Genomic DNA, 57,091 nt, shown 5'->3' on the forward strand with positions numbered 1-57,091 from the left:
ACCGGGCTGAAGGCCCGCGCCGACAAACCCGCCGAGTCTTTGCCGCTTCTCGACCGCAAACGGCTTGAACTGGCGCGCGCCATGGCGCTCAGGCCGCGGCTGCTGCTGCTGGACGAGATCGCGGGCGGGCTGACCGAGGCCGAAGTGCATGAACTGGTGGAGCTGATCCAGGAGTTGAAACCCGATGTGGCAATGGTCTGGATCGAACATGTGACCCATGCGCTCTCTGCCGTGGCCGAACGGATCCTTGCCATCAATTTCGGGGCCGAGATCGCCAGTGGTCTGCCCGACGCGGTGATGCGCGACCCCGCTGTCCTTGAAATCTATATGGGAGCGGTTCTGGATGCCCCTGCTTGAAGTTGAAAACCTGAAAGTCTCCTACGGCGACTTTCAGGCGGTCAATGGCGTCAGCCTGACACTGGATGAAGGTCAGACCATCTCTATCATCGGAGCGAACGGGGCGGGAAAGTCGACGCTTCTGAACGCCATTTCGGGGATCCATGGTCAAAAGACCGGAACCGTCCGTTTCGCGGGCAAAGACATCACCCGTCACCGCGCCGACAGGATCGCCCGCGCCGGGATGACCATGGTGCCCGAAGGCCGCCGCCTGTTCGGATCGCTCTCGGTCGAGGAAAACCTTCTGATCGGGGCAAGCGCTGGACGCGCGGGGCAATGGACGACAGGCGCAATCTACGAGTTGTTCCCGATTTTGGGCGAATTGCGCCACGCCGTCGCCAACAGCCTGTCTGGCGGCCAGCAGCAGATGGTCGCCATCGGGCGGGCATTGATGACCAATCCACGCGTCTTGCTGTGCGATGAACTGTCGCTCGGCCTCGCCCCGACCATCATCAACGACATCTACCGCTGTTTCGGTGCGATCCGGAGTACCGGCGTGTCCATCGTGGTGATCGAACAGAATGTGACACAGGCCGTTGCCGCGGCGGGCTATGCCTATTGCCTCCTCGAAGGCCAGGTAAGTCTCGAAGGGCCAACCGATATGCTTGCGATGGACGACATCACGGCGGCCTATTTCGGAACGGAGAAAACCGAATGATCTGGGTTGAAACCATCGTCAACGGGATGCTTCTGGGTGGGCTTTACGCGCTTGTCGGTCTTGGTCTCGGATATGCATTCGGCATTATGAAGATTGTGAACGTAACTCAGGGGGATTTCATCGTCGCCGCCGCGTTTCTCGGGGTCTTTCTCGTGCCCTGGACGCCGGTGCATCCGTTGCTTGTCATCGTCCCGGTTGCGGCGATCTCTTTTGGCGTCGGTATCTTGCTGCAATGGTTGTTGATCAACCGGGTGCTTGGGCAGGATCCGATTCCGCAGATCCTGTTGACCTTCGGGCTGGCCATCGTTTTGCGCAACGGCATGGTCGAGCTTTACGGTGCCAACAGCCATTCGATCGACGTTGGCGAGCTGCGCTTCATGGGGTTCGATTTCCTTGGGCTCAGGCTCGGTGTGCTGCCGGTGGTGATCCTTGGCATCGCGCTGGCGCTTTTTGCCGGGCTGCACCTATGGATGCGCCGCAGCCGAATGGGCCGCATCATTCGTGCCACGGCAGACGATCACCAGGTCGCGCAGCTCTCGGGAATCAATTATCGAAGGGTCTACGGCATTGCCATGGGGATCGCCATGGCCCTGTCGGCGGTGGCCGGGGTGCTGCTTGCCATGCGCGGCAGTTTCACGCCCTATTCCGGGGCCGACCGGCTTTTGATCGCCTTCGAGGTGGTCGTGATCGGCGGGCTTGGCAGTTTCTGGGGGATGTTCGCCGGTGGCATTATCCTCGGGGTCACGCAGCTTGTCGCGCTGAAACTTGATCCGTCGTCCGGGCTGATGTGGGGCCACCTCATGTTCCTTCTCATCCTCTTCCTGTCTCCAAACGGCATTGCCGGGATGGTGCGGCGATGACTGATCTTCGATCGAAACTTGTGACCGGGGCGGCCCTTCTGTCAGCGGTCCTCCTCATCGCGATGCCCCATGCGATGGCCGAGGGGAACCTGCGGTATATCGTCGAAATCTTCTGCGTCTTCGCCTTTGCGCAAAGCTGGAATTTTCTCGCGGGCTATGTCGGCCTCATGTCTTTCGGGCAGCAGCTGTTCATCGGGCTGGGCGCTTATTTCGTCTTCGTACTGTCCAACCGGCTGGGTCTGAACCCGTTCTGGATCGTGCCGCTGGCCTTCGTGTTCGCAGGCACCTTTGCCGCGCTGATCTCGCCGCTCGTCTTCCGGCTGCGGGACGCCTATTTCGCGATCTCGATCTGGGTGATTGCCGAGATTGTCCGGCTGTTCATTGCCCAGCGTGATTTCCTTGGATCGGTCTCCGGCCTTCCTCTGATGGCAACGCGCGGTATGGACCGAAGCCTAGTGGCCATGTGGACCTTCTATCTCGCCGCCTTGCTCGCCTTTCTTGCGGTCTTTGGTCTCTATTACCTGTCACGCTCACGCCTCGGGCTCGCACTGGCAGCGGTACGCGACAACGAAGGCACTGCGGCCTCCATCGGGATCAACGTCTGGTGGACACGGTTCGTCGGCTTCGTCGTCGGCTCCGGCTTCACCGGAGCGGCCGGAGCGGTCTACTACATGTCGGTCTTCCAGGTTCAACCGGGCGGGGCGTTTGACCCCAACTGGATGGTGATCATGCTCTTCATTGTGATCATCGGTGGCATCGGCACGGTCGAGGGGCCGATTATCGGTACAGCGATCTACTTCTTGCTGCGGGCCTTTTTCTCGGGCACCGGCAATCTCTACCTAATGCTGCTCGGCGCTGCGGCGATTGCCGTCATGATGGTTTCCGCCAAGGGGATCTGGGGCGTCTTCCGTGATTTCTCTGGCATCGACATCTTGGGTGCGCGACGTGCCAGCGGCTTTGACACCCACACGAAAAGCTAGACCGATGGCCGGCGTCCTGGCGGGCGCTGTCAACGACGCGTGGCGGGCCTGTCAAGATAGACGCGGTGGTCCTGAAGCGGGCCCGCCGCCTCGGCCGCCGTTTCGTCCTTCAGGCCGACGCCCGAAAAACCGCGCTGAAGTGACTGGCTGACCAGGAAATGCGCGCGGTAGGCGGCCTCTTCGTAGCGCAGCCCACCGGGTCGGATGTTCGAGATGCAGTTGCGATCCGCGTCGGTAAGGCCCGTCTTTGGTGCGAATGTCAGGTAAAGGCCCATGCTGTCGGCTGCGGTCAGACCCGGCCGCTCGCCTATCAGCACCAGCGTCAGCCGTGCCCCCAGCGCCGCGCCGACCGGATCGGCCAGCGCCACCCGGGCCTGGGTGGCGATCACCAGAGGTGCCAAACGCAGCCCTTCGGTCGCCAGTCGCGGCAACAGCTGGGCGAGAAACGGGGCCGCGTTATGCTGAACGGCATAGGCGGACAGCCCGTCGCAGACCACCACGGCAACATCGGCCCCGTCGCCATCGGTGGCCAGTTGGGCCGCGGCCTCGGCGGTCGGTCGGCGGCCAAGGTCGGGGCGGTGCAGATAGGTCGTGCGGTCGGGGGCTTGGCTTTGCACCACCAGGGTGGCCGGGAAATAGCGGTCAATGTCGTCGCGCAGGGCGGCAATATCCAGCGCGGAATGTACCGCCATCCGGGCCAGCGCATGCGCCGACTGGAATTCGAGATGCCGGGCCGTCGACAGCGATACGCCGGTGCGACCCAACGCGATGCGCGCCGGGGTGTGGCGTCGCAGACGGTGCCAGAGGTCGCTGTTGTCAGGGGCCTCGGTCATCGGCTTTCCAGGTGCCCGAGCATGCCGGTAAAGCGCTGCGGCGGCAGGCTGGCAGGGGTGAAGCGGCCATCGGCGGCCATGATGCCGCTCTGCTCCAGCCAGGTCTCGAACTCCGGTGCCGGAGGCAGGTTCAGCACGCGCCTGGCATAGAGCGCGTCGTGGAACGAGGTGGTCTGATAGTTCAACATGATGTCGTCCGACCCCGGAATGCCCATGATATAGGTGATCCCGGCCACCCCCAGAAGCGTCAGCAGCATGTCGACATCGTTCTGATCGGCTTCGGCGTGGTTGGTGTAGCAGATGTCGCAGCCCATCGGCAGGCCCAGCAGCTTGCCGCAAAAGTGGTCTTCCAGCCCGGCGCGGATGATCTGGCGACCATCAAACAGGTACTCCGGGCCGATGAAGCCAACGACCGTGTTGACCAGCAGGGGCTCGACATGGCGGGCGACGGCATAGGCCCGCGCCTCCAGCGTCTGCTGGTCGACGCCGTGATGCGCCTCTGCCGAGAGGCACGAACCCTGGCCGGTTTCCAGATACATCACGTTGTTGCCGACCGTGCCGCGTTTCAGCGACAGCGCCGCCTGCTGTGCCTCGACCAACAGCGCGAGCGAGATGCCGAAGGACTGGTTGGCGGCCTCGGTTCCGGCGATCGACTGGAACACCAGATCGACTGGCGCGCCGGCCTCGATTGCGGCGATGCTGGTTGTGACATGCGCCAGGATGCAGGATTGGGTCGGGATTTCGTGCTGATGGATGATCTCGTCGGTCAGATGCAGCAGGGCGGATACGGCGGCGGTATTGTCCGAGGCCGGGTTGATGCCGATGACCGCGTCGCCCGAACCGTACATCAGCCCGTCGAAGATCGACGCGGCGACCCCGGCGGGGTCGTCGGTGGCATGGTTCGGTTGCAGCCGGGTCGAAAGCCGTCCGGGCAGGCCGATCGTATTGCGGAACCGGGTCACCACGCGGCATTTGCGGGCGATGGCAATCAGGTCCTGCACCCGGCAGATTTTCGAAACCGCCGCCGCCATCTCGGGTGTCAACCCGGGGGCGAGGGCGGTCAGCTCGGGTGCATTCACCGCGTCGGACAACAGCCAGTCGCGCAAGCCGCCGACGGTCAGATGAGCGACCGGGGCAAAGGCGGTGGCGCTGTGGCTGTCGAGGATCAGCCGGGTAACTTCGCAGGTCTCGTAGGGCACCAGCGCCACGTTGAGGAATTCGCGCAGCGGCAGATCGGCCAGCGCCAGTTGCGCCGCCGCCCGCTCGATCTCGGTCGCGGCGGCGAGCCCGGCCAGCTGGTCGCCCGAGCGCAAAGGTGTCGCCCTGGCCATCAGCGTTTTCAGATCGGCAAAACGGAAGCTCTCGCCGCCAAGACTGTGGTGATATCCGGACATGGCTCTTCTTGGATGACGGTTGCTGTTAGCGCGCGGCGGCGATGACGTCGATTTCCACCTTGAACGGACCCATCAGCCCGGACTGGACGCAGGCGCGGGCCGGGAGATCGGCACCGAAATAGTCGCGATAGATCGAATTGAAGGCGGTGATGTCATCGGCCGAAGTCAGCCAGACGGTGGCCTTGACCACGTCCGCCAGGCCGAGCCCGCCCGCCGCCAGCGCGGACTTGAGATTGGCGAACATCCGATGGGTCTCGGCCTCGATGCCACCGGGCACCGGCTGGCCGGTATCGTCCATGCCGACCTGCCCGGCGACGAAGACCAGACCGGCGGCGGTCTTGACCAGTTTCGAATAGGGCGGGGTCTGGCCCTTGGCGTCGGGCGTGTAGGAGATTCGCTCGATTTGCATGGATCGCGTCCTTTCGGTTTTTTTGGGGGGGGGCTATTGCCCGAGGATCAGATGTGGCAGCCACATCGACAGGGCGGGGACGAAGGTGGTGAGAAGGACGACCGGAAGATAGGCGAACAGCACGAAGATGATCGAGGGTTTCAGCATCGACGCGAGGTTGGCCTTGCCGATCAGCGCGGCGAAATAGAGGATCGGCGCGGTCGGAGGGGTGATCAGCCCCATGCCGAGATTGGTGGCAACGATGGCCGAAAAATGGATCGGATCGACGCCAGCCCGTGTCACCACCGGCAACAACAGCGGTGCCGCCAGCAGGATGCCGCTGACATCTTCCATGAACATCCCGACGACCAGCAGGAACAGGTTGGCCATCAGCAGCAGTACCACCGGGTTATCACTGACGGTCAGGAAGCCCTCCATGATCTGCTGCGGCACGTTTTCCAGCGTCCAGATCCGGCCCAGCATGGCGGCGAAAAAGATCAGCACCATCAGCACACCGGTGGTCTGCCCGGCCCTCCAGATCACCTCGCTCAGGTCGCGCCAGTTCAAGTCGCGGTAAAGGTAGATCGAGATCGGGATGGCGTAGACCACGGCGACGGCGGCGGCTTCGGTCGGCGTGGTGACGCCGCCATAGATGAAGCCGAGGATGATCAGGGGCATCATCAGCCCGGCACCGGCGCGCTTGGCGCGGGCGAAGACCTCAAAACCGATCTCACGGGTGGTGGCTGGTGGCTGCACCGTCAGCGGCATCTTGCGGGTCAGAATGTAGTTCCAGGAGCCGAGCGCCAGGCAGAGCAGCAGGCCGGGCAAGATGGGCGCCAGGAAGCAGGCAAGGATCGAGGTGCCGGTGACCCAGCCGTAGAGGATCATCGAGGCCGAAGGCGGGATCAGCAGTGCCAGCACCGAGGAGGCGGCGACCAGTGAGGTGGCATAACCGCGGTCGTAGCCACGTTCCTCCATCCGCGGGATCATGATCGTGCCGATGGCGGCGACGGCTGATGACGCCATGCCGGAGATGGCACCGAACACCGCCGTCGCCAGGATCACCACGATCCCGAGCCCGCCACGCAACCGGCCAAACACCGAATCCGCCAGATCGACCAGCCGCCCGGCAATGCCGCCCGACCCCATGATGCCGCCAGCGAGGATGTAAAGCGGGATCGCCACCAGGACCAGCGACGACAGCTTGGAATAGCCGGCACCGATCAGGAAGCTGGCGGCGCCGAAATCGCCGAAAATCATTAGAAACAGCACCGCCCCGGCGAAGCAGAAGGGGACCGGCACGCCGATGACCAACAGCAGGGTCAGCAGCCCCGCATCGACAATGACAAGCGGGCTCATGCTGCGTCTGCCCGGTTGTCGGATGGGCTGGCGCGCAGCATCACCTCGATGGCGAAATACAGCGTCATCAGGCTCAGGCAGACCGGCATCACCACGATGATCGCATACATCGGGATGCCGGTTTCGAGCGAAACGGTGTGGCGGTGGATAACGAAGGCCAGGTATTGCCATGACCAAAGCGTCATCCAGCCGCAGAGGGCCGTGGTAATGCCTGCGGCGATCACCGCCACGACATGCTGCGACCGGCCCTTGGGCAGAATAAGATCAACGAGGCTGGCCGAGATATGGCCGCGCTCCCAGGTGCCATGGGTGGCACCGACGAAATAAAGGTAGACAGCGACGAAACTGGCCAGTTCCTCGATCCCGAACAGTGAAATGCCCATCAGATAGCGCGTGACCACCTGAACGAAGACCAGAACCGTCAGCGCGCTGCCGCAGATCAGCAATACCAACCGCTGCAGGCGGATCTTGGCGGTCCAAAGTGCCAGCATCCGGCCATTGAGGAATTTAGGCGTATTGACGCCATCTGGGTGAAAGCTGCCCTCGGCCGAAAGCGTTTCGGCAATGCTGGCATGGTGTCCATCTTCGCGCATCGCGGTCTCCCGACCAGGTTGGGGCCGGGCCGACCGCTGGGGCCGACCCGGCGAAGGCTCAATTCATGCCGATCGAGGTTTCGAGCTTCTTCAGCGTCTCGGCACCCAATTCGTCGGCAATCTGCGGCCACACCACGGTGCGCGCGGTCTGGGCAAGTTTGTCGAGCGTCGCATCGTCGAAAGTCACGACGGTGATGCCCTTGTCGCGCATCGTTTGCAGTGCCGCCGCGTCCGCCGCCTTTACTGCTGCGAATTGTTCATTGGCAACTTCGACAGCGGCGTCCTGGATCACCTTCTGGTCCTCGGGCGAGAGCCCGGCGAACTTGTCGGAGTTGATGAAGAAGTAATCGGACTCGAAATGATCGTTATACTGCACCCAGGTCTTGGTGATATCGGCGAAGCTTTCCAATGCCATCACTGCGGTGCCGCCGATCTGGCCATCGACCACGCCGGTTTGCATGCCGGTATAGAGATCGGCCCAGGGCAGGGTTGCGGTGTTATAGCCAAAGTCTTCCAGCAGCACCTTGTGGGTGGTGCCGCCCGGCCAGACCCGGACTTTCAGGTTGCGACGCAGTGCGGTATCGGCCGGATCCTCGACCGGACCGGCAAAGCCCGCGCCGCCCATGCCCGCGCCATAGACGGCGAGCGGCGTCAGCCCCTGCGGTGTCAGCGCATCGCGGACGATCTCGAACACCGGGCCGCCGGGCGACAGCGATTCTTCGGCAGTCTCGTAGTTGGTGAAGGCATAGGGGAACCAAGTGATCGCCAGCCGCTTGTCGGAACTGGTGGCCAAGGGTTGCATCGCCATGTCGATGGCACCGGCGATCACCTGTTCATAAACCTCGGTCCAATCACCCAGCTGGCTGGCCGGATAGACTGTGACTGTCAGATTGCCACCGGATTTTTCGGCGACCAGATCGGCGAAATGCTGCGCCGCCTTGGCGCCATCTGACCCAGGCTGCTTCAGGGTCGAAAGTCGCAGCGTTTCGGCATTGGCTGCACCCGCCATCATGGCGAAAAGTGAAACGGCACCGAGGGTGACGGAAAGTTTGCGGGATAGAATCATGCGGATAGTCCTCCAGTTGGTTGGCAGGCAGACATTCGGGTCTGATTGTTTTATTATATGGTCATACATTACCAGTTTGTCTGGCATAATCTGCGGCCAGATGTCCGTCAAGCGGTAATTTTGCCGAGATTTCGCGATAATCAACGATTAATCGGCAGTAATCTGGCAGAAAGTTAGACTTGTATGTCACTCAAGTACGTGGCAAAATCCGAGCTAACAAAACAGGCAGGCACAATGTTTGAAGCTATCGACACCAGCAGGGATGACATCCCGGTCTATCGGCAATTGGCCGATCACGTCGCGCAATTGGTCGAGACCGGCGAACTGAGCGCTGGCGACCGCTTGCCGCCACAGCGCGAGATTGCCCGCCAGGCTGGGGTGAACGTGACCACTGTTACCCGCGCATTTGCGACGCTCCAGGAACGCGGGTTGGTCGAGAGTCGGCCGGGGCGCGGCTCGATCATCGTTTCGGCCGCTGATCGCGCGGCGTTCAAGTCGGCTCCGCTCGAAGCGGAAGGCTATCTCGATCTCACGGTGAACCGACCGGCAACCGAAGGCTATCTGAAGGCGATTGCCAACCTGATGCCGCGGCTGGTTTCAGATCCGCGCTTTCACGCGGTCCAGGATTTTCATCCCGCCGAAGGGCCGCGCTGGACCAGGGCGGCACTTTCCGGCTGGCTGACCTCGGCGACCGGCCACAACGATCCCGACCGCATCGTGGTCACCAACGGGGCCCAGCACGGCCTTGCCTGTGTGCTTGGCGCCATCGCCAGGCCGGGGCAGGCGGTGCTGGCCGACGCCATCACTTATCAGGGGATCGCACCGCTTTGCGCCTCGCTCGATCTGCGTCTGGTGCCGGTAGCCACCGATGCAGGCGGGATGCTGCCCGAGGCCCTGGCGATGGCCTGCCGGACACAGGAAGCGGCGGCGCTGTTTCTGGTGCCGAACCTGCAGAACCCGACCACGGTGACGCTCGACCTCGACCGCCGCCGTGCGTTGGCCCGGATTGCCCGCGCTGCCGGGGTAAAAATTATCGAGGATGACGTCTACCGGGCGCAAATTGCCGATCCGCTGCCGACGATTGCCGCCGAGAACCCCGATATCACCGTCCATATCACCAGCCTGTCGAAATGCGCCGCGCCCGGCATCCGTCTGGGGGCGGTCAGCGCATCGCCCTCTCTGGTGCGCGATATCGCCGCGATCCTGCGGGTTAACTGCTGGAGCACCAGCTTCTTGACCGGGCTCATGGTGACCCGGTTGATCGAAGAGGGCAGCCTCGACCGGATCATTGCCGAGCAGCGCGATGAGCTGCAGGCGCGCCAGCAAATCCTGTCTCAGGGGCTGGTCGACTACGACCTGAGGTCGGAACCGACCGCGCCGCACGGCTGGCTGATGCTGCCCGACCCATGGCGCAGCAGCAGTTTCGTGCGCGCCGCCGAGAGCGCCGGGGTCAGCGTCCTGCCCGGCGAGGCATTCGCTCTCGACCGGGATCAGGCACCGCCGCATGCGGTGCGGATCAACCTCAGCGCCGCCCGCTCGCGCGACGATCTGCGCCGAGCGGCGGCGATCCTGCGCACAATCCTGGAGGGCGGCCTGCACAAGGCCAACGTCCATGTCTGAGCCGACGTTTTTCTCTGGCGCTCCTCAATCTGTTGAAATTGCCGTCATTGGCGGCGGTGTGATCGGCATGGCCATCGCGCTGCGGCTGGCCCGCGACGGCCGCGAGGTGGCCGTGATCGAGCCGAACGCCCCCGGTTCCGGTGCCTCGTTCGGCAATGCCGGTACTATTGCCGATTACGGGGTGCTGCCGGTCGCCAATCCGGGCGTTCTTCGCAACCTCGCGGCCCTGGCTTTCGACCGCGACAGCCCACTCTCGGTGCGGCTGGCGGCGCTGCCGGGCCTGACGCCTTGGATCGCCCGCTTCCTGCGCAATTGCCTGCCCGCCCGCACCGAGGCCAACGCCGCCGCGCTGGGAGAGCTATTGCATGACGCGACGCCGCTGTGGCAGGAATTTGCCGCCGAAATCGGTGCCAGCGGGCATCTCCACCGGAACGGCTGCCTCTATGCCTATGACACGCCGCAGGCAATGACTGCCGGCGCCACCGAGGCGGCATTCCGACGCCGGCACGGCGCAGAGGTTGAACTTCTGGACGGGCCGCAGGTGGCGCAGATGGAGCCACGGCTGAAGCCGGTTGCCGGGGCACAGTTCTTTCCCAATGCGGTCAACATCGACGACCCCGGCGAAGTGATGCGGAAACTGGCCACCAGCCTGACCGAGGCTGGCGTCGCCATGGTTCCGCGGGCCGTGCGGCGGCTTGAACGGCGCGGTGGCCGGGTGCATCTGCAGGGCGACGGTCTGGCCATCGCAGCCGGAAAGGTGGTGATTGCCGCCGGGGCCCATTCGCGTGCCCTGTCGGCCCAGGCAGGCGATCTGCTGCCGCTCGATACCGAACGCGGATACCATATCGAATACGACATGACAGAGCCGCTGCTGCGGCGTGTCGTCTGCCCGGTTGCGCGCGGGTTCTATGCCATTCCCATGGCCGGACGGCTGCGCTTTGCCGGAACGGTGGAACTGGGCGGGCTTGGCCTGCCGCCCGACCCTGCGCGCCATGCGCTTCTGGAACGCGGCGCGCGGGCGATGTTCCCGCACCTCGGCACGCCCGACCGGTGCTGGTTCGGCTTTCGCCCCTCGATGCCGGATTCGATCCCGGTGATCCGCCGCGGGCGGCTTGGCGGCGATGTCATCCTGGCGTTTGGTCACGGCCATCTGGGCCTGACTCTGGCTCCCAGAACCGCCCGCATGGTCGCGCGACTAGTGGCAGATTAGCGCGGCTTCACCGCTCGACAACGTCACTGGAATCCGGCCCGGAGGCATGGGCAAAACATGGTGTTTGGTGTGATACGTCTAGGTATCCAGAACCAAGCCTGGCCCATCATGAAGGTTCGAATTTTTGTCGAAACGGTGTTTGAAAGCCGTGAAATGTTGATGCGCTCGGGTCCATCCCGTTGCGTCGGGGCGGATCCTAGAGGCGGCCCGTCCGGTTATCCTCCGACAGCTTGAGCAGGGGAGGCGCTTTGTACAGGTTCTCGGGCTGAATCCTTTCCCATAGGCTGCCTTTGCCAAGCTCCCGTCCGAGTTGATCTTCGCGTCTCAGCCAGTCTTCAACGCTTTTGATGCGGTTGGGGTGAATTTCATCCAGAAGTGCATAGTCCCGCTTGACCGTCTCATTTTTCCAGCTGTTCCAGAATCCGGTAAAGTTTTGCTTTACAGTCATCGTGCTCTTATCCGCCAAGTCGGCGTTGTAACCGGCAGGCGCTTTGGCCGCCCTGCTGAGCGACCCACTGGTCCAGTAGGTTTCCAGATCGGTGTCGATGTATCTTGCCGGGTGTCCGGTCACCTTTTCGAACGCGGTGGCGAGCTTTTGATAGTCAACCTGCTCGATGGCGACTTCAAGTTTCATGCCATTTGCGCGCTCAGCATTGTCGAAGAGCCAGCGGGCGTAATAACTGCAATCTTCGAGTGCGACATGCGGCACCGCGCCGTCGCCGAGTGGCACCCGCCATGTCGCAATGCCGTCTTCCACGGTGGGGCTCATGGGCGTCCACGCCGAGATCGCCATCTCCATATAGGGGCCGGTGGTGAACACGGCTGCGCCCATCCGGTCCTTGTTCTCTTCGTTTTGCCACAAGATCCATTCGGCGATGCGGCCCTTGCCGTCATAGTGGCCGGTGCGGAATTTGGAGTCGTAGCCGCCCTTTTTCAGCGCGTAGTCGAGGTTTCCGTAAACGAAGAACTTCACGCCTTCTTCGATGGCGATTTCATAGCTGCGGATGGCCCAGAACAGTTCTGTTTTCTCGCCGCTGTTGAAGCCGTCGATGTTGACATAGGCCCCGTCACAGCCGCGAAATCCTTGCCGCAGAGTTTCCTCGTCGGCAAATGTCCCCTCAAGAATCTCGACATTGCCAAGCGCAAGCAAGGCTTTGGCCCGGCGGGAGTTTGGGTCACGGCTGAGGGCGCGGACCGAATATTTCTTGTCTGCGACCAGACCGCTGACCACCGGCATGCCCTGAGCGCCGGTGGCGCCAATGACGAAGATCTTGGAAGGGGAGTGTGAAGGCATCATTGTCTCCTCGGGATTAACGAAACGGATATCCGGGCGTTTGCAGTTCGGTCTTGCCGGAATTTCATGATACTCTTATAATAAGAGGGACTATGAAGCAAGGGGCAATTTGCTCAAATCGGGATGGCTGGACCAAGACCCCTGCGCACGGCAGGTGGCATCGCGCGAACCGGGTTGAGTTTGTTAGAGAACCAAATTAAGCTAACTCTGATTATGAGAGTTAAGAGGCGCGTCTTTTCGGAATATCTCCTGGGGCGCAAAGGAAAATAGTTCATGCGCTCGAAGGGTTTTGACGGGATGGTGTGCTCGATCGCCGGAGTAATGGCGGCGATCGGAGATCGTTGGGCGGTGCTGATCCTGCGCGATCTTCTTTGCGGGCTTAGCCGATACGAAGATTTCCGCCATTCGAGCGGCGTGACCAACGCGACCCTCAGTGACCGGTTAAAGCATCTGGAGGCCAACGGCCTGGTCGAGCGGCGGCGATATCAGCAGAAGCCGGAACGGTTTGAATATGTCTTGACCAAAAATGGCTGGCAAATCGGGCCAGCTATAATGGTGCTTGCCCAGATTGGTGATCGCCTGGATCTCTCCGGCGCCTCGTCGCCGCCGATGAAGTTTGTGAACCGAAAAACCGGGGCAGAAGTTGGCTGGAGCTACATCGACCGGAGCACGGGTGAGCCGGTGAGTGCGGTGGATCTGGCCATTGAGGCAGGTCCCGGCGCTGACGAGCTGGTTCACTGGCGTGTGTCACACGCCAAGGCACGCCGCGCCGAAGCAAAGGCACGCCGCGCTGAAGCCGAAGCAAACCGCGCGGAAACCTGACGAAGAAGCCGGTCATAGATGATCGGGGAGCCCGACCAACGCGCGCAGCATCTGGTCCCGAGCCGTGTTCAATGTAACCAAGATCGCCGCGTCCGCAGGTGCGCAGGATGAAGGGCCGTTTGTCCCGCAAGGCCCGGACCGTACCCCAGCCCAGCTACAAGATTGATCTTTGGGTTCTTTTTCGGCACCAATGAAGCATGACGAGTCAACTTGCCTTTGCAGATTCGGAAACTTTCGTGCTGCCATTCCCTCGGACCAAAAGAGACAAAGCCAATGACCCTAACGCCTTTCCAATCCCTTCTGGATGCCCTGATCCCAGCCGCAGATGGCTTCGAAGCAGTTCTGCCGGATGACTGGCTGCAGGGGCGCACAGCCTATGGCGGGCTGTCAGCCGCACTCTGTTTCGAGGCGGCGCAGCGCCATGTCGGTGACTTGCCGCCGTTGCGATCGGCTCAATTTGCCTTCATTGGGCCGTCGTCCGGGCGTCTCAGCATTGTCCCGACGGTCTTGCGGCGTGGTAAATCTACGGTTTTTATCGGCGTCGATCTTTTTGGCGAGGCCGGACTTGCCGTGCGTGGGTTGCTGTGCTTCGGTGCCAATCGCGCGTCTTCGCTGAATTTGGAGAATGTGCCGCCACCAGAGATGCGTGCGCCTGATCAGTGTTCGACGTACTTCCAGTTGCCGACGGCACCTGCTTTTACGCGTCATTTCGAAAGCCGTGTCGTTGCAGGTGCGCAGCCAAAATCGTCAGCCAAGGACGCCCATATTCTGGTCTGGCTGCGCCACCAGGATCACACAGCGCCAACAACCATGGCTTCGCTCCTGGCCCTGGGCGATGGGTTGCCACCGGCAGCGATGCCGCTTTTTGACGATGTGCCAATAAGCGTCAGCACCATGACCTGGTCGATTGATCTGCTGGTTGATGCGATAAAAAGTGAATCCGGCTGGTGGCTGATCGAGACTCGGGGAGAAACCGCCAAAGACGGGTATTCAGCGCAGAACATGACCATTTGGGATGAAGACGGGGTTGCCGTCGCAACCATGAAGCAGACGGTTGCACTGTTCGGTTAGGTCGCTGCGACGGGTTGACAAGTTCTAAAATAGAACCGAATATCTAACGGTCCAAAGGCGGGTCCGTGGGAGAGTGACGACATGGAGAAAAGACAGGCGACCGTAGCCGTAGTTGGGGCTGGTGACTATATAGGCGGAGAGATTGCCAAAGCGTTCGCGGCAGAGGGATTTCTCGTATTTGCCGGCCGTCGGAACGGTGAAAAGCTCGCTCCGCTGGTGGAAGAGATCGAGGCCGCGGGCGGTCGGATCGTTGCGCGATCGCTGGATGCGCGCAACGAAGATGAAGTCATTCAGTTCATGGCAGATGCCGAAGCCGCCGGTCCGCTCGAAGTCGCAATCTTCAACATCGGTGCCAATGTGCAGTTTCCATTTGTTGAAACAACCGAACGGGTGTTCCGGAAAGTCTGGGAGATGGCCTGCTATGCCGGGTTCCTTTCGGGACGCGAAGCGGCGCGCCATATGCTACCGCGCGGGAAGGGGTGCCTGTTCTTCACCGGTGCCACTGCAGGTCTGCGCGGCGGCAAGGGTTACGCTGCGTTTGCCAGTGCCAAGTTCGGTCTGCGTGCCGTTGCGGAAAGTGCGGCGCGCGAGCTGATGCCGCAGGGCATCCATGTGTCGCACCTGGTGATCGATTCCGGTGTAGACACGGCCTGGGTGCGCCAGCGGATCGCCGATGGTCTGCGCAGCGGCGGTGAGGATCGCACTCTGATGCGCCCGGCTGCTGTTGCCGAAGCCTATATTGACCTGTGGCGTCAACCCGAGGACGCCTGGACCTTTGAAAAGCATATCCGCCCAAAAGGAGAAACATGGTGAGTATGACGAACACAGCATTGGATCAAACCGAGCAGGCCGATATTCGGGTCTCTGTTTCGGGTCCGGTCCTCACGATTGTCCTGACCCGGCCTGACAAGCGGAATGCCCTGACGCAAGCGATGTATGCTGCGATGACGGCGGGATTGGAGCAGGCCGCCGCAGATCCGGGGATCAGGTCGGTCCTTATCCACGGCGAAGGCTCTGTCTTTTGCTCGGGCAATGACATCGCTGACTTTTCCAAAGCCAATTCCGACAGCAGCGCGGCTACCGAAAACGAAGCAACGCGGTTCATCAACACCATCGCGACCTTTGAAAAGCCATTGGTCGCAGCGGTTCAGGGTCTGTCCACAGGAATTGGCCTGACAATGTTGCTGCACTGCGATGTTGTTGTCGTTACCGCCGACGCGAAGATCGGCGCGCCTTTTGTCCCGCTGGGGTTGTGCCCGGAGGCCGGGTCAAGCGCAATACTGCCCGCCCGCATTGGCTATCAGAAGGCCTATGCGGTCTTTGCATTGGGGCAGCGGCTTAGCGGGGACGAGGCCGTCGCCTGTGGCCTCGCGCTGGAAGTGCAGCCGGATTTGCAGGCATGTGTGACGGCGGCGGCAGGCTATGCCGACGCCCTTGCGCTGCTCCCCGCAGAGTCGCTGCGTGCCACGAAGGCGCTGATGCGGCCCAAGGGCAGTCTGGATGCGCAGATTACCGCCGAAAGCCAGGTCTTCGCCAAGCTCCTAAGCGGACCCGAGGCGGCGGAGGCTTTCAGCGCGTTTCGGGAAAAACGCAAGCCGGATTTCAGTAAGATCTCCTGAGCGTAACATTTCCGGATGCACGAAACCGGCCCCTGAGGGCCGGTTTTTTTTTGCCCGCCCGCTATGGATCACTCGCAAAGAACGATGCGCAAAGGACCAACAAAAAGAGCGACCGTTTGCCCGGTCGCTCTTAACATTTTCTGGAAGAGGTGCGTCAGTTAGAGAACTTCAAAGAGCCCTGCCGCGCCCATGCCACCGCCGATGCACATGGTAACAACCACATGCTTCGCGCCGCGCCGCTTGCCTTCGATCAATGCGTGTCCGACCAAACGCGCGCCGGTCATGCCGTAGGGATGGCCAATCGAAAGGCTGCCGCCATTAACGTTCAGCAGGTCCATCGGAATGCCGAGTTGTTCATGGCAATAGATGACCTGCACAGCATAGGCTTCGTTCAGTTCCCAAAGCCCGATGTCCTCGACTTTCAGACCGTGACGCTTGAGCAGTTTCGGAATGGCATAGACCGGGCCGATGCCCATCTCGTCGGGTGTGACCCCGGCCATGGCCATGCCGACATACCGGCCAAGCGGCTCAACGCCCGCTTGCTCGGCCCGCTTCGCGTCCATCACGACACAGGCCGATGCCCCGTCCGACAGCTGGCTCGCGTTCCCGGCGGAAATAGCACCGCCTTCGAATACCGGACGAATACCGGCCAGATTTTCATAGGTGGTGCCGGGCCGGTTGCCTTCGTCCTTGGCGAGATGCACGGATTTTGTAGAAGTCGCACCGGTTTCCTTGTCGGTTACCACCATCTCGGCGTCCATCGCCACGATTTCCTGATCGAAACGGCCAGCCTCCTGCGCGGCGGCTGTGCGGGCCTGGGACTGAACGCCATACAGGTCCTGGCGTTCGCGGTCGATCCCGTAGCGCTTGGTTACCGTTTCGGCGGTTTCCAGCATCGACATGTACATGTCAGGCTGCATTTCTTCCAGCTTGGGGTCCTTGGTCACCCGCATTTCGGGCGTTTGCACCAGCGAGATGGATTCCACACCGCCCGCAACGACAATATCCATGCCGTCAAACGAAACCTGTTTTGCCGCAGTGGCGATGGCCATCAGCCCCGAGGCACATTGCCGATCCAGCGTCATGCCCGATACGGTTACCGGCAGGCCGGCCCGGATGGCTGCCGTGCGGCCAATGGTATGGGCATAGCCCTGCGGCAGGGCGCAACCCAGCAGGCAGTCCTCAATCTCGGCCGGGTCCACGCCGGCCCGCGCAACGGCATGGCTGATGGCATGTGCCGCCAGCGCTGTCGGGGGGGTGGCGTTGAACGCGCCACGGTAGGCTTTGCCGATCGGCGTGCGTGCCGTCGACACGATGAGAGCATCGCGCATAGTCTTCTCCAATTTGACTAGTTTTTTGGTATGGTCAGTGGGCCTTATGCCGAAGCCTTGGCCCGCCGTTTTTCGATTTCCGAGACGACGACGTGCAGGCGGTCCTTGCCGAAATAGATATCGTCATCCACAAAAAATGTGGGTGATCCAAATACGCCGCGCGCGACCGCGTCCGACGTGTTGTCCACAAGGGTCTGCTTGATCTCTGGATCCTGGGTCAGCGCAAACAGTTCTTTGGCGTCAAAGCCAGAGTCGGTGAGCGCCCTGGCAATTTCTGCGGGGTCGTTCAAGTTGCGCTCTTCGACCCACATGTAGCGGTAGAAGTCGTTGACGTATTTTTCGAAAACACCGATCTTTTGCGCGGCAACCGCCCCGCGCATCAGGGCAAGCGTATTGATCGGGAAATGCGGATTGCTGCGGAAATCCGTGATCCCGTGTTCCTCGCAGAACCGCTTTATTTCCAACCCGTCATAGTCGTTCTTGTTCTTGATGCCGGCGAAGGCTTCGAACGGCGATCTGTTTCCGGTGGCCTTGAACACGCCGCCCAACAGGATCGGGACATAGGTGAACTTTACCCCGGTGCTCTGTTCGATCGCGGGGATCGCCCGATGGCAGAAATAGGCGTTGGGGCTTCCAAAATCGAAGAGAAATTCAACATTCGTCATGACTTACTATCCTTCCTTACAAGGCCGTATATGGGTTCTGAAGGTCTGAGCGTCCGAGCGTCGACTTTGAGTGCCCGATGCGTCCGGTTGACTGCTTCTGGCTGCGTTGGAAGCATCAAATTTCCCCAAATGCTTCATCAGCAATGGAGATCAATCCTACCATTCCCAATATCTGCTCAAACGCAGTGCTGTCACCGCATTCGGTGCCAAGGACAGTGGAAGATTTAATGTGTCCGATTGTAGCCAAGTTTTCATCCGATGCTTTAAGCGCAGTCTTAGTTCCTGTGTCTGCATCAATGATCTAATGCAGGCGAGTGCTATTTAAGAACTATCTACCAGTGGACCGGATACGTCAAGCGGGCCTTTGCTGTTTGTTCAATTTCCGCCGTGACTGAACAGCGCCGCCAAGGTGGGGGAGGGCGCACCGACCAGTGGGAATTACCTTGATTGCGTTCTGGTATGGCGGCGACTTAACACGCTGCCGTTTCTCTTCTTACAGCGTTCAGCTTTTAGCTTGAGGCACCAGTTCCTGAATAAAATGTTATATATCAATTTAATAAGAGATATGCGATGCCTGAATGTAAAAGTGAAACGTAGTAGATCACCAATTGCAGGGCCGGGGCATTTCCGTGTTCTACAGAACTTGCGTCATCATGTGTTTCATCCCATGATCCAGGCCGCTTCGGATCCTCCGGGTTTCTGACGTTGCGGCGCTATGGTCACTCTGCCAAGCACGTAATCGCCACCTGCCAGTGTTTAGCTATTTTAAAAAGAACCGACTCGTGTTGCATGGCTCACCGCTCAGCTGAAATCGGGTGCGGTCTTTTCCGTTGAGGGTGCTGTAGATGCCGGAGAAGTTCAAAGCTGAATGCCAAGCTACCAGGGGCCGAAATCGCGATGCCCGGTTGCTCCACCATGTCGCGCCGGGGCAACGGTCTGACAACGCGCGTTCAGCCCCGCGATCCCCTTTCGCATATGGGTGAGACCACAGACCCATCTTCTTTAGGTCGTGCCGCCAGGCATTAATCTGCTGCCGGTCACCTTATCGCGCTGTACCACTTGAGCCACTGTCGCCCCGGCAATCCCAACCGAGGCGAATATTTCCAGCTTGTCCTCGCCGCGCCAGAAGCGCCGCCGCTGTACTCCAAGAATTTCGCCTCGCGTCGCAGACCCCGTATAAGAGACGTTGCAAAAGACGTCATCAACAAGAGTGTCTTAGATCAAAGCTTCATACTCAGATGGGCGGTGCCAATGGCGCGGTTACCTTCAATCAAAAGGGAGGCTCATCACTCCAGCGGTTGCCAACTGCCCGAGCGGAACTGAGACAGGGGCATCTCCTCGATCGGGGCAGTGTCGTTCGGGCCGGTGACAATCCGAACGCCGGGCATGAACAGATCAGGCTGGAAGTCCAGTGAGAGAGACTGATCCTTGATGTTTTCGCGGGTCAGGTTATCGCCGGCTTTGCGCAGAACTTCGACCACCACCTGGCCCTGAACATATGCCACGATGGGCAGAGTGTCGGTCAGTGTGCCCTCGGGGTAGTAGTCCTTCATCCACTGACGCCATTCCTCGATTGCGGGGTCATCCTCCCAACGCGGATCAGCAGGATCCTTTGCATATGCGGCACCAATCACACCTTCAGACCGCTCTGGCCCGATCACGTCCAGAACCTGCGAAACCGATACGGAGGTTTGCGAAATCAGGCGATCTGGACGCCAGCCGATGTCATAGGCGCGGCGCAGGGCCTGGGCTGTGAACTTGGGGAAAGAATAGAGGATCAGCATATCCGCCCCGCTTTGTTGAAGCGTTGCGATCTGTTGATCGACCGTTGCATCGCTCAATTCATAGCTTTCCGATGCGACGATGGTTGCTTTTGAGCCTTCGAGGTCCTTGGTAAGAAGGGCCAGCAGTTCCTTCCCGAAATCGTCGTTCTGATAGAGAATGGCGATTTTGGCCTCAGGTTTGTAGGTGTTGATGTATTCGGCGTGGGTTCTTGTTTCAGCGTCGTATTGCGGCAGCCAACCCGTTGTATACGGGAACTTTTCCGCGTCCAGCAGGATGCCAGCGCCCGAAACCGAGAACAATTGCGGGATGCCTTTGCTGTTGAGGTATTCGCGGGTGGCCATGCTGGGTCCGGTCCCGAACTGCGAGAATATCGCAAGGACTTTCTCGCGTTCTACCATGCGCCGGGTTTCGGCCAATGCCTTGGGCGGGCTCATGCCAACGTCAACAGTGTTGAGCGAGATCTTGCGACCGTTGACGCCCCCCTTGTCGTTGATCATCTCGAAGAACGCCGTATGCACGCGTCCAAATTCGCCCAGCGAAGAGGCGGGGCCACTGTAGGGCATGGTTTCGCCCAGCTTGATTTCGGTGTCAGAGGCACCGTCGTCATATTGTTGTGCAGATGCTGCGAGCGGTTGCATCAACAGCGCAACGGCCACAGCCATTATCTTGTGTTTAGACATCATCTCATCCTCCCTGGATTACAGATTCATATTGGCAGTTTCTATTTTCGACCGAGCCGACGTGTGGCTGATGCTGCGGCCCCTGCCAGACCGCGTGGCATGAAGAAAATTGTCAGGAGCAAAAGGGCACCGAACACGGCCGCCGGGGCCACTTCGGACACTTGTTCTGTGTAGTAGGGCACGTATTGAAGAAACAATGCGCCCAGAACCGCGCCCCAAAGGCTGCCTATTCCGCCCACGACCAAGCCCACAAGAAATATGATGGACAAGACAAGCGTGAACGATTCCGGCGAGACATATTGGGTCTGGATGGACATGCCTGCCCCGGCCAGTCCGGCCATCGTCGTGCTGACGCCGAATACCAATGTCTTGTAGCGCGCGACGTCGATACCCATGGCTGCTGCTGCCGTGGGATTGTCCTTGATCGCGCGGATTGCCGTGCCGCTGCGCCCTCGCAGAATGTTCACTGCGACGATCAAAGACAGCAAGGTGAAGCCAACGCAAATATAGTAGAACCACGCCTCATCACCGTAGGCAAACCATGCAGGCGCTTCCGGGAGCGGAATGAAGGAGCCGTTGGAGCCGCCCGTCCATGGCTCAAATGCCTTGATCTTGATGAATTGTGGAGTCGCAACGGCGAGGGCAAATGTGGCCAGCGCCAGATGGTGCCCGGACAAGCGTAGCGCGGGAAATCCAAATGCAAACCCGGCGATGAAGCAGATGACCCCGATGCCGATGAGGGCAGGCCAAAAGGGCACGCCCAGCGTGATCAGAACGATATAGCTATAAGCACCGAGAGCCGCGAAGGCCCCGTGGCCCAGCGAAACCTGACCGCCATAACCGGTCAATAGATTCATGCCGATCAATACTGTGACGTAGCAAAGAACGGTCGTCAGCTCGAACAGGGCAAAGCTCTCGACAAGAAACGGTGCGGCGACAAGAAAGCCGCCGACGCAGAGGATCAGCACTTTCTTGAGAACCGATGAAATCTGAGGAGATCTGGTGCCGGTCATTGTTGCTCTATCAGTCATATCACACCCGTTTGATAACGACGTGGCCCATCAGGCCACGCGGCCGAAAGACCAGGACGGAGAAAATTACGAGAAGCGCGAGTGGAAGTTTGAGTTCCGGGCCCACCACATAGGCACCCGCAAGGTTTTCCATCACGCCCAACAACAAGCCCGCGATGATCGCGCCCAGGGGGCTGTCCAGCCCGCCAAGAACCGCCGCCGCCAGGCCATAGGTCATTATGAATGCCATCATATGGGGGTCGAGAAACAGGATGGGCGCGGCCATCATCCCGGCCACCGATCCAATCATCGCTGCCAGACCCCAACCAATGGCGAGCATCCGGTTCACGCTGATCCCGACCAGCCGACAGGATTCCGGATTGACCGCCACGGCCCGCAAAGCCAGTCCGAGCGGAGTGAAGCGAAAGAACAGAAATATCAGCAGCAGCATCGTAAAGACGACGGCAAGCATACCAATCTCATGCCCCGACAGGGCCACCGGCAATCCTGTGAACAGGTTTTCAAACGGGCTGGGAAAGTCGCGCATGGTGAAACCGAAAATCCACCCGGCCATCCCGTTGATGATCAGCATAAGACCGACAAAAATTGCGACCGCGGTCAGCGGGTTGCCATTCTGCGCCGGGCGTACCAAAATTCGTTCGATCAGCATTCCCGCGAAGAAGGAAAACACCAAGGTGATGGCGAAGGCCCCCCAATAGGGCACGTTGAACTCGATCAATTGCCAGGCAACAAAGGTCGAGAACATCGCCATCTCGCCCTGCGCGAGGTTCAGCTCGTGTGTGCTGCGGAAGATGATGACCAGCGCCAATGCCACCGAGGCATAGATTGAGCCTGTGGCAAAACCGGTCATGATTTGAAAGATAAATGCGTCCATCGTTTAGATCCCAAGATAGGCCCGACGGACCTCTTCATTTGCTGCGACATCCGCGCTTTTGCCGCTGACGACGATCCGTCCGGTTTCCATGACAAAGGCCTGATCCGCGAGCGCGAACGCCATGCCGGCGTTCTGCTCGACCAGAAGCACGGCCACCCCTTCCTGTGTGTTGATCAGGCGAATGATCGAAAAGATTTCCTGCACCACCACGGGCGCCAGTCCAAAGGAGGGTTCGTCCAGGATCAGCAACTTCGGACGCCCGATCAGGGCGCGCGCAATTGCCAGCATCTGCTGTTCCCCGCCACTGAGCGTGCCAGCCTGTTGGGTGAAGCGTTCCTGAAGTCGCGGGAAGTAGCCGAACATGCGCTTCATGTCGTCACGCACCGCCGACTTGTCGCGTCGCCCATAGGCGCCCAGGATCAGGTTCTCTTCGACCGTCAGAGAGTCGAATGTACCACGTCCATCCGGCACATGACCCACGCCCATGCGGGCGACGGCCTCTGCCGGTTTGCGCTCGGTGGAGGATCCAAACAGGCGAACGTCGCCGGTGCGCTGGGGCAGCAGATTGTAGATCGCGCGCAGGGTTGTGGTCTTGCCCGCGCCGTTCGCCCCCAAAAGCGCGGTGATCCCGCCCTGCTCCACGGTGAAATTCATATTGTACAAGACGTTGCCTTGCCCGTAGGACCCTGACAGGTCCGAAACTTCCAGTGCCGCGCTCATGCTGCTGTCCCCAGATAAGCTTCCAGAACTGCCGGGTTGACGCTGACCTCGGAAGGCTTGCCATCGGCAATCTTGCGTCCAAAGTTTACCGCAACAACGCGGTCCGAAATCCGCATGACGAAATTCAGGTGATGTTCCACGATCAACATCGCGAGCGAGAACCGATCACGCACTTCGCGCACGCGTTCCATCAGTTCGTCCACCTCTCCGTGGCTCAGTCCGCCTGCCGGTTCGTCGAGCAACAGAAGCTTCGGATCAGAGGCAAGCGCGCGTGCCAACTCCACACGTTTGCGCGTAGCAAAGGTCAAACTTCCTATGGGTTCTTCTGCGATGGGGGAGAGCCCCAGCAATTCGATCATCTCCTGTGCGCGTTCCTGGATGTCCCGACGGGTCGCAGAGGCGATGGGCAGGCGCAACAAGTCGGCGAAAAAGCCGCTCTTGCCAACGGAATGCGCCCCGGCTTCGATGTTTTCCCGCACGCTGAGCGATGGAAACAGAACCAGATTCTGAAAAGTCCGACCAATGCCGATCCCGGCCATGTCGCGCGCTTTCAAGTCGAGAATATTATTGCCGTCGAAAGTGATGGAGCCGCCGGATGGCGTATAGATCCGGCTTATGCAGTTAAAGATCGTCGTCTTTCCGGCACCATTCGCGCCGATCAACCCGCAGACCTCACCCGGTGCCATTTCAAAACTCAAGTTATCAACAGCTACAATTCCGCCAAAGCTGACTTCAAGATTGCTGATCCTCAGCAATGCAGCGTTGTTCACCTTATCGGCGATGCCCCCCTCCCCAGATGACATGCGCTTACAACTCGTTTTTTAGCTTAAGAGAGTGCCTCATTTTCATGCCATGTGCCCTTTGTTCAGATAGGATTCGTATTGTAAGTGTCATTTGCGAACTTAGTCACCTGAATTATTCCTGTCAATTTTTTTCGCGGCACCGCCAGTCTTCCTCTTCACCTCGCGGTGCGCAGAACGGTTTGATCGCCTGTCTCGTGAGTGGTTCAGATCGGCTCAAATGCCGATGAAATTTAACGTTAAGATTGATTTACACTGCCTCGTCCGCGTGGATACCGCCGCCAGAGGCGCTCTGGCGGACAGACCTGCCTCACCTGCTTTTTAGTCTCCGAGCACAGGTGTTTCTGGTTAGGGAGAGTGTATTCCATGTCTATTTTCTGCGTTCGTTGTCTGAGGAGGATTAAGATTCGAAACTGAGCTTCGCAGCGTTGGCGCACTGATAGTCTCGCCTTGGATTCAGGTCATGCTAGCCGGCGGGGTGCTGCTGCGTAACCAGACGCCCAGGTAACGTAGCGTTGTCGAAGGACGCGGGCAAAATTGAGTTGATTTCGAATCTGTTCTCTTTATAGGGTTCTTTAATAGAACGAAGATGTGCCGCTGGATCTGCATGTTGCGCAGGGTGGGCAAGGACAGGAGCAAGATACTATGCAAACAAACATCACGGAACTTTTCGGCATCGAACACCCGATCATCCAGGGCGGCATGCATTGCGTCGGTTTGGCAGAACTTGCCGCGGCGGTATCGAACGCGGGTGGGTTGGGAATTATCACCGCACTCACGCAAGGGTCGCCCGAGAACCTGGCCAAGGAGATCGCGCGATGCCAGGAGATGACGGACAAGCCGATTGGCGTGAACCTCACCTTCCTGCCTGCCGTCAACGCCCCCGACTATCCGGGCTATGTCCGGGTCATCATCGAAAGCGGCGTCAAAATTGTAGAGACCGCAGGCAATAATCCGTCCCAAGTGCTGCCGGCACTGCACGAAGCGGGAATCAAGGTCATCCACAAATGCACCTCGGTACGCCATGCCCTGAAAGCCGAGTCGATTGGCTGCGATGCCGTCAGCGTCGACGGTTTCGAATGCGGTGGCCACCCCGGTGAAGACGACATTCCCAACATGATCCTGCTGCCGCGTGCCGCAGACGAGCTGAAGATTCCCTTCGTCGCTTCGGGTGGCATGGCGGACGGGCGTTCGCTGGTTGCCGCGCTGGCGCTTGGCGCCGGTGGCATGAACATGGGCACGCGTTTTGTCGCGACCAAGGACGCGCCGGTGCATGAGAATGTGAAACAGGCGATTCTGGATGCGACCGAGCTCGACACCCGGCTGGTGATGCGCCCGCTGCGCAACACGGAGCGGGTTCTGAACAACAAGGGCGTGGAGCGTTTGATCGAGAAGGAAAAGGAGCTTGGGGCAAGCCTCAAGTTTGAGGACATCGCCGACGAAGTCGCGGGCGTCTATCCGCGGATCATGTACAAAGGCGAAATGGACGCCGGGGCCTGGTCTTGCGGCATGGTGGCCGGCCTGATCGACGATATCCCGACCGTGGCCGACCTGATCGACCGCACGATGGCACAGGCCGACGAGATCATTCGCCGTCAATTCGGCCTGATCTCAGCACCGATGGCCGCAGCCTCCTGACCCTCTCAACAATCGGGAGCACTGCTCATGGATTTGTCATATACCCCAGAAGAGACGCAGTTCCGCGATGAGGTCCGCGCGTTTCTGGATGAAGCTTTGCCACAGCGTCTGTCTGACAAGGTGCGCGATGGCTCGACGCTCTCCAAGGCAGAGGTCGAGGAATGGCAAGCGATCCTTTCGGCAAGAGGCTGGCTTGCTACCCATTGGCCCAGGGAATACGGCGGAACCGGCTGGAATGTCGTCGAGCGGTTTATCTTTGACGTCGAGAGTTCGCGTGCAAACGCGCCTTCGATCATTCCCTTTGGCCTTAGCATGTTGGCACCGGTTCTGATCAAGTTCGGCAGCGATGCGCAAAAAGAGCGCTGGCTGCCGCGCATGCTGGATGGGGAAGACTGGTGGTGTCAGGGCTATTCCGAACCGGGTGCGGGGTCTGATCTGGCCAATGTCCGGACAACGGCCGTCCGTGACGGCGATCATTACGTTGTCAACGGGCAAAAGACCTGGACGACCATGGCGCAGCACGCGAACATGATCTTCTGTCTGGTGCGCACCGATTCCAGCGGAAAACCGCAGGAAGGCATCTCTTTTCTGTTGGTGGACATGACCAGCCCCGGCGTTGAGGTCCGTCCCATTATCACCCTTGATGGCGATCACGAGGTGAACGAGGTGTTCTTTAAGGACGTGCGTGTACCGGTGGAAAACCTGGTGGGCGAAGAAGGGCTAGGGTGGACGTATGCAAAGTACCTTCTGACCTACGAACGCACCACAATGGCGGGCATCGGTGCTTCGCGGGCCGCGCTGGAGCGTTTGCGCGAGATTGCGCAGGCCGAGCAAAGCGACGGCAAGCCCCTGATCGAAGACTTGCTTTTTGCTATGCGGGTTGCGCGTGCCGATATTGCCCTGAAGAATCTTGAAACCACAACGATGCGCGTGGTTGCTGCAACCGCGCAGGGTGGATCGACCGGCGCGCAAAGCTCGATCCTGAAAATCAAGGGAACGGAGCTGCGCCAGGAAATCAGTGCCCTGACCCGGCGGGCCGTTGGTGCCTATGCACAGCCGTTCCTGCCCGAACGGGAAGGCGCCAATGAAGCGCCGGTCGGTCCGGACTATGCGGTCGCGGCGACGCCGACCTATCTCAATCTTCGAAAACTGTCGATTTACGGCGGATCGAACGAAATTCAGAAAAATATCATGACGAAGGCCATTCTCGGTCTTTGAGGGAGAAATACCATGGATTTTACCCTTAGCGAGGACCAGCAATCGCTGGTCGATGTGCTCGCACGGTTTTCCCGCGAACGCTACGGGATCGCAAAGCGCACCGCTGCCGCAGGGGCCGAGTCAGGACATGACGTGGCGACCTGGGCACAGCTTGCCGAGCTTGGCGTCATCGGCATGCTTTTTTCCTCCGAGGTTGGCGGTTATGGCGGCAACGCCTTTGACATCATGGCGGTGTTCGAGACGCTTGGTCATGGGCTGGTCGGGGAACCGGTTCTGCCCGCGCTTCTGGCCGGTACGGTTCTCGCTGCGGCAGGATCGGACGCGCTGGATAGGCTGATCGACGGCTCGGACATCGCGGTGTCGGCATTCTACGAACCCACGTCACGCTACGATCTGGATCGGGTGGCGACGACGGCGACGGAGCAATCGCAAGACTGGAAGATCGACGGTGCCAAAGCTGTCGTGCATCATGCCGAGGCGGCGCAGACCCTCATCGTCACTGCCAGAGAGGCGAATGGCACGGTCTCGGTATTTGCCGTTCCCGCAGCGGCATCCGGGGTGACAATGCGCGGCTATGTGACCAATGACGGCATTCGCGCCGCAGAGGTCAAGCTGGAGGGCGTCATCGTGCCAAAAGCGGCTAAACTGGGCGGCGTGGCGCTTGCCCGCGATGCCGTGGACGCAGGTACACTCGCAATCTGTGCCGAGGCGCTTGGGCTGATGACATGGCTCAAAGACGCGACGCTGGAATATCTGCGCACCCGCATCCAGTTCGGAAAACCCATCGGTAACAATCAGGTGCTTCAGCACCGCATGGCCGATATCGTGGTCGAGATGGAGCAGGCCCGGTCTGCTGTCATCAATGCCGCCGCTGCGATGGACGGTCCCGCAGACGCGCGCGCATTGGCATTATCGGCAGCCAAATACACCATCGGCACAACGGCAACGATGGTGGCCGAAGAGGCGATCCAGATGCATGGCGGCATTGGCATGACCGAGGAACTGGGCCTGTCTCACTTCGCCAAACGGGCGCTGATGATCGACCACCAGTTTGGCGATTCCGACCACCACCTGCGCCGATACATAACGCTGTCCGCAGCGTGACTCTGCGAGAGGTACTTGATGTATTCTCGTTACCGCGGATGGCTGACTCAAACGACGGGCGTGGCACCCGGTGCTGACGGCTTCAGGACCGGTGGCTCGCGCGCGTTTTCTTGGCTGGCTTGTCAGTGGAGATTGGAGAAAGCCCCATTGGCATATGAACGGCGCTTTCGGCACCTTTGCCCGGAATGACCCGAACATCTCGGGCCGCTACTTCTTCTCCACATTCTGAACAGGTCATGACCGGATCAAAGGTATGTCCGCAGGCCATGTGCTGATGTTCCAATGGGCGCCCCTTGCCATTCGTCATATGCTCGTCGCCCCAATGAACGATCGACATAACGATCGGGTACAGGTCGAGCCCTTTTTGCGTCAGCCGATATTCATACCGCGTTGGGTTCTGTTGATAGGCAACCTTCGTCAGAACAAAATGTTCGACAAGTTTCTTAAGCCTATCGGTCAGAATAGGCCGCCCGATCCCAAGTCTGCGCTGAAAATCGTCGAACCGGCGCACCCTGAGAAAACAATCTCGGATGATCATCAAAGTCCAGCGATCACCGACAACCGAAAGTGTCCTGGAAAAGGAACAAGGTTGTTCGCCTAACTCACTCCATTGCATGGGCGGATACTTCCTTTGCTTATGTGTCAGTACCGAATTGGAACGAATATCTGCAACTGTCAAGTTGTAGGGTTGTCCCGCGACGCCAATTTCCGTCGAGTTGGCGGATATTTCGTCTACATTTTACGCATGTTCAGTACTTTGGCAAGTTCAGGCCCTCACTGTGAAATACTTTCATGCTCCTGACGTCCAGGTGGCGGTGTCAATATTTTCAGCGCGGTAGAACGGTAACGTCATCGCTCAGAGGCACATCATAAAGCTTTGCGACCTGATCGGCACGCCGTGCCAGCACACCGCGCTGATTGATATAACCCTTGTCGTTGATCTCGCCCTCTCCCAGGGAGGGCGGTTCGGTCAGAATGGAAAATGCGGCGATGCGGTGCGTTGCGGCATTGTTGGATGCGTTGTGGATGATTAAACGCTCGGCGATTTTCTGACGCAGCGCGTCCAATGACTGCGGTGATCCATCGGGCAAGGCCTGCGGCGCTGGCCAGACCATGATCCGAACGTCGTCATGGTCAATGCCTGCCAGTACCAGATCCGTGATCAGGCCCTTACAGGCTTGCTGAACTGCAAGTCGCAGCTCTCCTGTCGCGACCCAAGAACCGTTTGTGAGTTTGAAATTTTCGCTCAGGCGGCCGGCGTATTTGAGGCCGTCTGCAGGATTGATGGGATCCATGAACTGCACCAGATCGCCGGTGAGGTAAAAGCCCTGTGCGTCAAAGGCCTCGGCAGTGAGATCCGCGCGGCCGTAGTACCCCGGAGTGACGTTAGATCCGCGAACGCGCAGTTCGAACCGGTCGCCGAAGGGCACCAGCTTGACCTCGCAATCCACAACTGGAAGTCCGATCGCGCCCTGACCTTGTGAGGCCCAGTGCGTTGTCAGAATGCCGGGCCCTGTTTCCGTTGTCCCAAGTGCAGAACCGAAATGCACTGGTTCTCCCAAGGTCTTGATCGACAGGTCCGTGATCCGCTCAAAGACGTCCTGGGGCAGGCTGGCACCCGCATAGGTGAGGCGGGTCATCCGGCTGAAGAACGCTTCATTGAGCGCATCATCTTCCTCAAGGGCTTTGGCCAGAAAATTATAGGCGGCCGGGACGCTAAGCAGGCTTGTGGGGCGCACGTCACGGATGTTTTCCAGGGTGCGGGCTATCAGCTCTGGCGTGGGCCGGCCATCGTCGATGTAGAAGGTGCCGCCCGCTTCCAACGTCCCGTGCAAGACCGCATTGCCGCCCATTGTGTGATGCCACGGCATCCAGTCCAGAACGATTGGGACCTCGACGGGGTTCCGAACGAGATCAACCGAATTGCGCACGGAACTACAGAGCATACCTTGTGTGTTGATCACGCCTTTCGGGTCGCCCGTGGACCCGGAAGTAAACAGGATTTTGGCGATGGTATCCGGGGTGACCGCATCCCGACGGCGCTGTACCTCCGCTCCCGCGGCAAGGTCGTACCAGTCCGAAAGTGCCAGCGAATTCGGTCCGCCGGCTGCGGTCAGCCATTTGGCCTGCGCAACAAGACCCAAGGTTTCGACGTTGCGACAGGACGCTTCGGTCTGTGCAAAAATCCACTGTGGCTCCAGAAGTTCCATGATCTTTTCAAGCCGGGGGCGTGCCTCGGCCAATGCGGAATAAGCAGGCGACACAGGGGCGACGGGGACGCCGATCAACATGCCCGCCAAAGTGACCAAGCCATGCTCGATGGACGCCGGTGACAAAATGACCAAGGCGCGGTCGCCTGTGATACCCGCGTTCACCAGCCCTTGGGCAATCCCCTGAACCCGAGCCCATGCCGCTGCGTAGGTAATGGTTTCCCAGCTTCGATCCGGCGTGCGACTTGCCAGAAAGATCTGATCTGGCCGGGCTTTGGCCCAATGCTCAAGGTAATCAACAATGTTTCCCTTGACGTCGGAAATCGACTGGCAGGAGTAGAGATGAATTGTGCCATCGTGAGAGTAACGCACCATGACCTCCTGGGGTGCATAGTCCGGGGTCAATGAAGCCCTGCCTGCACGGATTTTCTTGCTTTCAGTAAGTGTATCCATCGTCAGCCCCCCAAAGCCTATCCCTGCCCCTGTCTAGCACAAGTAGAATTTTTTGGAACTCACTTTTCGGGATTTTGCAACTTTATTGACCTACAATATAGCATTCATTGTCGCAGGGGTGTGAAGCGCTCATCTTTCGAGTTCTGTAATAGAATTTAATGGCAAAGCTCTAGGCGTACCAGGCCTGATCCAGAAACCTGTCATACCGCTACTGAGCCGCGCGAGGAAATGAGCTAAAATCATGTACCTTCTAAATTCTTCCTGAAGCCGAAAGGGGGGTGAAGCAGGCCTGACGACATGGAGTAAAGACCGGCGCCCGCAGCCGTAGCGCGTGCCGGTAACTAAAATGCCGGGGAGATTGCCAAATGGGCATTGAACTCAGGGGCATGTTGCCTTCGTTGTGACGATCAACAGGCAGCAATTCGGAACTTTCGTCACTGCCTGGTTTTCAAAGGCATTTCAGGCGGCAGGCCGCCCTCGATTACCAATCTCGGAAATCTGGGTTTAGTACTGGGTGCTTGGGATATGCACCACTATGTCGTCAAGCTCTTCTGTCAATTTGATTTGGCAACTCAAGCGGCTGTTCTCTTGGACACCTGCCGCGAATTCGAGCATGCCGATCTCACCGTCAGACTTTGCAGGGGTTTTTGATAACCAAGTCGGGTCGATGAAAACGTGGCATGTGGCGCAAGCAAGGGCCCCTCCGCATTCGGCTTCGATGCCGGGCACCATATTGGACACGGCAGCTTCCATTAACGTCAGACCGGGCGACACCGTTACAGTGTGTTTCTCACCGTCAGCCGTCATAAAGTTTGCGGTCACAGTCATTGGTTCCTCCGGGTTTGTAGTTTTGACGTGTTTCTGTTTCCCGCGCGAGTACGCGGCAGATCGGCCGAACAATTGAGAGCCATGCAAGCTTCGTTGCTTGGCCAACAAAATTTCTCATCTTCAAGTCCGCCGACCCGATACAAGGGTTCAGCAACGCAAAGAAGAAAGCATGCTTATTAAAGAGTCTTCGTCCATTATTTATCGGGTGTCAAGTCTCGCAGGTCGAAATCCAATCCAGATGTGGAGCGTAATTTGAGCGAAACGCACCGTCTAAACCGAGTAAAGCAGGTAAAAAAGAGGATCAAAGGGCTCATATTTTCGGCTGCATTTGAACTCAGCGTCACGCTCTTGGGAAGCCCGAGAGTCTTCACTTCAGCAATCGCCGTCACTGCTAACGTGATGTTCTGGGTAGGAATCCAATGCGCGCCGATGCTTCGTGTCCAGTAAAAAAAGAGCCTGGGGCGTGTAGAGGTGGTTCATATGCTACCGGAGGCCGGGAGGACTACATTGACAGCATGCTGATTAAATGTGATCATTTGATGAAGGCCAACGATTCGTAGCTATTGGCCAGATGGGGGGAGAGTTATGTCAATGGCTGGCACTGGTATTTCACTGGGAGGGCCGGAGCAGGCGAAATCGTTTGATCTGTTTTCGGTCCCGTCCGATTACTTCAAGAACCCGGCACCCTATTTCCGCCTCTTGCGTGATCACGACCCCGTTCACATGAACTCAGACGGCAGCGTTCTGCTTACTCAATACCAGGACACCAAGCAAGTTTGGCGAGATCTCAGCGGATTGGTCGATAAGAGCGAGATGTTTCGGAAGAAGTTCGGCGAAGGGCCGCTTCTCGAACATCATACGACCACGATGCTTTTTAGGGACCCTCCCGATCACGATCGGATGAGGGCAGTGGTAAATCCGTTCTTCACACAGGCTTCCATTGCGTCGCTATCTGGCTTTGTGAAGGATACCGTTGACGGCCTGTTGGGTGATGTGGCCGACCTGGGCGAGTTCGATTTTGTTAAGGACTTCGCTTTCCGGCTTCCAATTGCGGTGATTTGCCATCTGTTTGGCGTTCCGCAGTCAGATGCGCTGAAACTGCAGGATATGGGACGCAAGATCCTGATGGCGCTGAACCCTGCGGTCAGCGACGAGATGATTGCCGAAGGCCATCAGGCTACAAAAGACTTCATGGAATACCTCGTGCCCTATGTCGAAGCGGCGAAGAGCGAACAGGACATCGACCCCACCAAGGATCTGATCCGGTCCATGGTGTCGGCTCAGAGAAACGGCGGACAGATATCTGACGCCGAGATGTACCACATGTGCATTCTGGTTTTGAATGGCGGCCACGAAACAACGACGAACCTCATTGCCCAGTCGGTGAACGCAACACTCGATAACGCTGATCTTCTGGCGCAGATCCGCGGCGATGACTTTGATATTCCTACCGCTGTTGAAGAGTTTTCGAGGTATGTTTCTCCTCTTCAGTTGCAAGGACGTCGCACAACACGCGAGATCGTGCTGGCGAGTGGGAACGGAGTGATACCTGCCGGGGTAGAGGTGGTGCTTTGCCAGGCCTCTGCGAACAGGGATGACCGGGTCTTCGAAGATCCTGATTCACTGCGTTTGGACCGCAAGCCCAACTCTCACGTCTCGTTCGGAGCCGGCGTGCATGTTTGCCTTGGTCGACCTCTTGCCAGACTCGAGGCGTCTGTCGCCATTCCCGCTTTCTTGCGCCGTTTCAAGAAAATTGAACGCAATGGACCAGTCGAGTTCGCAGAGAGTGTGAGGTTTCGGGTTATGAAATCGCTGCCGGTGCGGGTGTCTTAACGCACCTTCCGTCAGCACCAAGGAGGTTCGTTTACGCCGACGTCACAGGCATGCGCGAAGTGGTTGTTACGTGGGGGATCGGAGTCCGGAACGTGGCTCTGATGGAGACAAGACAGTTGTGTGCGCATTTGCGGCGCTGTCTGCAAAACAAAAATCATGGGAGGAATTGCAATGAAACTGACTACATCCGCTGCGGCGATTGCACTGCTTTTTGCAGTGACTGGGGCCACCGCCGATACCGTAAAAATCGGCTTTATCTCGACGATGTCGGGTCCCCTGGGAGGGACCGGCAATGAAGCTTCTGACGGATTTAAGCTCTTTCTGGACCAGAATGATGGGAAGATGGGCGGCGCAGAAGTTGAAATGCATTGGGAAGACGATCAGGCAAAGCCTGATGTCAGTCGCCAAGCCGCAGACAAGCTGATCTCGGAAGATGTGGATATCTTTACGGGCATCATTTTCTCGAATGTGCTGCTTTCGTCGATCAAGCCAATTCTGGATTCCGGAGCGTTTTACATCAGCAACAACGCGGCACCTTCGCAAATTGCAGGCAAATTGTGCGACCAGAATTTCTTTGCGGTATCCCACCAAAACGACCAGCTTTATGAAGGTCTGGGCGTCTACATGCAGGAAATGAATTTCGATAACGTCTACCTGATGGCGCCAAACTACCCGGCTGGCAAGGATATGATGGCGGGCTTCAAGCGCCACTTCCAAGGCAAGATCGCCGGAGAAGTGTACACTGCATTTGGTCAGCTGGATTATTCTGCCGAGATCGCTCAGGTTCGGGCAGCAGCGCCGTCTACGGTTGTCTTCTTTTATCCTGGCGGAATGGGCATCAATTTCGTCAAGCAGTATCAGCAATCGGGACTGATGGGTGAGATACCTGTGTACACTGGATCGCATGGGATTGATCAAAGCATTCTACCTGCTGTGGGAGACGCTGCGATTGGCGTTAATTCGGGCGCAATCTGGAGCGAGTTTGGTGACAATGAAGCCAACCGGGTTTTCGTCGAAGGGTTTGAAAAGGCCTACGGACGCATCCCTTCCCCATATGCTGCGATGGCCTATGATACAGCGCGGGTTATTGACGCGGCCCTGACCGAGGTTGGCGGTTCAATCGAAGATCGGGACGCATTTCGTACTGCGCTAGAAACCATGGATTTCTCTTCGATCCGCGGCAACTTCAAGTTCAACACGAACCATATGCCGATCATGGATTACTATATGACGGTCGTTGAGAAAGACGCCCAAGGCCGTTTGGTCAATGCGCTGAAATCGAAAGTCGCGAGCGATCTGGAAGACGGCTATGTGAGCGAATGCAAGATCTCAGGCTGATCTGTCACGTTCAAGCCGGGAGGCGTGATCAGTCTCCCGGTTTTTGCCGCTGAACAGAGACAACGTATGGCAAAGATCGCCAATTATGCCGGTCAACTACGCGGCTTTGCTTTTGCTCAAGAGGGAACAGCATGACGACAGGACTATTCGTAGAGCAGTCACTAAACGGGCTTCAGCTTGGAGTGATGCTGTTTCTTGTGACTGCGGGTTTGACCCTAGTCTTCGGGATAATGGACTTCATCAATCTGGCCCACGGATCGCTCTTTATGTTCGGGGCATTTCTGGCCGCTACGTTCGTCAAAATCACCGGCATATTCTGGTTGGCTCTGATCCTTGCCGTCTTGGCGACCGGGCTGATCGGGTTCGTTATGGAGTTCCTTGTTCTTCGACGCTTTTACCACCGAAGTCACCTTGATCAGGTATTGCTGACATTTGGATTTATTCTGGTTTTCAACGATATCACGCGGATAATCTGGGGATCAATCCCACTGCCGATGCCCTTGCCGGAGATCTTGTCGATGCCGGTCCAGATCATGCCGGGGGTCATGTATCCGTCTTTCCGGATTGCAATTCTGGTGCTTGGATTAATCGTGGCACTGTGCCTGTTCCTTATTATCGAGCGTACGCGTTTGGGAATGTGGATTAGGGCCGGTGCCAGTGACAGGCAGATGACCTCGGCGCTGGGAGTCAATGTCGGCTTGGTGTTCACGCTCGTTTTTGCCGCAGGAGCTGCACTTGCCGCCCTTGCGGGGATCATGTCGGGGCCGATCAGCGCCGTTCAGATCGGTATGGGCGAGCCGATATTGATCTTGGCGCTGGTTGTTACGGTTATTGGCGGGATCGGGTCGGTAAAAGGTGCGCTGATCGCTGCCATTATGATCGGCATGGTTGATACATTCGGGCGCGTGATGTTCCCGCCTGCGATCAGCAGCATTCTTATCTATCTTCTGATGGTCTTGATACTCGCCTTTAGGCCCAGAGGGCTATTCCCCGCAAATGTCTGAAGGTGCAAACAGCATGACCTTAAGCTCAGTACGACAACTGGTTGTTCCGAACTGGCCCGTTCTACTTATCTTTGTATTGCTTGCGCTGGCCCCGGTCTGGTCGATGTACGGCGGTTCTGATTTTACCATTCGCCTGCTAACACGCGCGCTTATTCTTGCCCTCGCGGCGGTCGGGTTGAACTTTGTTCTTGGCTTTGGCGGGCTGGTCAGCCTGATGCACGCTTCCTTTTTCGGGGTAGGGGCGTACACGGTTGCCATACTGGCCCATCACGATTTCAACGGTGATACCCTGTTCGGATTGCCGGGCACTTCGAACTTGCTGGTTTCCGGGCCCGCCGCAGTTTTTCTGGCGCTTGTCTTTGCTGTTGCCACAGGGGCCCTCGTGCTGAGAACCAAGGGCGCATACTTCATTATGATGACTTTGGCGCTCAACCAGATGCTGTTTTTCTTCATGATTGCGCTGCAGCAATACGGTGGCGAGGACGGGATGCAAATCTACCTGCCGCTTCATCTGTCAGGGTATGAATTTGGCAGCGACAGCGCAATCTACTATACAGTCCTGATCGTTCTGGCCTTTTTTGTTTTTCTCCTTTCAAGGTTGGTGTGCAGCCGGTTTGGAAATGTGATCAGGGCGTCCTCTGAAAATGAGGAAAGGCTGACGGCTATCGGCATCTCTCCATTTCATTACAAGCTTGTCGCATTCACTATTTCGGGGGCGGTCACGGCGGTCGCCGGTGTGCTTTGGGCAATTTCACAGGAATATGTAAGCCCTGCGGACCTGTCGTGGATCCGGTCTGCCGATCTGGTTGTTATCGCAGTGCTCGGCGGTCTCGTCCGCGTCTGGGGGCCGCTCGTAGGTGCTTTGGTCTTTGTCCTGGCGGAATATTTTCTGTCCGACATCACGGTATATTGGCAGCTTGTTTTTGGCTTGGGAATTATCGCCGTCGTTGTTCTGTTTCCTGGTGGCATGTTGAGCGTTTGGGCAACGATCCGGAAAATCAACTGGGGGCGGGCACATGACGCTTAACGAAAAGATCGAAAAAGAACCGGTCCTGCGCCTGGCCGGACTTACGAAACGTTTTGGTGGGATTATCGCGACGGATCACCTTGATTTTGATGTGCGCGCCGGTGAAATTCATGGGCTGATCGGGCCGAACGGTGCGGGCAAATCCACTTTGGTTGCTCAGATCCAGGGAAACCTTCGGCCGGATGAAGGCTCGATAATCTTTGAAGGGCGCGACATCACTGTCGAAGCACCGCATCGGCGCGCCAAGCTGGGCGTTGCAAGGTCGTTTCAGATCACCTCGGTTTTCATGGGTTTTACCATGCTCGCGAATGTGATGATGGCAGTCCAGGCGCAGGCAGGACACAGCATGTGGTTCTGGAAAAACACGTCAATGGATTCCAGTCTGATTGACCCAGCAATGGAACTGCTCGAACTGGTCGGACTTACCCGATCAGCGCAAGCACTTGCACAGAATGTGTCCTACGGTGAGAGGCGGCAGCTTGAGCTGGCAATGGCTCTTGCGATGAAGCCCAAGTTGCTTCTTCTTGACGAGCCGATGGCCGGAATGGGGCGGCAGGACGGTGGTCGTATGATCAGTCTGCTTGAAACGCTGAAAGGCCGGTATTCCATACTCTTGGTCGAACACGATATGGACGCTGTCTTCACGCTTTCCGATAGGATCAGCGTGCTTGTCGCGGGGCGGTGCATCGCAACGGGGTCTCCCGAGAAAATCAAATCGGATGCCGGGGTTCGGGATGCTTATCTGGGGCATAAATCGACATGAGTGCATTTTTCGAAATCAAGAATCTTGAAGCCGGGTATGGCAACAGCAAGGTGCTTTTTGATGTTTCCCTCAAGATTGCCGAAGGCGAATTCGTTACCCTGATGGGGCGCAACGGCATGGGAAAATCGACGACCATTCGTTCAATCATGGGTATCCTCAAGCCGACTGCCGGAGAGATATATCATGACGGCACCCGCATTGACGGGCTTGCATCGCACAAGATCGCTAAGCGCGGAATAGGGTTTGTTCCTGAAGGCCGACACATATTTCCCAATCTGTCTGTTCGTGAAAACCTTTTGATGGCCCAAATCAAACGGGGTTCCGCGAATGAGTGGGATGTTGACAGCGTCTTTGACTTTTTCCCTCGGCTGGCCGAGCGGATGTCGAACGGAGGCGACCAACTCTCTGGCGGCGAACAACAGATGCTGGCGATCGGGAGAGCCTTGATGACCAACCCGTATTTGCTCATTCTCGATGAGGCGACCGAAGGTCTGGCCCCTATTATCCGGGACGAGATATGGGACCAGCTTGGCAAACTCAAAGCCATGGGTGTTTCCATCCTGATCGTAGACAAGGAGTTGGATGCGCTTTCAGAGTTGGCAGACCATCACTTTATCATAGAGAAGGGTGAAATTGTCTGGCAGGGGGACAATCAAGCGCTGATGTCGAACCCTGCAATTCATGAAAAGTTTCTCGGGGTCTAGAAAGCGTTGATCTGGTCCGCCCGACAGGTGGGCAGATGCATGATGCGATCCGGATCGCATGAGCCATCCCATTTCAGGGCTGCCGATAGATATGTGTAACTAAAAAGGAGGTTTCGCAATGATTGAGATTGAACTGCTGGTGTATAAGGTCGGTGACATGGAATTTGAGGGTCGGGTGATCCGTGATGCCGAAATAGCGGACCCGAGACCCGGCATCATGCTTGCGCATGCTTTCTTTGGCCTGGGCGCGCAGGAAATTGAACACGCAAAGCGGTTGGCGCAACTGGGCTACGTCGTTTTCGCCTGTGATTATTATGGCCGCGGACGGACACCTGAAACGTCGGATGACGCTTTCGCGCGGATGACCGAGATGAACGATGACCGTCCGGCGCTTGCGGCGCGGATGGCAACGGCGCTCGATACATTCAAGACACTTCCCTTTGTGAAGGCTGACAAGATTGCGGCGGTAGGGTTTTGTTTTGGCGGCAAGGCTGTGCTGGATCTGGCGCGTTCCGGAGCGGACTTTAAGGCTGCAATATCTCTGCATGGCGTCTACGACGCGCCCTCTGACGACAGGAACAAGATGAAGAGTGCAGTCCTTGTTCTGCACGGATGGAATGACCCCTTGGCGCCCCCTGATGCAGTGGTGGCATTGTCTCATGAACTTGAAGCGACCTGTGAGGATTGGCAGACCGTCATGTTTGGCGATACGAGTCACGCCTTTACGAACCCCGGCGCGAATGCCGCGGAAAACGGAATGCTGTTCAACAGTCGCGCGACAAAGCGGTCCTGGATGGTGATCGACGACTATCTTGAAGAGAAATTCAGCGATTGAGAGATCGCCGTTCGGGCGCGTTTCGTCACCGTATGTCTCCGCCTCAGAAACGGTCGCGCTCGTCCGGAACCTGATCCCGTGTGGCGAGTGGTTGCCGGTGCTCGAAAAACGAAAATAAGACTTATACGGATAAAATATGCGGCTGGAATGACTGTCTGGCCGCGCTTTTTCGGACGAGTTTTCACAATTTTATCCCTATTATAAAGGATATTGTGAAGATTCTCGAATATCTGGAAGTCTCTTGTGAATCATGGAAAATTCCTATATAGTGCGTATACGTCGTAAAGGGAATGTTAGGAGATACCGATGCTAAACCTTCCAACTGACTATTCTGAACAACTCGACGATTTGAATTTGCGCGCGCTTTGGGGGCCGCAGCTCAAGTCCTTGATGCCGGGCATTCGTCCGCAGCCGGGGACGCAAGGCGCCCACTGGAAGTATCGCGATGTCCGGCCTCAACTGCTGCGCGCGACCGAGTTGACGACCGCCGAGAACGCCGAGCGCAGAGTGCTTGCGCTGGTCAATCCGGGTTTCGGGGCGATGCCCGTTTCCGCGGCCACACCGACGATTTTCCTAGGATTGCAGATTATTCTTCCTGGTGAGTGGGCACCCAAGCATCGCCATTCGCCGACCGCAGCCCGGATCATTGTCGAAGGGGAGGGGGCCTACACCACCGTCGAGAACTCGAAGGTCAGGATGGTGGAGGGCGACGTCGTTCTTACTCCGACCTACCACTGGCATGAGCATGGCCATGAAGGCAAAGAGCCAATGGTGTGGCTGGATGTGCTGGACATTCCGATCACCGTTGCCGTCGGCGAAGCCGCGTTCGAACCCGGTGGCGGTGTCGTGACCGGCACAAACCAGAACGACAAGTCGGCGACAGTTTATACTTGCCCCGGCATCATTCCCTACCGATCCCCCTCGGAAAAACGGCCCGAGTATCCAATGTTCCGGTACGAATGGAAGCGGGTCCGTGCGGCGCTTGACACCGTCGCTGCCTACGCTGGCCGGGATGAGCCGATCCATATGATGTATGTGAACCCCGAAACAGGCGAAAATCTTTTGAAGCCCTTTGACTTCTCTGCGCGCCTGCTGCGTCCCGGCGAGACAGTAGAGCCCAAGATTACATCCGCGACATCCGCGCTTTTGGTGCAGGGTGGAAAGGGAGAGTCCGAAATTGACGGTAAGGTTTTTTCCTGGGAACAGCGGGATTCGCTCGCGGTTCCTTGTTTCAGCCGTGTCCGTCATACCAACACGTCTTCCTCGGCACCGGCCTACTTGCTGCAAGTTGACGATGCGCCGCTGATGCACAAGCTCGGCTATTATCAGGAGGTTTGAAACTTGGTTTTCACGGGAGGTAAATTGCGATGAAACTCTGTCATTTTGGTCCTGGTCGATTGGGCTTGGTTGACGGCAAGGTCGTCAAGGACGTATCGGCCGCTTTGGATGTTTTGCCAGCCCAGCGTTGGCCGTATTCATCGGGCGATCCCTTGATTGAACATCTCGATTTGCTGAGGCCGCGCGTTACGCAAGTTGCACCACAAAGCAAAGAGTATTTGATCGACGACGTCGATCTTTACAGCCCGATCACGTCGCCATCCAAGGTTATGGCGGTTCCGGCGAACTATCGGAAACATGTTGAAATCGACGTGATGACTGACAAGGGGGTCGACCAGGGAGTACACGCCAAGCAACTGCAAGGTGTGGACCGTCCGGTAGAAACCTATGGCGTGTTTCTGAAGGCGAATTCCTCTATCCACGGCGCATCCCAGGGCATAGTGCGGGCGTTGCCTGATCGTAGAACCGACCACGAAGCCGAGCTTTGCGTTGTAATCGGGCGGGAATGCAGGTCCGCGAGCCGCAAAGATGCCATGAGCTATGTCGCGGGCTACCTGATGGGGCTTGATATGACAGTTCGGGGCGCCGAGGATCGCAGCTATCGCAAGTCCGCTGATGGCTATACTGTCTTGGGGCCCTACTTTGTCACGGCTGACGAAGTCGAAGACCCGACCAAGATTGACATCTGGCTGAATGTGAACGGTGCCCCCAGGCAAAATTCGTCGGTCGGCGCAATGACCGTTGATATTCCGGATCTTATCGCCTTCGCATCGGCCTTTTATACTCTGAAGCCTGGTGACATTATCATGACAGGCACGCCGGAAGGGGTCGGGCCTGTTGAAAGCGGTGATGTCATCACGGTTGGGGGGTCTGGACTTGGCTCCATGGATGTGAAAATCAGCTAGATGCCATAGAGGTAGGCGGATTGTGTTGTTGTCATGACTGAAGAATTGAATGGCGAATTTCAAGACTTATGGGATATGCCCAGTTTTCTGTTCCGGGTTCTTGAAAACAAATCGAACGCGCTGTTTCAAAATTTGACGGTTGGGATAAATCTCACAACCAGACAATTCGGTGTCCTATTCATTCTTGCGAAGTACGGTTCGATTTCCCAGATTGAGCTCTCGGACCGCGTTTCCTCCGATAAAAGTACAGTCGGGGAGATGGTTGCACGAATGGTACAGCGACGGTTGCTGACCCGCACTCAGGGAGAAGATAAGCGCGCTGTCATGATCTCTATTACAGATGAGGGGCGAGAACTTGTAGCGCAGGTGTCGCCACTGGTATCGAGCATCCAGCGTACAGTTCTAGAGAACCTTCCTGAAGAATATCAGCCACTATTTGTTAAGTGTTTGAAGATATTGGCAGAATCTAATTTCGAGTCGTCCCCTCGTCAATGAGAGGCCCCATTGCAAAGCTGAAGCGTTTAGCGTTAATCCTGAATCGCCTAACACTTCCTAGAAATTATTAGTATTCACGCGTTGAGCGATTAAAGGCCGGACGCAGCAATGGAATAAACTGGCTTGCCAGCAAACCGCGTCTATTCTTGCGGACATCGGTGACCAGAGATGCATTCTTGTGGATATCAGAAATTTAAGCATGGATCGAGATTGCCCAGATGAAAAGAGATTTACCATTTTTGAGTTCTTTATAACCAATACGGCTATTTATTTGGACGTTCGTCACTATGGTCGGAACTATTCATGATCGTCATCCTGGATTGAGCCATCAACCCCCCCCTTACTCAAAAACGACTGATCGCGGTGATGATCTTGTCTTTCATCCAGGCGAGTCCGGGGTCGGCCACGAAGGCGTCGGCCCAGAACAAGCGGACGTCGATATCTGCCATCTCGAAGGGGAGCACGGCAAAGTCCAGTGCATGATGCTTGGCGAATGATAAGGCGATCCGGGATGGCACTGTAACGACCATATTTGTGTTCTCTATGGCGCTTGGAACGCTGGAGTAATGTGCGACCCGAAGCCCAACCTTTCGTTCAGGTAGTTTTTCGCGCATGAGTATTTCACTGGCGTTATGGTAGCTTGTCGGTGAAATCACTTCGACATGCGAACAGTTCAAATAGGTCTCAAGCGTAACGCCATTGGCCAAGTATTCGTTGTTGCGTGAGAACATGCAAACGTAAGATTCATCGAATAGATGGGCATTTGGATTGTTGCTGACGAGTGTCGGCAAATATCCAACGACGAAATCAATCTGGTTTGTTCGGAGCGCTTGCTCCAGATCAATTGTGTCCAGCGCTCGGGTCTCAATGACGATGTTGGGAGCTTCGTGATGCATGCATTGCAGAAGGGCGGGAATGAACTGCGTTTCGCCAATGTCTGACATGGCAATGCGCACCGTCCGATGCGACGATGCAGGATCAAATGTCCCGATGTTGGACATAGCGAGATCCAAGGTTTCGAGAGCGGGCATGACCTTCTCGTAGAAGCCTTTTGAAAACGAGGTCGGCACCATGCCGTCGCGACTTCGCACGAAGAGCGGATCGCCGGTTTGCTCGCGCGCTTGAGCCAGAAGATAGCTTGCAGCAGATTGCGATATTGAACAGCGCTGCGCCGCTATCGAAACGCTGCCTGTCTGATAAATCTGGCAGAATAATCGAAGCATGTGCAATCCGAGGTGGGCCTTCATCGCATGGCTCCTCTTACAGCGATAACTCCAGTTTTTCGATTTGTATCATGAGGCAAATCAATTGGCCAGATTTTGGTTTCTCTTCTAAGATCAAGTCATAGCAACAGGTCCATTGTTTTGGGGCTGGAGCAGTGCCCAGCACGTGCGGTTTGCTAAAATTGTCAGGGAGGACAAAATGAATACTAAAATTGCCAGGGTGGCTTTCACGTCGATCGTGCTCGCGCTGCCAACATTTCATGCTGCCACAGCGCAAGAGAAAACACTTCGTGCTGTAAGCGCTTTTCCCACAGGATCTACTTTTCAACTGCCTTTCAAGGAATTTATTGACGAAGTGAACGCAGCCGGCGATGGCTCACTTGCCATTACTTACGTTGGTGGCCCCGAGGCCATTCCCTCACTTGAAGTCGCGAATGCAGTATCTACAGGCGTGATCGACATCGCGCTTGTGCCGACCTCGTTCTACACCGCAGAACTGCCTGGTGCCGCGATGATCAAACTCGCTACGACGACCATGCCAGAGCAACGGCAAAACGGTTGTTTTGAGTTGCTGGATACCCTTCATCAGGACGGCATGAATACCAAGTACCTTGGCCGTACCGGCGACTACGTTCAATTCCACCTCTATCTTAATAAGAAGATTGAAGAACCAGACTTGAGTGGCCTCAACCTGCGAGTTGCCGCCACCTACCAGGCGCTGTTCGGTGAACTCGGGGCGAATATGGTCAATACACCTCCCGGTGACGTCTATTCGGCGCTGGAGCGTGGGACGGTCGATGGCTATGGCTGGCCTTCGCTCGGCATCTTTGACCTCGGTTGGGACGCCCATACCAAGTATCGCGTTGATCCAGGTTTTTACATCGTCGATCTGAACTTTCTGGTCAATGCCGACACATGGAGTGCACTGTCAGATGAGCAGAAAGCGCTGCTGGAAAGCAAGATGATCGACATCGAAAGCGTAGAACAGGGCAATGCCGAAATCGTCGAGAAGGAACTGGCGCGCCAAGCGGAAGCAGGCATCGAGACCATAGAGTTCCAAGGCGATGCGGGTAAAGTCTGGGAGACAACGGCAAGAGAGGCCGCAATCAAGGAGATTGCTGAAGCCGATCCCGAGGCTGTCGAAACCCTGCGTGGCTGTCTGATTCCGAACGAATGATGGGACTCAGCCGCTTTTTTGATGCGGTGTTGGTGGCATCTGCAGTCGTTGCAGGTGCCATCTTCGCGGCGATCACCTTGGCCGTGCCGGTTGATTCACTCGCGCGCAGCCTGTTTGCGAAGTCCCTGTTCGGAATCACCGATATGGTGGAATTCGGTCTCATGACTGCCGTTCTCTTGGCCGCCCCATGGGCACTTAGCACCGGAAGCCACGTGATGGTGGATCTCATAGTCTCGGCCACGACAGATCGCACGAAGCAAGCATTGCAACGCTTGACTAGCCTTATCGGGCTGGTCGTTTCGCTGATCATACTCTGGTATGCGACGGAAGCCATGGCATCTGCTTTTACGTCCGGGCGGATGGTCCGCAGAGTGCTGGTTTACCCGCAATTCTGGAACTTTGTGCCACTTAGCATCTGTTTTGCACTGATGTCGTGCGAGTTCTTCCGCCAGCTGGTTGCCGGACAACGCAAACGCCAAGGTTTGAGTATTTGATATGGAATGGGTCACAATCTTCTTGTTGATGTTTGGTAGCCTCGTTGTGCTACTTGCGATCGGCCTTCCTGTTGCATTTGCGTTTTTGACCGTCAACATCGTGGGTGCCTGGTTGGTGTTCGGCGGCGAGATGGGAATGATCCAGCTCGTTCGCAACTCGGTCAGTTCGCTGTCAAACTTCACTCTCGTTCCGATCCCGCTCTTTATCCTGATGGGCGCGATCATGTTTCATAGTGGGGTCGCCCAACGAGCGATCGCGGCGATTGATGTGGCCATCCACAAAGTTCCGGCACGTCTGCCTGTCGTGACGGTCGCGGCAGGGACGGTATTTGCCGCGCTTTCCGGGTCTTCGATTGCCAATACCGCACTGCTGGGAAACACGCTGCTTCCGGAGATGCTGCGGCGCGGTTACCATCCGACACTGGCAATGGGTCCGATCATGGCTTCGGGGGCCATTGCGATCCTGATCCCGCCGTCGGCGTTGGCTGTTCTTCTGGCAAGCCTTGCCAAAATCTCCGTCGCGCAACTACTGGTGGCCGGCATCATTCCCGCCTTGATCATGGCTGTCGGGTTCTTGTTCGTGATCTTTTATCAGGCGCTTCGGCACCCCGATCGGGTCCCGAACGACGCCCCGGTCGAAATGAGCATGCGCGAACGCTATCTGCCGTTGTTTCGTGACGTTCTGCCGCTCGGCCTGATTTTGCTCGCCGTTGTCGGAACCTTGCTCGCCGGGATCGCGACACCGACAGAGTCGGCAGCCTTCGGGTGTATTGCCGCCGCAGTAACCTGCGTTTTCTACCGCAGCTTTACCTTGGCGATGTTGACAAAGGCGCTGCGCGAGACCGTATCGCTTTCGGCCGTAATCCTGTTCATCGTCGCTGCCAGCCAGACCTTCAGCCAGATCCTGTCTTTTTCTGGCGCGACTCAGCAGATCGTCGGCTACGTCTCGGATCTGAACGCGGGTCCGATGATTGTCCTGCTTGGCATCATTCTCATGCTGCTTTTTCTGGGGTGTTTTGTAGATCAGATCAGCATGATGATGCTGACTATTCCGCTGGTGTTCCCGATTGCGGAAAGTGCGGGGATCAACCTGGTGGTATTGGGAACCACCTATCTTCTAACCATGGAAGTCGCCCTGCTAACGCCGCCCTTCGGCTTGCTTCTGTTCGTGATGAAGTCCACGGCACCAACGTATATCACGACTCCTGATGTCTACAGGGCTGTTCTTCCTTTCCTGACCGTCAAATTGGCTGTGCTCGCAATTGTCATTGCACTTCCCGGCCTGGTGCTTTGGCTTCCAAACTTGATAGGATAATGGAGACAGTGACGTGCATATTCTTGTCTGGATGGGCGCGTTGTCGTTCCAGAAAGACCGGATTGATGACCGGGTCCAAAAGTTCGTTCGAAAGTGGAAAGGGTCGGTTTCTGCCGAGATCGGTATCGGTCTCCAGAAGCGCAAGTTCCTGTCCTATTCGCGTTCTCCCGAGGAGCTTGGCGTCATGAAAACCGTCAGGCGAGCGCTCGGTCCAGACAACCCGATGAACCCCACGAAGATGTTCGAGCCCGAACAGCCGGGTCAATAACAACTATCAAATATTCCAATTTGATAGCCGCGCAAAATTAATCTTTTAAATATAGCACCAGGGTGAGGACTACGCATGACCGCCAATCAAAGAAAACCCGATATCGCCAAAGCAACGCCCGTTGCCCAGGATCAATCGCGTGAGTACCTAACTGGCGTTCAGGCGCTGGTGCGCCTGCCCCTGATGCAATTGGACCGTGACCGTGTCGCGGGACTACGCACCCAAGGGTTCATTACCGGTTATCCGGGCTCGCCCCTTGGTGGCTACGACCTGTCGCTCGACCGTGCGAAAGTCGAACAACACGGGGTCAAGCACATCCACGGACAGAATGAAGAACTGGCCGCGACCACGCTCATAGGGACCCAAATGCTTGACGGTTTTCCCAATGAGACGGTCGATGGGGTAGTGTCGTTTTGGTACGGGAAAGGTCCTGGTGCCGACCGGTCCGGCGACGCGTTCAAGCACGGAAATTTTGGCGGCACGAGCAAAAACGGCGCAGTGGTCATCCTGAGCGGGGAAGACCATGAGGCGAAATCGTCGAGCGTTCCCTATCAACAGGAATTCGCTTTCGAGCATGCCGGCATCCCGGTTCTCTATCCCGGATCGGTTTCGGAGTTTCTCGACTTCGGGCTACATGCTGTCGCGCTTTCCCGCTACAGTGGATGCTGGATTGCGATGAAGCTGGTCGCGCCGCTTTGCGACGGCGGCGAAGTCGTAGACACCGCCAGACTTTGCAAACCTGTCGTGCCGCAGAACCTTGAAATTGACGGCAAGCCTTTTGCCAAATTAGCGAATTTCAGATATTTTCCCGGTCTCAACGTGGCGACTGAAGCAGAGCTCTATAACGAACGCCATGAAGCAGTTTTGGCCTATGCACGGGCGAACCAGCTTAACCGCGTGACAGCACGAGGCAAGGCCGACAAGATCGGGATCGTTTCAGCAGGCAAAAGCCACGCGGATGTGCGTGCTGCGCTTGAAAAGCTCGGGATTGGAGACGATGCACTTTCGTTGAATGGCATTCGAATGGCGAAAGTCGGTCTTCTCACTCCGGTGGACGAGACGTTCTTTCGTGACTTCGCCGACGGTCTCGACCTGATAATCGTCGTTGAAGAAAAACGAGACTTTCTGGAGCGTCAAGTGGCGCGGGCCGTGGCCGGGTACTCCAACGCAAAGATTATCGGGAAACGAGACCTCGAAGGCCGCCGACTTTTCCCGATCGAAGGTGGTATGGACCTTGATATCGTGGCCAAAGGTCTGGCACAGGCATTGGTTGATTTGGTGCCGATTTCACACGACAGTCCGGCTGTCGTCGAGCCGGTCACAGCCAAGAAGTCCACGCCGGCGCCGAATTTGTTTCCGGGTCGAACACCAAACTATTGCTCCGGCTGCCCTCATAACCGCTCGACCAAGATGCCCGAGGGTCAAATCGCTTGGGGCGCACCGGGTTGTCACGCCTTTGCGTCGCTCATGGAACAGCCTGAACGCCGTATCGAAGCGATGACCCAATTCGGTGGCGAAGGTTTGCCGTGGATTGGGCTGTCGCCATTTACGTCCAAAAAACACATGCTTCAGAACATGGGCGATGGTTCGTATTTTCATTCGAGCCATCAGAATGTCCGATACGCCGTTGCAACCGGCCAGCGGATGACATTTCGCATTCTCTACAACGGTGTCATCGCCAATACCGGCGGCCAAAATTATGCAGCCGCGAACACCGTTGAAAGTCTTTGCAAGCGGCTAGAACTCGATGGTGTGAACAGGATCGTGTTGGCGACCAAGGAGCCTTCCAAATACAAGCGAGCCGGGCTTCCAAAAATCACTCAACTTCGCCGCCCCGATGAAATTCCAGCAGTGCTGAAAGAACTTGAGCAAGTCGATGCCGTCACCGTCCTTATTTATGACGGGGACTGCGCAAACGAGCGTCGTCGCCATCAGAAACGTGGCCTCGCACCCAAACCAACGACGTTTACAGTCGTGAATGAAGATGTCTGTGAAAACTGTGGGGATTGCGGACGCAAGGCCAACTGCATGTCACTGCAAAAGGTTGAGACGCCGTTTGGCAAAAAGACCCAGATCCACCAGTCTTCCTGCAATCAGGATCGTGCTTGTCTGGAAGGTGAATGCCCCTCATTTGTTTCCATCCACGTCAAGGAAGGCACGGGCCCTGGCAAAGTAGCGCTGCCGGATATTTCGGGTGAAATTGTCGAACCGGTGCTGCCGGTCATTGATCATTCTTATTCGGTTTACATTCCAGGTGTCGGCGGAACAGGTGTTATCACGCTCAACTCGATGCTGGCCCAGGCTGCCATGCACGACGGGCTGAATGTCAAGACGTTTGACCTTACCGGAGCGGCCCAGAAATGGGGCGCGGTGCTGTCGAGCCTTATCATTTCACACGCCAATGATGAGATCATCGTGAACAAGGTGGCCGCTGGTGCCGCAGATCTCTATCTCGCTGCGGACATGGTTGCCGGTGCTGATCCGGTTAATCTCAAGGTGTGTGACAAGGAACGAAGCGTCGCATTGATCAGCACGGATATTCTGCCCACGGGAGAGATGGTCAGAGACGTTTTCTTCAAAACGGACCCTGCGGGCATTTGCGATCACATTTCCAAACACGTGCGGCCGGGCAGTACGATTACCACACCGGCACTGACAATCGCGCAGAAACTGTTCGGGAATTACATCCTGTCGAACATGGTAGCGGTTGGTGCCGCGTATCAGGCCGGTTATCTGCCGATCACCGCGGCGTCGATCGAAAAAGCGATGGAGGCCGCCGGTGCGGCCGCGCAATCAAACATCCTGGCTTTCCGCGCAGGCCGCCTTTCCATAGCTGATCCCGAACGCCTGTCTCTTATGATGGATAAAGGGGAGCAGACACTTGCAAACCGTCTCGCAGAGCCTTCAAAGGCCCGCTCGGCCGTACCTGAAACAGAGGCGGCATTGCTGCTCGAAGGGCTGCCTGCGCTGTCGCCTGAATTACGCGACGCAATCGCGCAATGCACCCGCGATCTGGTGACTTATCAAAACAAGGCCTACGCACGACGTTACATTGACGCCATTGCAAGGGTTGCCGAGGCGGCCAATGGCCGGGCCCCGGATCAAGCCGACCGCCTGATCGAGCGGGCGGCGAAGAATCTGCACAAAGTAATGGCCTATAAAGATGAATACGAGGTGGCACGGCTTTTGACTGATCCGGTATTTGAGGAACGGATCAAGGAAGCGTTTCCTGGCATGGTGGGGTTCAGCTACAATCTTCAACCCCCGACCCTGCGCTGGCTTTTCTCGAACCAAAAAGTTGAAATCGGAAGCTGGTTCCGCCCTGCACTCGCACTTCTGTCCAGAATGAAATTCCTGCGCGGAACCGCTTTGGATCCATTCGGTCGGAATCCGGCCCGGAAAGTCGAACGTGACGCCATCGCATGGTTCAACGGTATCGTGAACGATGTCGTCGAGTCCGTTTCTCCAGAGAATGTCGAAACATGCGATGCCTTGCTGGCCCTACCAGAGAACATTCGTGGATACGAAGACTTGAAGACTGCGTCATATGAACAGGCCGTTCAGAAGGCACAGGATCTAAAGTCGCGGCTTTAGGTCGGATCGGCGCGGACATGAGCAAGGAATAGGTTTCCGGAATGGCTGGGGCAGCTAGCGGCCTTACCCACTCCTGACGAGGCAAAGCTAGACCCTGGCGCACTGTGGCAGGATATCGCGAACAAGTTTGCCGTCGAAACAGAAGGTTCGACGGGTGAGGAGAGACAATGAAAGACAACGTGAAATCCGAAGGCCGCAGGGCAGAAAATCTTGCCCGTACGCTAAAGCCAGAGATCGTTGCCGTGGTCGGTGCGACCAATGCATTGGAAAAGGCAGGGGCGCAAGCGATGCTGGCCCTTGCGGGGTTTCCGGGCACCGTCTACCCGGTCAACCCGAAGGCGCAAGAGGTCATGGGGCAGCGGTGTTATCCGACGCTCGCGGCGCTGCCGGAGGCTCCTGACCTCGTGATCCTGGCGGTGCCCAGTGGCCTTGCCCCACACGTGGCAGAGGACGCGGCACTGGCCAAGGCGGGAGGACTGCTTGTCATCGCAGGCGGCTTCGCCGAGACGGGCGAGGACGGCCGCGCCTTGCAAGAAGCACTGCTCGCCTCGTGTCTCGCTGCTGACATACGGCTGCTGGGGCCGAACACCTCGGGCTTCATCAATCCCAAGCGGGGATGCGTGGCGTCCTTTGCGCCGGGGCTCGACCAGATCTCTGCAGGGCCAGTGGGCGTGGTTGCGCAGTCTGGCGGGGTGAACCTTACCATCGCGCTTCTTCTGCATCGGCTGGGCCATGGCGTGTCGCATGCGGTCGGGTTGGGAAATTCCGCCGACGTGGGCACAGTCGAGCTGATTGAATTTCTCATGAATGATCCGGACACAAAGTCAATCGCGCTGCACCTGGAAGGCGTGACCGACGGGCGGGCGTTGTTTCAGGCGGTTGCGCGCGCGACCCGGAAAAAGCCGGTTGTGGTCTTTCCCGTGGGGCAAGAGGACGTGGGCGATTTTGCCCTGTCGCACACCGGCAAGATGATGGGCGCGCACCAGACCACGGTAGCGGCGATGCGCCAGGCCGGTGCCCTGGTGGTGGACGGCGCCGAGGCGCTCGTGCTCGCTGCAACCGCCCTTGCCCACCGCCGTCTGCCGCCGCTTGCGAAACCGGGTGTTGCGGTGATCACTGGGCAGGCGGGGCCAGGGCTGATCATTGCGGACCGGCTCAAGGCCGCAGGGGTGGATGTCCCGCCATTGGCACCCGAAACGGTTACCTCGCTGAACGGGCTTTTGCCGCCGCTTACATACCTTGCCAACCCCGTGGATACAGGGCGGCCGGGAGACAGTTTCGGCGCGGTCGTCGAGACGGTGTTGGCGGACGCAGCAATCGACGCGGCAGTGATCTATGCGCTTGACGAACCGTCCGCTCTTGACGCCAAGGTGGTTCTGGGCCGGGTGTTGGAAAAGCATGACACTCCCATCCTCTTTGCCAGTCTTGGGACCAGAGACATGGGCGCGGAACATGCGGCCTTGTCCGCGCAGGGCATTTTTAGCGCCGGATCGCCCGATGCGCTCGCCGACGGTCTGATCGCGTTGGTGCGGGACGCTGAGGCCCAGCATCGGCTTCTTTCGGCGCAGGACGAAGCTTTCGCCCCCAACAAGGCAGAAACGCTTTCCAGTACCCCGGACGAGGCGGAGGCGAAGGAATTGCTTGCGGCCTATGGTGTTGCCACGCCTGCACGCGTGGTCTGCGAAACTGGTGCGCAGGCCCATGCGGCACTTGAAACGCTGGGCGGGCCGGTGGTTGTCAAGGTTCTGGACTCCACCATCTTGCACAAATCCGACGCGGGCGGGGTCCATCTGGGTGTGCGGGACGCCGCGGGGTTGGATGCGGCGCTGGAGGCCATCGACGCGATCCCGGACCTCGGTGCGTCGCGGCGCTATCTGGTTGAGGCGATGTGGCAGTTCGACACAGAAATGATCGTAGGTGCCGTACGCGATCCGTCGTGGGGGGTCTGTCTGAGTGTCGGCAGTGGCGGAGTGCTGACCGAGCTTCTGGCTGACACCGCGACCTGTCTTGCGCCGGTCGGCCGCGACGCCCTGCGCGAGCGTGTCATGTCGCTTCGGGGCGCCGCTCTATTGACCGGATTTAGGGGCGGGGCACCGGGGGATGTGGACGGGGTTATTGACGCTCTCAACTCGCTTCAGCAGATCATGTTCGATCATCCGGAAATCGCCGAAATCGAAATCAACCCGCTGGCCGTGCGCGCCGATGGCGTCGCCGCGCTCGACGCGCTGATCACCTGTACACAGAGCAACGCTGAATGAGGGGATGAGGCTTCACATCAGGTCGCTTTCTAGGTTTCAGAACTCCTGATCCACGAAAACCGGGATTTCTACCGTGAAGTGAAAGGGTTGCAGGCATGAAAATCTCTAATGTCGCCGCGCGGTCCTGCCCATTTCCTTGCTTTGCTTCTGGGTATCCGTCGCCGTGACTTTTGTAGCCGCACTGCCGCTTTTCGATGCTGACCTGCTCCTCAACACAAAACGACCGGAGCAATACCGACATCAACACACTGGAGATATCCATGTCCTATCTTTCAAAAATTGCCATTCTTGGTGGCGGTCCTGCCGGGCTTTATGCAGCGATCCTGCTGCGCCGCCTGATGCCTGCGGTCGACCTTCAAGTCTATGAACAGAACCCCAAGGGCGCGACTTTCGGCTTCGGCGTCGTCTTTTCAGATGAAGCGCTGGCCTTTCTCAAAGCCGACGACCCCGAGACGCATGACCTTGTCGTGCCCAACATGGAGCGCTGGCAGAACATGACGCTGAACCTGCCAAAGGGCAGCGTCACACTGGACGGTGTGGGGTTCACCGCCATCGGGCGGCTCGCGCTGATCGAGATCCTGCGCAAGCGGGCCGAAGCGTTGAATATCGCCGTGGATTTCGACCGGCGGATCGAGTCGCTGGATGAACTGGACGCGGATCTCGTGATCGGGGCAGATGGGTTGAATTCGCTGGTGCGCACCTCGATGGAAGACGCCTTCAAGCCAAGCATCGAGTATTTCGGCAATCACTTTGCGTGGTTTGGCGCCGATCGTCCCTTTGACACACTGACTCAAACCTTTGTGGACACGGACAACGGTCCGCTTAATGCGCACCATTATCGCTACAGTCCCGACAGCAGTACCTTCCTTGTCGAATGCAACGATGCAGTGTTCAAACGCTGCGGCTTTGCGGAGATGGATGAAGCGGAAAGCGCTGCGCTGTGCGAGGAGATCTTTGCGGATGTCCTGGGCGGTGCGAAGCTGATCGCCAACAAGTCGAGCTGGCGGCAGTTTCCCAAGCTCTGGTGTGAAAACTGGACAGCGGGACGTTATGCCCTGGTGGGCGACGCGGCGCATACGGCGCATTTTTCCATCGGCTCAGGCACCCGGCTGGCCCTTGAAGACGCCATCGCGTTGACCCGGGCGCTCTCTCGGTCCGAAAGCCTTGCCGAAGCATTTGCCGCATATCAGACCGAACGCGCGCCAATCGCGCGCAAGATCTACGAGGCCGCCAACGCTTCGGCCCTGTGGTACGAGGACTATGCGGACCGGATGCAATTGCCGCCAACCGAATTTGCCTTTGAATATATTAACCGCTCCGGACGAATGGACCCGGAGCGCCTGCGCCAGACCGCGCCCCGGTTTATGCGAGCCTACGACGAGGCCCGAACCTGAAAGCCGGGGCTGCCGGTTGTGGAATGCCCCTCTGAAGTGATCTACCTCCGGGATATGTCATAATCATTCGCCGGAGGTGGCGCGCCCTCATTCCAGGCGCGATTTTCGCACAAATAGGCCCCTGCCTTCTTACGGGCATCCACAGGCCATCTTAGGGTCAGGACCCATTAATCCTGCACCGTCACCGGCCACGATCTGCTGACGCCTGATGAAAACATGCTGATTTCCGCGGATGCGATGTACATCTTCAATGGTCAGGTTAAAGCATGGGTTGCTGAAAAGATGCCGCTTTGCTCTTGCGCAGGTCAGACGCTTTTCGTTTTATTTGGCGACACATTCGAAAGGTGTCGTAAACTTGCTGTCGAAGGGGCCGCTATGGATAAGGAGTCTATGGAAGAAATAAGCGAAGACAGTGAACCGGACCACGCTAATTCCGGAAAAAAATATGATTTGTACGACGAAATGATCGCGCATCCCGCACACCTGATCAGGCGTAGCTACCAGATTTTTCAAGCAGGATTTGACGAGGATATGTCCGTCGTGAACATTACGCCTGTCCAGTGGATTATTCTGGTAACCGTAAGTTCTTTTCCAGGGATAGATATGACCAGCTTGGCTGGCTTCGCAGCAGTGGACAAGACCAGTTGTGGCAGAGCGGTCGCAAAGCTTTCTGAGCGTGGTTATCTGCAAATTTCCCCTATTCTCGAAGACCTTCGTCAGAAACGTCTCTCGGTGACGCCGGAAGGAAAGCGTGTGATCGACCAGACGCGACCCGGTGTCAGCCGGTTGCGCGAGAGGCTGCTTGGCGTCCTGACAGAAGAAGAGCAGATCAACCTTATCAATGCGCTGCAAGTTTTTGTTAGTAGAAACAACGAACTTAGTCGCGCGCCCCAGCGGCGAAAGATTGATAAGAAAGCGCGCAAGAAAAGCACGACCTGAGGGCAACAATTGCATGACAGCTTGGGGCCGCCATCTGTGACGGTTCCTGTCTAGCAAGGCAGTTTTGATGCCGTGAATATTACGCATCTGGATGGTGGCTGCCTTTGAAATTAGCCGTCATGATCCGGCCCACAGCCGACACATCAATGGGCACCACCGATCACAGCCCGGCGACGAGGCCCATTTTCCCAGGCGTTTGCGACAGCACCGGCAATTTATTTCGGTCTGGTTGCGACGAATGCCGCAACCAGACCGGAAACTCAAAAGCGGCGGCTGAGCGACACCTTGATGGCGCGGCCCTCGCCCTTGGCGCAGCCATAGCCGTCATAGCAGACGCCGTAGTAGTCGCGATCAAACAGGTTGCTGACATTCACGTTCACGTCAAAGTTTCGCGCCTCATAGGTTACTGCGATGTCCGCCACGGAGTGGCTGGGCGTGATCCGCAAGTTGTCCTGTGTCGAGAAGGACTCCGAAACATAACGGATACCGCCACCAACGGTCAGGCCCTTCACAAGGGCCGAGGCATCATAATCCAGCCAGAGCGACAGTTGGTGCATCGGGGCCATCGCGTTGGAGTTCCCCAGCTTTGAGGCATCCGAGGATTTGGTGATTTCCGAGTCAATATAGCTATAGCCAAGGATGCCTTGGAAATTGGCTGCCAACTGACCCCGCGCTTCGAGTTCAACGCCACGCGAGCGCACCTCACCCACCTGCGTAAAGCTTGAGAAAGTCGGATCGGAGAGATCGTAGTCCTTCACATTTGTCTTGCGCAGATCAAAGACCGCACCGCTGAACATCAGGGTGTTTGTCGGCTGATAGCGCAGGCCGACTTCCCATTGGCGACTTTTCGACGGGTCCAGCGTCTGGCCGGTTATCGTGGTGCCGACATTCTGGATGAAACCTTCGGAGTAGCCGATGTAAGGCGTCAGCCCGTTGGCGAATTCATGGGTTACACCGATCATGCCGGTGGCGGCGCTGTCGCTTTGGCTGCTGCTGGCACCGGACAACAGGTCGGTGGCTTCATTCTCGAACCGGCTATAGCGCAGACCCGCTGTGACCGCAGTGCCGTTGGAAAACTTCAGGTGGTCCTGAACATAAATGCCGGTTTCTTCATAGATCGTGCGATCACGCGAAGACAGCGCCGGATCGGTGACCGCAAAGTCAAAGCTGGGGTCGGCGTAGGGCAGCGTGTAAATGCTGCCGTCGTAATATTGGGTGACGTTGGCGCGGCTGTATTGGTAATCGAAACCTGCGATCACGCTGTTGTCGGCCCCGAACAGTTGGGTGGTCCATTCGACATTATTGTCAAAGCCGATGGTGCGGGCATCCTCGTCATTGCGAAATGCATAATAGTTCAGGCCCGATGCATCCGCATAGCTATAGTCGAGATGGGCATAATCGGTGGTCTGATGGGCCAATCGGACGCGTTGGTTATAGGTAAAACCATCGCCGAAACGATGGGTCAGTTCCCAGCCCAGCGATTCCTGCCTGGTCTTGAAGTGGTTATAGTCCGACTGACGATAGGCAAAATCGGCGGGCAGCGGCCCAAATGCCGCGTCGAAATCTTCGCCCGCCACAGGCGAGAATATCAGTGGTGTTTTTGCATCGCGCTGCACATGGCCCAATATCGTTAGCGTGGTGTCATCCGACGGTGCCCAGGTGAAACCACCGGCCAGGAACGCCCGGTCGTTGTCTGAATTGTCAACCTCGGTTTCGCCGTTGCGCAGCAGGCCGGTCACCCGCGCCGCCATCGTACCGTCGGCGCTGATGGTGTCGGACCAGTCGAACGCGGCCTCTGCGGTGTTGTTGCTGCCATAGCTCAACCGGCCTTCGGCCAGACGTTCAAACACCGGCCGTTTGGTCACCAGATTGACCATGCCACCCGCGTCGTTCGATCCGTACAAGACCCCCGCAGGGCCACGCAGCACATCAACGCGGTCGATCATGAAAGGATCGGTGGAGAATGCCGAAAAGCTAAGCGCCTTTTGTGGCAGGCCGTCGCGGTACAGCGCACTTGTTCCCATGTCGAAACCACGGATCGAAAACTGGTCAAACCGGTCATCGGTGCCCCATGTCGAAGGGTTGATGCCCGGCACATAGGCAATTGCGTCTTCGACCTCGTCGGGTGCGCGGGTCTCAAGCTCTGTCGAGGTGACAACCGAAATTGACTGCGGCACTTCACTGAGCGGTACGCCGGATTTCACGCCGGTTTCGGTTGCCGGAGCCAGATAGCCGTCAACGCGGCCCGAATAATCCAGCTCGTAGCGTAAAAGGATCGAAGGCAATTGCATCGGCTCGCTGTCCTGCGCCTGTGCGCTCTGCGCCGCCAGGACGGCAACGCAAGACAAAGCGGTGCAGCCTGCCAGAACGCCATTCAGCGATTTGCGGGGTAAACGGGGTGCGGGAAAATCTGTCATCTCGGGTCCTGTCAAGCGGCGCATTTTTAATGCTGGATATGCTGATAAAGAGATCAGCACTCGCCTGGGAGTGACCTGGGTGGGCGCAACTTACGGCTCTGCGGGTTGGTGTCAATCGGGTTCTGCGCCTTTTAAGGCACTTTGAAATTTCGGGGCAAGGCGCTGCGCGGCCCAGGGGATCGACAGTGGCGTCTGAAAGCTCATCGCGCCGGTTTCGTCTTCATCTGCCCAGACCGACCGGCCCTGTTGAGCAAGGCCACTGGCCTGATA

51 protein-coding genes (2 of these 51 only partly in view) are annotated in these 57,091 nt (G+C 57.7%); 31 read left to right on the forward strand and 20 right to left on the reverse strand.

Annotated features, from left to right (window positions below):
* The 4 genes in view from A8B82_RS11265 to A8B82_RS11280 are tightly spaced (each overlapping or abutting the next) and all read left to right on the forward strand, a layout consistent with a single transcriptional unit that may run on beyond the window.
* A protein-coding gene (locus A8B82_RS11265; RefSeq protein WP_067292225.1) for an ABC transporter ATP-binding protein crosses the window boundary here: on the forward strand, window positions 1-357 show its 3' end. It extends 369 nt beyond the left edge of the window; 357 of the gene's 726 nt are visible here — the last part of the coding sequence; its start codon lies beyond the left edge, outside the window; the stop codon is at window positions 355-357.
* On the forward strand, window positions 344-1,054 hold the full coding sequence (locus A8B82_RS11270) for an ABC transporter ATP-binding protein (RefSeq protein ID WP_067292228.1): 711 nt from the start codon (window positions 344-346) through the stop codon (window positions 1,052-1,054). Before A8B82_RS11265 ends, A8B82_RS11270 begins: the two co-directional genes overlap by 14 nt.
* On the forward strand, window positions 1,051-1,914 hold the full coding sequence (locus A8B82_RS11275; protein ID WP_067292230.1) for a branched-chain amino acid ABC transporter permease: 864 nt from the start codon (window positions 1,051-1,053) through the stop codon (window positions 1,912-1,914). Before A8B82_RS11270 ends, A8B82_RS11275 begins: the two co-directional genes overlap by 4 nt.
* Window positions 1,911-2,894, forward strand: coding sequence for a branched-chain amino acid ABC transporter permease (locus tag A8B82_RS11280; protein ID WP_067292232.1), 984 nt, complete (start codon window positions 1,911-1,913; stop codon window positions 2,892-2,894). Before A8B82_RS11275 ends, A8B82_RS11280 begins: the two co-directional genes overlap by 4 nt.
* 29 nt (window positions 2,895-2,923) lie before the next feature.
* Here the strand turns inward: A8B82_RS11280 and eutC are convergent, their stop codons facing one another.
* The 6 genes from eutC to dctP (A8B82_RS11310) are packed head-to-tail and all read right to left on the reverse strand — an operon-like array spanning window position 2,924 to window position 8,527.
* Complete coding sequence (gene eutC / locus A8B82_RS11285) at window positions 2,924-3,727, reverse strand: ethanolamine ammonia-lyase subunit EutC (protein ID WP_067292235.1); 804 nt, start codon at window positions 3,725-3,727, stop codon at window positions 2,924-2,926.
* Window positions 3,724-5,121, reverse strand: coding sequence for an ethanolamine ammonia-lyase subunit EutB (locus A8B82_RS11290; protein WP_067292237.1), 1,398 nt, complete (start codon window positions 5,119-5,121; stop codon window positions 3,724-3,726). The genes eutC and A8B82_RS11290 overlap by 4 nt, the downstream gene beginning before the upstream one ends.
* A 25-nt stretch (window positions 5,122-5,146) precedes the next feature.
* Window positions 5,147-5,530 carry a RidA family protein gene (locus A8B82_RS11295; protein WP_067292240.1) on the reverse strand — a complete coding sequence of 128 codons (384 nt, stop codon included), beginning with the start codon at window positions 5,528-5,530 and terminating at the stop codon, window positions 5,147-5,149.
* 33 nt (window positions 5,531-5,563) lie between these two features.
* Window positions 5,564-6,868: a TRAP transporter large permease gene (locus tag A8B82_RS11300; protein ID WP_067292242.1), complete on the reverse strand. Its 1,305-nt coding sequence runs from the start codon at window positions 6,866-6,868 to the stop codon at window positions 5,564-5,566.
* On the reverse strand, window positions 6,865-7,461 hold the full coding sequence (locus tag A8B82_RS11305) for a TRAP transporter small permease (RefSeq protein ID WP_067292244.1): 597 nt from the start codon (window positions 7,459-7,461) through the stop codon (window positions 6,865-6,867). The genes A8B82_RS11300 and A8B82_RS11305 overlap by 4 nt, the downstream gene beginning before the upstream one ends.
* A gap of 58 nt (window positions 7,462-7,519) precedes the next feature.
* Window positions 7,520-8,527: a TRAP transporter substrate-binding protein DctP gene (dctP, locus tag A8B82_RS11310; protein ID WP_067292249.1), complete on the reverse strand. Its 1,008-nt coding sequence runs from the start codon at window positions 8,525-8,527 to the stop codon at window positions 7,520-7,522.
* A gap of 234 nt (window positions 8,528-8,761) precedes the next feature.
* On the opposite strand from dctP (A8B82_RS11310), the gene A8B82_RS11315 reads away from it, so the two are divergent.
* Together A8B82_RS11315 and A8B82_RS11320 are read left to right on the forward strand one after the other, a co-directional pair.
* Entirely contained in the window at window positions 8,762-10,147 is a 1,386-nt protein-coding gene (locus A8B82_RS11315; RefSeq protein ID WP_067292252.1) for an aminotransferase-like domain-containing protein, read from the forward strand.
* Window positions 10,140-11,357 (forward strand): NAD(P)/FAD-dependent oxidoreductase, encoded by a 1,218-nt coding sequence (locus tag A8B82_RS11320; RefSeq protein ID WP_067292253.1) that lies wholly within the window; start codon window positions 10,140-10,142, stop codon window positions 11,355-11,357. The genes A8B82_RS11315 and A8B82_RS11320 overlap by 8 nt, the downstream gene beginning before the upstream one ends.
* Before the next feature lie 196 nt (window positions 11,358-11,553).
* On the opposite strand, the gene A8B82_RS11325 is transcribed toward A8B82_RS11320, so the two are convergent.
* Window positions 11,554-12,651, reverse strand: coding sequence for an NmrA family NAD(P)-binding protein (locus A8B82_RS11325; RefSeq protein WP_067292255.1), 1,098 nt, complete (start codon window positions 12,649-12,651; stop codon window positions 11,554-11,556).
* A gap of 273 nt (window positions 12,652-12,924) precedes the next feature.
* Here A8B82_RS11325 and A8B82_RS11330 point away from each other — a divergent pair, with 273 nt between their 5' ends.
* The 4 genes from A8B82_RS11330 to A8B82_RS11345 all read left to right on the forward strand — a co-directional run bounded on the left by A8B82_RS11330 (window position 12,925) and on the right by A8B82_RS11345 (window position 16,163).
* Window positions 12,925-13,473 carry a winged helix-turn-helix transcriptional regulator gene (locus A8B82_RS11330; RefSeq protein ID WP_067292256.1) on the forward strand — a complete coding sequence of 183 codons (549 nt, stop codon included), beginning with the start codon at window positions 12,925-12,927 and terminating at the stop codon, window positions 13,471-13,473.
* Window positions 13,474-13,746: 273 nt separating this feature from the next.
* The gene (locus A8B82_RS11335) at window positions 13,747-14,544 is read left to right on the forward strand and encodes a thioesterase family protein (protein WP_067292259.1); all 798 of its coding nucleotides are present in this window, start codon (window positions 13,747-13,749) and stop codon (window positions 14,542-14,544) included.
* A gap of 81 nt (window positions 14,545-14,625) precedes the next feature.
* Entirely contained in the window at window positions 14,626-15,357 is a 732-nt protein-coding gene (locus A8B82_RS11340) for an SDR family NAD(P)-dependent oxidoreductase (protein ID WP_067292260.1), read from the forward strand.
* Between the two features lie 2 nt (window positions 15,358-15,359).
* A complete protein-coding gene (locus A8B82_RS11345) occupies window positions 15,360-16,163 on the forward strand; it encodes an enoyl-CoA hydratase-related protein (protein WP_067292263.1) in 804 nt (267 codons plus the stop codon).
* Window positions 16,164-16,321: 158 nt separating this feature from the next.
* Here A8B82_RS11345 and A8B82_RS11350 read toward each other — a convergent pair whose 3' ends face one another.
* From A8B82_RS11350 to A8B82_RS11380, 7 genes are all read right to left on the reverse strand, one after another.
* The gene (locus tag A8B82_RS11350) at window positions 16,322-17,494 is read right to left on the reverse strand and encodes an acetyl-CoA C-acyltransferase (RefSeq protein WP_067292266.1); all 1,173 of its coding nucleotides are present in this window, start codon (window positions 17,492-17,494) and stop codon (window positions 16,322-16,324) included.
* A 44-nt stretch (window positions 17,495-17,538) separates the two neighbouring features.
* Window positions 17,539-18,159, reverse strand: a complete 621-nt coding sequence (locus tag A8B82_RS11355; RefSeq protein ID WP_067292267.1) for a 2-hydroxychromene-2-carboxylate isomerase — start codon at window positions 18,157-18,159, stop codon at window positions 17,539-17,541.
* A gap of 1,286 nt (window positions 18,160-19,445) precedes the next feature.
* Complete coding sequence (locus A8B82_RS11360; RefSeq protein WP_067292270.1) at window positions 19,446-20,627, reverse strand: ABC transporter substrate-binding protein; 1,182 nt, start codon at window positions 20,625-20,627, stop codon at window positions 19,446-19,448.
* A gap of 38 nt (window positions 20,628-20,665) precedes the next feature.
* The gene (locus A8B82_RS11365) at window positions 20,666-21,637 is read right to left on the reverse strand and encodes a branched-chain amino acid ABC transporter permease (RefSeq protein ID WP_161489454.1); all 972 of its coding nucleotides are present in this window, start codon (window positions 21,635-21,637) and stop codon (window positions 20,666-20,668) included.
* Window positions 21,638-21,656: 19 nt separating this feature from the next.
* Window positions 21,657-22,529 (reverse strand): branched-chain amino acid ABC transporter permease, encoded by an 873-nt coding sequence (locus A8B82_RS11370; RefSeq protein ID WP_067292274.1) that lies wholly within the window; start codon window positions 22,527-22,529, stop codon window positions 21,657-21,659.
* Between the two features lie 3 nt (window positions 22,530-22,532).
* Window positions 22,533-23,249, reverse strand: coding sequence for an ABC transporter ATP-binding protein (locus A8B82_RS11375; protein WP_067292277.1), 717 nt, complete (start codon window positions 23,247-23,249; stop codon window positions 22,533-22,535).
* Window positions 23,246-24,052 (reverse strand): ABC transporter ATP-binding protein, encoded by an 807-nt coding sequence (locus tag A8B82_RS11380; RefSeq protein WP_067292280.1) that lies wholly within the window; start codon window positions 24,050-24,052, stop codon window positions 23,246-23,248. The genes A8B82_RS11375 and A8B82_RS11380 overlap by 4 nt, the downstream gene beginning before the upstream one ends.
* 642 nt (window positions 24,053-24,694) lie before the next feature.
* Between A8B82_RS11380 and A8B82_RS11385 the strand changes: the two genes are divergently transcribed.
* The 3 genes from A8B82_RS11385 to A8B82_RS11395 are packed head-to-tail and all read left to right on the forward strand — an operon-like array spanning window position 24,695 to window position 28,009.
* A complete protein-coding gene (locus A8B82_RS11385; RefSeq protein ID WP_067292282.1) occupies window positions 24,695-25,687 on the forward strand; it encodes an NAD(P)H-dependent flavin oxidoreductase in 993 nt (330 codons plus the stop codon).
* A 27-nt stretch (window positions 25,688-25,714) separates the two neighbouring features.
* A complete protein-coding gene (locus A8B82_RS11390; protein WP_067292285.1) occupies window positions 25,715-26,905 on the forward strand; it encodes an acyl-CoA dehydrogenase family protein in 1,191 nt (396 codons plus the stop codon).
* Between the two features lie 12 nt (window positions 26,906-26,917).
* Entirely contained in the window at window positions 26,918-28,009 is a 1,092-nt protein-coding gene (locus A8B82_RS11395; protein ID WP_067292287.1) for an acyl-CoA dehydrogenase family protein, read from the forward strand.
* An 82-nt stretch (window positions 28,010-28,091) separates the two neighbouring features.
* On the opposite strand, the gene A8B82_RS11400 is transcribed toward A8B82_RS11395, so the two are convergent.
* The 3 genes from A8B82_RS11400 to A8B82_RS11410 form a co-directional block, all read right to left on the reverse strand.
* Window positions 28,092-28,625: a winged helix-turn-helix transcriptional regulator gene (locus A8B82_RS11400; protein ID WP_067292290.1), complete on the reverse strand. Its 534-nt coding sequence runs from the start codon at window positions 28,623-28,625 to the stop codon at window positions 28,092-28,094.
* 211 nt (window positions 28,626-28,836) lie between these two features.
* Complete coding sequence (locus tag A8B82_RS11405) at window positions 28,837-30,672, reverse strand: AMP-binding protein (protein WP_067292293.1); 1,836 nt, start codon at window positions 30,670-30,672, stop codon at window positions 28,837-28,839.
* A gap of 504 nt (window positions 30,673-31,176) precedes the next feature.
* Window positions 31,177-31,500, reverse strand: a complete 324-nt coding sequence (locus A8B82_RS11410; protein ID WP_067292296.1) for a 2Fe-2S iron-sulfur cluster-binding protein — start codon at window positions 31,498-31,500, stop codon at window positions 31,177-31,179.
* Between the two features lie 591 nt (window positions 31,501-32,091).
* Between A8B82_RS11410 and A8B82_RS11415 the strand changes: the two genes are divergently transcribed.
* From A8B82_RS11415 to A8B82_RS11460, 10 genes are all read left to right on the forward strand, one after another.
* The gene (locus tag A8B82_RS11415; RefSeq protein WP_067292530.1) at window positions 32,092-33,333 is read left to right on the forward strand and encodes a cytochrome P450; all 1,242 of its coding nucleotides are present in this window, start codon (window positions 32,092-32,094) and stop codon (window positions 33,331-33,333) included.
* 171 nt (window positions 33,334-33,504) lie between these two features.
* A complete protein-coding gene (locus A8B82_RS11420) occupies window positions 33,505-34,671 on the forward strand; it encodes an ABC transporter substrate-binding protein (protein WP_082899263.1) in 1,167 nt (388 codons plus the stop codon).
* A 131-nt stretch (window positions 34,672-34,802) separates the two neighbouring features.
* Complete coding sequence (locus tag A8B82_RS11425; protein WP_067292298.1) at window positions 34,803-35,675, forward strand: branched-chain amino acid ABC transporter permease; 873 nt, start codon at window positions 34,803-34,805, stop codon at window positions 35,673-35,675.
* A gap of 13 nt (window positions 35,676-35,688) precedes the next feature.
* Window positions 35,689-36,702 carry a branched-chain amino acid ABC transporter permease gene (locus A8B82_RS11430; protein WP_067292536.1) on the forward strand — a complete coding sequence of 338 codons (1,014 nt, stop codon included), beginning with the start codon at window positions 35,689-35,691 and terminating at the stop codon, window positions 36,700-36,702.
* Window positions 36,692-37,465 (forward strand): ABC transporter ATP-binding protein, encoded by a 774-nt coding sequence (locus A8B82_RS11435; RefSeq protein ID WP_067292301.1) that lies wholly within the window; start codon window positions 36,692-36,694, stop codon window positions 37,463-37,465. The genes A8B82_RS11430 and A8B82_RS11435 overlap by 11 nt, the downstream gene beginning before the upstream one ends.
* Window positions 37,462-38,169 (forward strand): ABC transporter ATP-binding protein, encoded by a 708-nt coding sequence (locus A8B82_RS11440; RefSeq protein WP_067292303.1) that lies wholly within the window; start codon window positions 37,462-37,464, stop codon window positions 38,167-38,169. Before A8B82_RS11435 ends, A8B82_RS11440 begins: the two co-directional genes overlap by 4 nt.
* 118 nt (window positions 38,170-38,287) lie before the next feature.
* Complete coding sequence (locus tag A8B82_RS11445; protein ID WP_067292305.1) at window positions 38,288-39,004, forward strand: dienelactone hydrolase family protein; 717 nt, start codon at window positions 38,288-38,290, stop codon at window positions 39,002-39,004.
* A gap of 306 nt (window positions 39,005-39,310) precedes the next feature.
* Window positions 39,311-40,342 carry a cupin domain-containing protein gene (locus A8B82_RS11450; protein ID WP_067292308.1) on the forward strand — a complete coding sequence of 344 codons (1,032 nt, stop codon included), beginning with the start codon at window positions 39,311-39,313 and terminating at the stop codon, window positions 40,340-40,342.
* Between the two features lie 29 nt (window positions 40,343-40,371).
* Window positions 40,372-41,247, forward strand: a complete 876-nt coding sequence (locus A8B82_RS11455; protein ID WP_067292311.1) for a fumarylacetoacetate hydrolase family protein — start codon at window positions 40,372-40,374, stop codon at window positions 41,245-41,247.
* Between the two features lie 33 nt (window positions 41,248-41,280).
* Window positions 41,281-41,742 (forward strand): MarR family winged helix-turn-helix transcriptional regulator, encoded by a 462-nt coding sequence (locus A8B82_RS11460; protein WP_067292313.1) that lies wholly within the window; start codon window positions 41,281-41,283, stop codon window positions 41,740-41,742.
* Between the two features lie 344 nt (window positions 41,743-42,086).
* Here A8B82_RS11460 and A8B82_RS11465 read toward each other — a convergent pair whose 3' ends face one another.
* On the reverse strand, window positions 42,087-42,989 hold the full coding sequence (locus tag A8B82_RS11465) for a LysR family transcriptional regulator (RefSeq protein ID WP_067292315.1): 903 nt from the start codon (window positions 42,987-42,989) through the stop codon (window positions 42,087-42,089).
* Window positions 42,990-43,164: 175 nt separating this feature from the next.
* Between A8B82_RS11465 and dctP (A8B82_RS11470) the strand changes: the two genes are divergently transcribed.
* The 8 genes from dctP (A8B82_RS11470) (at window position 43,165) to A8B82_RS11505 (ending at window position 54,404) form a co-directional block, all read left to right on the forward strand.
* A complete protein-coding gene (dctP, locus tag A8B82_RS11470) occupies window positions 43,165-44,142 on the forward strand; it encodes a TRAP transporter substrate-binding protein DctP (RefSeq protein WP_067292318.1) in 978 nt (325 codons plus the stop codon).
* Window positions 44,139-44,636 carry a TRAP transporter small permease gene (locus tag A8B82_RS11475; RefSeq protein WP_067292321.1) on the forward strand — a complete coding sequence of 166 codons (498 nt, stop codon included), beginning with the start codon at window positions 44,139-44,141 and terminating at the stop codon, window positions 44,634-44,636. Before dctP (A8B82_RS11470) ends, A8B82_RS11475 begins: the two co-directional genes overlap by 4 nt.
* Before the next feature lies 1 nt (window position 44,637).
* A complete protein-coding gene (locus A8B82_RS11480) occupies window positions 44,638-45,951 on the forward strand; it encodes a TRAP transporter large permease (protein ID WP_067292324.1) in 1,314 nt (437 codons plus the stop codon).
* A 13-nt stretch (window positions 45,952-45,964) separates the two neighbouring features.
* A complete protein-coding gene (locus A8B82_RS11485; RefSeq protein ID WP_067292326.1) occupies window positions 45,965-46,219 on the forward strand; it encodes an FAD-linked oxidase C-terminal domain-containing protein in 255 nt (84 codons plus the stop codon).
* Between the two features lie 75 nt (window positions 46,220-46,294).
* Entirely contained in the window at window positions 46,295-49,813 is a 3,519-nt protein-coding gene (locus A8B82_RS11490) for an indolepyruvate ferredoxin oxidoreductase family protein (RefSeq protein WP_067292329.1), read from the forward strand.
* Window positions 49,814-49,980: 167 nt separating this feature from the next.
* Window positions 49,981-52,071 (forward strand): acetate--CoA ligase family protein, encoded by a 2,091-nt coding sequence (locus tag A8B82_RS11495; RefSeq protein ID WP_067292331.1) that lies wholly within the window; start codon window positions 49,981-49,983, stop codon window positions 52,069-52,071.
* A 260-nt stretch (window positions 52,072-52,331) separates the two neighbouring features.
* Window positions 52,332-53,465, forward strand: a complete 1,134-nt coding sequence (locus tag A8B82_RS11500; RefSeq protein ID WP_067292538.1) for an FAD-dependent monooxygenase — start codon at window positions 52,332-52,334, stop codon at window positions 53,463-53,465.
* A gap of 216 nt (window positions 53,466-53,681) precedes the next feature.
* The gene (locus tag A8B82_RS11505; RefSeq protein ID WP_082899265.1) at window positions 53,682-54,404 is read left to right on the forward strand and encodes a MarR family winged helix-turn-helix transcriptional regulator; all 723 of its coding nucleotides are present in this window, start codon (window positions 53,682-53,684) and stop codon (window positions 54,402-54,404) included.
* Window positions 54,405-54,664: 260 nt separating this feature from the next.
* Here the strand turns inward: A8B82_RS11505 and A8B82_RS11510 are convergent, their stop codons facing one another.
* Together A8B82_RS11510 and A8B82_RS11515 are read right to left on the reverse strand one after the other, a co-directional pair.
* On the reverse strand, window positions 54,665-56,821 hold the full coding sequence (locus A8B82_RS11510; protein ID WP_067292334.1) for a TonB-dependent siderophore receptor: 2,157 nt from the start codon (window positions 56,819-56,821) through the stop codon (window positions 54,665-54,667).
* Window positions 56,822-56,932: 111 nt separating this feature from the next.
* Window positions 56,933-57,091, reverse strand: the 3' end of a protein-coding gene (locus A8B82_RS11515) for an ABC transporter substrate-binding protein (RefSeq protein ID WP_067292336.1). It continues 804 nt past the right edge of the window; 159 of the gene's 963 nt are visible here — the last part of the coding sequence; its start codon lies off the right edge, out of view; its stop codon occupies window positions 56,933-56,935.

This window comes from Sulfitobacter sp. EhC04 (assembly GCF_001650875.1).
In the GTDB taxonomy this organism is placed as follows: Bacteria; Pseudomonadota; Alphaproteobacteria; order Rhodobacterales; family Rhodobacteraceae; genus Sulfitobacter.

Excerpts from the sequence above, each read along its gene's own strand:
- A8B82_RS11380 (WP_067292280.1), bottom strand. The coding sequence starts at position 24,052 with ATGTCATCTGGGGAGGGGGGCATCGCCGATAAGGTGAACAACGCTGCA.
- A8B82_RS11475 (WP_067292321.1), top strand. The coding sequence starts at position 44,139 with ATGATGGGACTCAGCCGCTTTTTTGATGCGGTGTTGGTGGCATCTGCA.
- A8B82_RS11435 (WP_067292301.1), top strand. The coding sequence starts at position 36,692 with ATGACGCTTAACGAAAAGATCGAAAAAGAACCGGTCCTGCGCCTGGCC.
- A8B82_RS11505 (WP_082899265.1), top strand. The coding sequence starts at position 53,682 with ATGCTGATTTCCGCGGATGCGATGTACATCTTCAATGGTCAGGTTAAA.
- A8B82_RS11375 (WP_067292277.1), bottom strand. The coding sequence starts at position 23,249 with ATGAGCGCGGCACTGGAAGTTTCGGACCTGTCAGGGTCCTACGGGCAA.
- A8B82_RS11295 (WP_067292240.1), bottom strand. The coding sequence starts at position 5,530 with ATGCAAATCGAGCGAATCTCCTACACGCCCGACGCCAAGGGCCAGACC.
- A8B82_RS11360 (WP_067292270.1), bottom strand. The coding sequence starts at position 20,627 with ATGATGTCTAAACACAAGATAATGGCTGTGGCCGTTGCGCTGTTGATG.
- A8B82_RS11365 (WP_161489454.1), bottom strand. The coding sequence starts at position 21,637 with ATGACCGGCACCAGATCTCCTCAGATTTCATCGGTTCTCAAGAAAGTG.
- A8B82_RS11345 (WP_067292263.1), top strand. The coding sequence starts at position 15,360 with ATGACGAACACAGCATTGGATCAAACCGAGCAGGCCGATATTCGGGTC.
- A8B82_RS11480 (WP_067292324.1), top strand. The coding sequence starts at position 44,638 with ATGGAATGGGTCACAATCTTCTTGTTGATGTTTGGTAGCCTCGTTGTG.
- A8B82_RS11385 (WP_067292282.1), top strand. The coding sequence starts at position 24,695 with ATGCAAACAAACATCACGGAACTTTTCGGCATCGAACACCCGATCATC.
- A8B82_RS11465 (WP_067292315.1), bottom strand. The coding sequence starts at position 42,989 with ATGAAGGCCCACCTCGGATTGCACATGCTTCGATTATTCTGCCAGATT.
- A8B82_RS11460 (WP_067292313.1), top strand. The coding sequence starts at position 41,281 with ATGACTGAAGAATTGAATGGCGAATTTCAAGACTTATGGGATATGCCC.
- A8B82_RS11415 (WP_067292530.1), top strand. The coding sequence starts at position 32,092 with ATGGCTGGCACTGGTATTTCACTGGGAGGGCCGGAGCAGGCGAAATCG.
- A8B82_RS11335 (WP_067292259.1), top strand. The coding sequence starts at position 13,747 with ATGACCCTAACGCCTTTCCAATCCCTTCTGGATGCCCTGATCCCAGCC.
- A8B82_RS11400 (WP_067292290.1), bottom strand. The coding sequence starts at position 28,625 with ATGCAATGGAGTGAGTTAGGCGAACAACCTTGTTCCTTTTCCAGGACA.
- A8B82_RS11440 (WP_067292303.1), top strand. The coding sequence starts at position 37,462 with ATGAGTGCATTTTTCGAAATCAAGAATCTTGAAGCCGGGTATGGCAAC.
- A8B82_RS11340 (WP_067292260.1), top strand. The coding sequence starts at position 14,626 with ATGGAGAAAAGACAGGCGACCGTAGCCGTAGTTGGGGCTGGTGACTAT.
- A8B82_RS11450 (WP_067292308.1), top strand. The coding sequence starts at position 39,311 with ATGCTAAACCTTCCAACTGACTATTCTGAACAACTCGACGATTTGAAT.
- A8B82_RS11305 (WP_067292244.1), bottom strand. The coding sequence starts at position 7,461 with ATGCGCGAAGATGGACACCATGCCAGCATTGCCGAAACGCTTTCGGCC.
- A8B82_RS11370 (WP_067292274.1), bottom strand. The coding sequence starts at position 22,529 with ATGGACGCATTTATCTTTCAAATCATGACCGGTTTTGCCACAGGCTCA.
- A8B82_RS11455 (WP_067292311.1), top strand. The coding sequence starts at position 40,372 with ATGAAACTCTGTCATTTTGGTCCTGGTCGATTGGGCTTGGTTGACGGC.
- A8B82_RS11405 (WP_067292293.1), bottom strand. The coding sequence starts at position 30,672 with ATGGATACACTTACTGAAAGCAAGAAAATCCGTGCAGGCAGGGCTTCA.
- A8B82_RS11325 (WP_067292255.1), bottom strand. The coding sequence starts at position 12,651 with ATGCCTTCACACTCCCCTTCCAAGATCTTCGTCATTGGCGCCACCGGC.
- A8B82_RS11395 (WP_067292287.1), top strand. The coding sequence starts at position 26,918 with ATGGATTTTACCCTTAGCGAGGACCAGCAATCGCTGGTCGATGTGCTC.
- A8B82_RS11280 (WP_067292232.1), top strand. The coding sequence starts at position 1,911 with ATGACTGATCTTCGATCGAAACTTGTGACCGGGGCGGCCCTTCTGTCA.
- A8B82_RS11390 (WP_067292285.1), top strand. The coding sequence starts at position 25,715 with ATGGATTTGTCATATACCCCAGAAGAGACGCAGTTCCGCGATGAGGTC.
- A8B82_RS11490 (WP_067292329.1), top strand. The coding sequence starts at position 46,295 with ATGACCGCCAATCAAAGAAAACCCGATATCGCCAAAGCAACGCCCGTT.
- A8B82_RS11495 (WP_067292331.1), top strand. The coding sequence starts at position 49,981 with ATGAAAGACAACGTGAAATCCGAAGGCCGCAGGGCAGAAAATCTTGCC.
- A8B82_RS11500 (WP_067292538.1), top strand. The coding sequence starts at position 52,332 with ATGTCCTATCTTTCAAAAATTGCCATTCTTGGTGGCGGTCCTGCCGGG.
- A8B82_RS11410 (WP_067292296.1), bottom strand. The coding sequence starts at position 31,500 with ATGACTGTGACCGCAAACTTTATGACGGCTGACGGTGAGAAACACACT.
- A8B82_RS11300 (WP_067292242.1), bottom strand. The coding sequence starts at position 6,868 with ATGAGCCCGCTTGTCATTGTCGATGCGGGGCTGCTGACCCTGCTGTTG.
- A8B82_RS11330 (WP_067292256.1), top strand. The coding sequence starts at position 12,925 with ATGCGCTCGAAGGGTTTTGACGGGATGGTGTGCTCGATCGCCGGAGTA.
- A8B82_RS11445 (WP_067292305.1), top strand. The coding sequence starts at position 38,288 with ATGATTGAGATTGAACTGCTGGTGTATAAGGTCGGTGACATGGAATTT.
- A8B82_RS11425 (WP_067292298.1), top strand. The coding sequence starts at position 34,803 with ATGACGACAGGACTATTCGTAGAGCAGTCACTAAACGGGCTTCAGCTT.
- A8B82_RS11430 (WP_067292536.1), top strand. The coding sequence starts at position 35,689 with ATGACCTTAAGCTCAGTACGACAACTGGTTGTTCCGAACTGGCCCGTT.
- A8B82_RS11355 (WP_067292267.1), bottom strand. The coding sequence starts at position 18,159 with ATGACGAATGTTGAATTTCTCTTCGATTTTGGAAGCCCCAACGCCTAT.
- dctP (WP_067292249.1), bottom strand. The coding sequence starts at position 8,527 with ATGATTCTATCCCGCAAACTTTCCGTCACCCTCGGTGCCGTTTCACTT.
- A8B82_RS11270 (WP_067292228.1), top strand. The coding sequence starts at position 344 with ATGCCCCTGCTTGAAGTTGAAAACCTGAAAGTCTCCTACGGCGACTTT.
- A8B82_RS11320 (WP_067292253.1), top strand. The coding sequence starts at position 10,140 with ATGTCTGAGCCGACGTTTTTCTCTGGCGCTCCTCAATCTGTTGAAATT.
- A8B82_RS11290 (WP_067292237.1), bottom strand. The coding sequence starts at position 5,121 with ATGTCCGGATATCACCACAGTCTTGGCGGCGAGAGCTTCCGTTTTGCC.
- dctP (WP_067292318.1), top strand. The coding sequence starts at position 43,165 with ATGAATACTAAAATTGCCAGGGTGGCTTTCACGTCGATCGTGCTCGCG.
- A8B82_RS11350 (WP_067292266.1), bottom strand. The coding sequence starts at position 17,494 with ATGCGCGATGCTCTCATCGTGTCGACGGCACGCACGCCGATCGGCAAA.
- A8B82_RS11315 (WP_067292252.1), top strand. The coding sequence starts at position 8,762 with ATGTTTGAAGCTATCGACACCAGCAGGGATGACATCCCGGTCTATCGG.
- A8B82_RS11420 (WP_082899263.1), top strand. The coding sequence starts at position 33,505 with ATGAAACTGACTACATCCGCTGCGGCGATTGCACTGCTTTTTGCAGTG.
- eutC (WP_067292235.1), bottom strand. The coding sequence starts at position 3,727 with ATGACCGAGGCCCCTGACAACAGCGACCTCTGGCACCGTCTGCGACGC.
- A8B82_RS11510 (WP_067292334.1), bottom strand. The coding sequence starts at position 56,821 with ATGACAGATTTTCCCGCACCCCGTTTACCCCGCAAATCGCTGAATGGC.
- A8B82_RS11275 (WP_067292230.1), top strand. The coding sequence starts at position 1,051 with ATGATCTGGGTTGAAACCATCGTCAACGGGATGCTTCTGGGTGGGCTT.